55 protein-coding genes and 3 pseudogenes (1 of these 58 cut by a window edge) are annotated in these 55,594 nt (G+C 64.9%); 34 read left to right on the top strand and 24 right to left on the bottom strand.

Annotated features, from left to right (window positions below):
* The 11 genes from OOT46_RS25670 to OOT46_RS25620 all read left to right on the top strand — a co-directional run.
* Positions 1-282 carry the final stretch of a cysteine hydrolase family protein gene (locus tag OOT46_RS25670; protein WP_265406466.1) on the top strand. 405 nt of this gene lie to the left of the window's left edge, so 282 of the gene's 687 nt are visible here — the last part of the coding sequence; its start codon lies off the left edge, out of view; its stop codon occupies positions 280-282.
* Positions 282-1,805, top strand: coding sequence for an ABC transporter ATP-binding protein (locus OOT46_RS25665; RefSeq protein WP_265406465.1), 1,524 nt, complete (start codon positions 282-284; stop codon positions 1,803-1,805). Before OOT46_RS25670 ends, OOT46_RS25665 begins: the two co-directional genes overlap by 1 nt.
* Positions 1,805-2,467 (top strand): cysteine hydrolase family protein, encoded by a 663-nt coding sequence (locus tag OOT46_RS25660; RefSeq protein ID WP_265406476.1) that lies wholly within the window; start codon positions 1,805-1,807, stop codon positions 2,465-2,467. Before OOT46_RS25665 ends, OOT46_RS25660 begins: the two co-directional genes overlap by 1 nt.
* Positions 2,464-3,615 carry an amidase family protein gene (locus OOT46_RS25655; RefSeq protein WP_322114297.1) on the top strand — a complete coding sequence of 384 codons (1,152 nt, stop codon included), beginning with the start codon at positions 2,464-2,466 and terminating at the stop codon, positions 3,613-3,615. The genes OOT46_RS25660 and OOT46_RS25655 overlap by 4 nt, the downstream gene beginning before the upstream one ends.
* Positions 3,612-4,004 (top strand): oxalurate catabolism protein HpxZ, encoded by a 393-nt coding sequence (gene hpxZ, locus OOT46_RS25650; RefSeq protein WP_265406464.1) that lies wholly within the window; start codon positions 3,612-3,614, stop codon positions 4,002-4,004. Before OOT46_RS25655 ends, hpxZ begins: the two co-directional genes overlap by 4 nt.
* Positions 4,001-4,723 (top strand): GntR family transcriptional regulator, encoded by a 723-nt coding sequence (locus OOT46_RS25645; RefSeq protein WP_416136255.1) that lies wholly within the window; start codon positions 4,001-4,003, stop codon positions 4,721-4,723. Before hpxZ ends, OOT46_RS25645 begins: the two co-directional genes overlap by 4 nt.
* Positions 4,724-4,769: 46 nt before the next feature.
* Positions 4,770-5,039 (top strand): hypothetical protein, encoded by a 270-nt coding sequence (locus OOT46_RS25640; RefSeq protein ID WP_265406462.1) that lies wholly within the window; start codon positions 4,770-4,772, stop codon positions 5,037-5,039.
* Positions 5,036-5,287, top strand: a complete 252-nt coding sequence (locus OOT46_RS25635; protein WP_265406461.1) for a hypothetical protein — start codon at positions 5,036-5,038, stop codon at positions 5,285-5,287. The genes OOT46_RS25640 and OOT46_RS25635 overlap by 4 nt, the downstream gene beginning before the upstream one ends.
* 52 nt (positions 5,288-5,339) lie before the next feature.
* Positions 5,340-6,170 carry a universal stress protein gene (locus tag OOT46_RS25630; RefSeq protein WP_265406460.1) on the top strand — a complete coding sequence of 277 codons (831 nt, stop codon included), beginning with the start codon at positions 5,340-5,342 and terminating at the stop codon, positions 6,168-6,170.
* Positions 6,171-6,225: 55 nt separating this feature from the next.
* Positions 6,226-7,500 (top strand): MgtC/SapB family protein, encoded by a 1,275-nt coding sequence (locus OOT46_RS25625; RefSeq protein ID WP_265406459.1) that lies wholly within the window; start codon positions 6,226-6,228, stop codon positions 7,498-7,500.
* 225 nt (positions 7,501-7,725) lie between these two features.
* Entirely contained in the window at positions 7,726-8,604 is an 879-nt protein-coding gene (locus tag OOT46_RS25620; protein ID WP_265406458.1) for a universal stress protein, read from the top strand.
* A gap of 115 nt (positions 8,605-8,719) precedes the next feature.
* Here OOT46_RS25620 and OOT46_RS25615 read toward each other — a convergent pair whose 3' ends face one another.
* Positions 8,720-10,075: an MBL fold metallo-hydrolase RNA specificity domain-containing protein gene (locus tag OOT46_RS25615; RefSeq protein WP_265406457.1), complete on the bottom strand. Its 1,356-nt coding sequence runs from the start codon at positions 10,073-10,075 to the stop codon at positions 8,720-8,722.
* Positions 10,076-10,573: 498 nt separating this feature from the next.
* Between OOT46_RS25615 and ftsH the strand changes: the two genes are divergently transcribed.
* The 4 genes from ftsH (at position 10,574) to OOT46_RS25595 (ending at position 15,614) form a co-directional block, all read left to right on the top strand.
* Complete coding sequence (ftsH, locus tag OOT46_RS25610; RefSeq protein ID WP_265406456.1) at positions 10,574-12,457, top strand: ATP-dependent zinc metalloprotease FtsH; 1,884 nt, start codon at positions 10,574-10,576, stop codon at positions 12,455-12,457.
* A 67-nt stretch (positions 12,458-12,524) separates the two neighbouring features.
* Positions 12,525-12,947 (top strand): universal stress protein, encoded by a 423-nt coding sequence (locus OOT46_RS25605; RefSeq protein WP_265406455.1) that lies wholly within the window; start codon positions 12,525-12,527, stop codon positions 12,945-12,947.
* 220 nt (positions 12,948-13,167) lie between these two features.
* Positions 13,168-14,667, top strand: a complete 1,500-nt coding sequence (arcD, locus tag OOT46_RS25600; protein ID WP_265406454.1) for an arginine-ornithine antiporter — start codon at positions 13,168-13,170, stop codon at positions 14,665-14,667.
* A gap of 23 nt (positions 14,668-14,690) precedes the next feature.
* Positions 14,691-15,614 (top strand): carbamate kinase, encoded by a 924-nt coding sequence (locus tag OOT46_RS25595; protein ID WP_416136256.1) that lies wholly within the window; start codon positions 14,691-14,693, stop codon positions 15,612-15,614.
* Positions 15,615-15,639: 25 nt separating this feature from the next.
* Here OOT46_RS25595 and argF read toward each other — a convergent pair whose 3' ends face one another.
* Together argF and OOT46_RS25585 are read right to left on the bottom strand one after the other, a co-directional pair.
* On the bottom strand, positions 15,640-16,638 hold the full coding sequence (gene argF, locus OOT46_RS25590; RefSeq protein WP_265406452.1) for an ornithine carbamoyltransferase: 999 nt from the start codon (positions 16,636-16,638) through the stop codon (positions 15,640-15,642).
* A gap of 29 nt (positions 16,639-16,667) precedes the next feature.
* The gene (locus OOT46_RS25585; protein ID WP_265406451.1) at positions 16,668-17,891 is read right to left on the bottom strand and encodes an arginine deiminase; all 1,224 of its coding nucleotides are present in this window, start codon (positions 17,889-17,891) and stop codon (positions 16,668-16,670) included.
* 82 nt (positions 17,892-17,973) lie between these two features.
* Here OOT46_RS25585 and OOT46_RS25580 point away from each other — a divergent pair, with 82 nt between their 5' ends.
* From OOT46_RS25580 to OOT46_RS25560, 5 genes are all read left to right on the top strand, one after another.
* Positions 17,974-18,699 carry an ABC transporter ATP-binding protein gene (locus OOT46_RS25580; protein WP_265406450.1) on the top strand — a complete coding sequence of 242 codons (726 nt, stop codon included), beginning with the start codon at positions 17,974-17,976 and terminating at the stop codon, positions 18,697-18,699.
* 19 nt (positions 18,700-18,718) lie between these two features.
* Positions 18,719-19,069 carry a hypothetical protein gene (locus OOT46_RS25575; RefSeq protein ID WP_265406449.1) on the top strand — a complete coding sequence of 117 codons (351 nt, stop codon included), beginning with the start codon at positions 18,719-18,721 and terminating at the stop codon, positions 19,067-19,069.
* Positions 19,066-21,084, top strand: a complete 2,019-nt coding sequence (locus OOT46_RS25570) for an ABC transporter permease (RefSeq protein ID WP_265406448.1) — start codon at positions 19,066-19,068, stop codon at positions 21,082-21,084. The genes OOT46_RS25575 and OOT46_RS25570 overlap by 4 nt, the downstream gene beginning before the upstream one ends.
* Positions 21,085-21,088: 4 nt before the next feature.
* Positions 21,089-22,294: an efflux RND transporter periplasmic adaptor subunit gene (locus OOT46_RS25565; RefSeq protein ID WP_265406447.1), complete on the top strand. Its 1,206-nt coding sequence runs from the start codon at positions 21,089-21,091 to the stop codon at positions 22,292-22,294.
* 170 nt (positions 22,295-22,464) lie between these two features.
* Positions 22,465-24,270 carry an AMP-dependent synthetase/ligase gene (locus tag OOT46_RS25560; RefSeq protein WP_265406446.1) on the top strand — a complete coding sequence of 602 codons (1,806 nt, stop codon included), beginning with the start codon at positions 22,465-22,467 and terminating at the stop codon, positions 24,268-24,270.
* A gap of 38 nt (positions 24,271-24,308) precedes the next feature.
* On the opposite strand, the pseudogene OOT46_RS25555 reads toward OOT46_RS25560, so the two are convergent.
* Positions 24,309-24,431: pseudogene (locus OOT46_RS25555) on the bottom strand (TraR/DksA C4-type zinc finger protein); the annotation flags it as partial.
* Positions 24,432-24,861: 430 nt separating this feature from the next.
* Between OOT46_RS25555 and OOT46_RS25550 the strand changes: the two are divergent.
* From OOT46_RS25550 to OOT46_RS25540, 3 genes are all read left to right on the top strand, one after another.
* Positions 24,862-25,737, top strand: a complete 876-nt coding sequence (locus OOT46_RS25550) for a hypothetical protein (protein ID WP_265406445.1) — start codon at positions 24,862-24,864, stop codon at positions 25,735-25,737.
* A gap of 214 nt (positions 25,738-25,951) precedes the next feature.
* Entirely contained in the window at positions 25,952-26,566 is a 615-nt protein-coding gene (locus OOT46_RS25545) for a GreA/GreB family elongation factor (protein ID WP_265406444.1), read from the top strand.
* 1,772 nt (positions 26,567-28,338) lie between these two features.
* Complete coding sequence (locus OOT46_RS25540) at positions 28,339-29,016, top strand: nitroreductase (protein ID WP_265406475.1); 678 nt, start codon at positions 28,339-28,341, stop codon at positions 29,014-29,016.
* Positions 29,017-29,166: 150 nt separating this feature from the next.
* Here OOT46_RS25540 and OOT46_RS25535 read toward each other — a convergent pair whose 3' ends face one another.
* Entirely contained in the window at positions 29,167-30,051 is an 885-nt protein-coding gene (locus tag OOT46_RS25535) for a helix-turn-helix domain-containing protein (RefSeq protein ID WP_265406443.1), read from the bottom strand.
* Between the two features lie 168 nt (positions 30,052-30,219).
* Between OOT46_RS25535 and OOT46_RS25530 the strand changes: the two genes are divergently transcribed.
* The gene (locus OOT46_RS25530; protein ID WP_265406442.1) at positions 30,220-30,618 is read left to right on the top strand and encodes a hypothetical protein; all 399 of its coding nucleotides are present in this window, start codon (positions 30,220-30,222) and stop codon (positions 30,616-30,618) included.
* Between the two features lie 588 nt (positions 30,619-31,206).
* Here the strand turns inward: OOT46_RS25530 and OOT46_RS25525 are convergent.
* The 3 genes from OOT46_RS25525 to OOT46_RS25515 all read right to left on the bottom strand — a co-directional run bounded on the left by OOT46_RS25525 (position 31,207) and on the right by OOT46_RS25515 (position 33,344).
* Entirely contained in the window at positions 31,207-31,581 is a 375-nt protein-coding gene (locus tag OOT46_RS25525) for a hypothetical protein (protein WP_265406441.1), read from the bottom strand.
* A gap of 110 nt (positions 31,582-31,691) precedes the next feature.
* Positions 31,692-32,711 carry a hypothetical protein gene (locus tag OOT46_RS25520; protein WP_265406440.1) on the bottom strand — a complete coding sequence of 340 codons (1,020 nt, stop codon included), beginning with the start codon at positions 32,709-32,711 and terminating at the stop codon, positions 31,692-31,694.
* A gap of 18 nt (positions 32,712-32,729) precedes the next feature.
* The gene (locus OOT46_RS25515) at positions 32,730-33,344 is read right to left on the bottom strand and encodes a PEP-CTERM sorting domain-containing protein (protein ID WP_265406439.1); all 615 of its coding nucleotides are present in this window, start codon (positions 33,342-33,344) and stop codon (positions 32,730-32,732) included.
* 736 nt (positions 33,345-34,080) lie between these two features.
* Here OOT46_RS25515 and OOT46_RS25510 point away from each other — a divergent pair.
* A complete protein-coding gene (locus OOT46_RS25510) occupies positions 34,081-34,686 on the top strand; it encodes an RICIN domain-containing protein (RefSeq protein ID WP_265406438.1) in 606 nt (201 codons plus the stop codon).
* Positions 34,687-34,801: 115 nt separating this feature from the next.
* On the opposite strand, the gene OOT46_RS25505 is transcribed toward OOT46_RS25510, so the two are convergent.
* The 8 genes and pseudogenes from OOT46_RS25505 to OOT46_RS25470 all read right to left on the bottom strand — a co-directional run bounded on the left by OOT46_RS25505 (position 34,802) and on the right by OOT46_RS25470 (position 38,983).
* Positions 34,802-35,764 (bottom strand): IS481 family transposase, encoded by a 963-nt coding sequence (locus OOT46_RS25505; RefSeq protein WP_265406437.1) that lies wholly within the window; start codon positions 35,762-35,764, stop codon positions 34,802-34,804.
* 57 nt (positions 35,765-35,821) lie between these two features.
* On the bottom strand, positions 35,822-36,118 hold the full coding sequence (locus tag OOT46_RS25500; protein ID WP_265406474.1) for an IS66 family transposase: 297 nt from the start codon (positions 36,116-36,118) through the stop codon (positions 35,822-35,824).
* 28 nt (positions 36,119-36,146) lie between these two features.
* Positions 36,147-36,569 carry an IS66 family transposase zinc-finger binding domain-containing protein gene (locus tag OOT46_RS25495; RefSeq protein WP_265406436.1) on the bottom strand — a complete coding sequence of 141 codons (423 nt, stop codon included), beginning with the start codon at positions 36,567-36,569 and terminating at the stop codon, positions 36,147-36,149.
* Complete coding sequence (locus tag OOT46_RS25490) at positions 36,469-36,801, bottom strand: hypothetical protein (protein ID WP_265406435.1); 333 nt, start codon at positions 36,799-36,801, stop codon at positions 36,469-36,471. The genes OOT46_RS25495 and OOT46_RS25490 overlap by 101 nt, the downstream gene beginning before the upstream one ends.
* Before the next feature lie 70 nt (positions 36,802-36,871).
* The gene (tnpB, locus tag OOT46_RS25485) at positions 36,872-37,153 is read right to left on the bottom strand and encodes an IS66 family insertion sequence element accessory protein TnpB (protein ID WP_265406473.1); all 282 of its coding nucleotides are present in this window, start codon (positions 37,151-37,153) and stop codon (positions 36,872-36,874) included.
* Between the two features lie 52 nt (positions 37,154-37,205).
* Complete coding sequence (locus tag OOT46_RS25480; RefSeq protein ID WP_265406434.1) at positions 37,206-37,901, bottom strand: Bax inhibitor-1 family protein; 696 nt, start codon at positions 37,899-37,901, stop codon at positions 37,206-37,208.
* A 284-nt stretch (positions 37,902-38,185) separates the two neighbouring features.
* Positions 38,186-38,557, bottom strand: a pseudogene (locus tag OOT46_RS25475) (Crp/Fnr family transcriptional regulator); the annotation flags it as partial.
* Positions 38,558-38,626: 69 nt separating this feature from the next.
* Complete coding sequence (locus tag OOT46_RS25470) at positions 38,627-38,983, bottom strand: hypothetical protein (protein WP_265406433.1); 357 nt, start codon at positions 38,981-38,983, stop codon at positions 38,627-38,629.
* 730 nt (positions 38,984-39,713) lie between these two features.
* Here OOT46_RS25470 and OOT46_RS25465 point away from each other — a divergent pair.
* From OOT46_RS25465 to OOT46_RS25445, 5 genes are all read left to right on the top strand, one after another.
* Positions 39,714-40,430 (top strand): Crp/Fnr family transcriptional regulator, encoded by a 717-nt coding sequence (locus tag OOT46_RS25465; protein WP_265406432.1) that lies wholly within the window; start codon positions 39,714-39,716, stop codon positions 40,428-40,430.
* A gap of 136 nt (positions 40,431-40,566) precedes the next feature.
* Entirely contained in the window at positions 40,567-40,737 is a 171-nt protein-coding gene (locus OOT46_RS25460) for a hypothetical protein (RefSeq protein WP_265406431.1), read from the top strand.
* 57 nt (positions 40,738-40,794) lie between these two features.
* Positions 40,795-41,148 (top strand): hypothetical protein, encoded by a 354-nt coding sequence (locus OOT46_RS25455; protein WP_265406430.1) that lies wholly within the window; start codon positions 40,795-40,797, stop codon positions 41,146-41,148.
* Between the two features lie 668 nt (positions 41,149-41,816).
* Positions 41,817-42,119: a DUF4398 domain-containing protein gene (locus OOT46_RS25450; RefSeq protein ID WP_265406429.1), complete on the top strand. Its 303-nt coding sequence runs from the start codon at positions 41,817-41,819 to the stop codon at positions 42,117-42,119.
* Positions 42,116-43,027, top strand: coding sequence for an OmpA family protein (locus OOT46_RS25445; RefSeq protein WP_265406428.1), 912 nt, complete (start codon positions 42,116-42,118; stop codon positions 43,025-43,027). Before OOT46_RS25450 ends, OOT46_RS25445 begins: the two co-directional genes overlap by 4 nt.
* Before the next feature lie 685 nt (positions 43,028-43,712).
* Here the strand turns inward: OOT46_RS25445 and OOT46_RS25440 are convergent.
* Together OOT46_RS25440 and OOT46_RS25435 are read right to left on the bottom strand one after the other, a co-directional pair.
* Positions 43,713-44,312 carry a hemerythrin domain-containing protein gene (locus OOT46_RS25440; RefSeq protein WP_265406427.1) on the bottom strand — a complete coding sequence of 200 codons (600 nt, stop codon included), beginning with the start codon at positions 44,310-44,312 and terminating at the stop codon, positions 43,713-43,715.
* A 303-nt stretch (positions 44,313-44,615) separates the two neighbouring features.
* Positions 44,616-44,984, bottom strand: a complete 369-nt coding sequence (locus OOT46_RS25435) for a hypothetical protein (RefSeq protein ID WP_265406426.1) — start codon at positions 44,982-44,984, stop codon at positions 44,616-44,618.
* 956 nt (positions 44,985-45,940) lie between these two features.
* On the opposite strand from OOT46_RS25435, the gene OOT46_RS25430 reads away from it, so the two are divergent.
* Positions 45,941-47,032 (top strand): glycosyltransferase family 4 protein, encoded by a 1,092-nt coding sequence (locus OOT46_RS25430; protein WP_265406425.1) that lies wholly within the window; start codon positions 45,941-45,943, stop codon positions 47,030-47,032.
* Between the two features lie 934 nt (positions 47,033-47,966).
* Here OOT46_RS25430 and OOT46_RS25425 read toward each other — a convergent pair.
* From OOT46_RS25425 to tnpB (OOT46_RS25410), 4 genes are all read right to left on the bottom strand, one after another.
* On the bottom strand, positions 47,967-48,245 hold the full coding sequence (locus OOT46_RS25425; protein ID WP_265406472.1) for a DUF1488 family protein: 279 nt from the start codon (positions 48,243-48,245) through the stop codon (positions 47,967-47,969).
* 5 nt (positions 48,246-48,250) lie between these two features.
* A complete protein-coding gene (locus tag OOT46_RS25420) occupies positions 48,251-48,529 on the bottom strand; it encodes a hypothetical protein (RefSeq protein WP_265406424.1) in 279 nt (92 codons plus the stop codon).
* A gap of 456 nt (positions 48,530-48,985) precedes the next feature.
* Positions 48,986-49,339, bottom strand: coding sequence for a hypothetical protein (locus tag OOT46_RS25415; RefSeq protein WP_265406423.1), 354 nt, complete (start codon positions 49,337-49,339; stop codon positions 48,986-48,988).
* Positions 49,340-50,471: 1,132 nt separating this feature from the next.
* Positions 50,472-50,816 carry an IS66 family insertion sequence element accessory protein TnpB gene (gene tnpB / locus OOT46_RS25410; RefSeq protein WP_265406422.1) on the bottom strand — a complete coding sequence of 115 codons (345 nt, stop codon included), beginning with the start codon at positions 50,814-50,816 and terminating at the stop codon, positions 50,472-50,474.
* A gap of 191 nt (positions 50,817-51,007) precedes the next feature.
* Between tnpB (OOT46_RS25410) and ydiK the strand changes: the two genes are divergently transcribed.
* Together ydiK and OOT46_RS25400 are read left to right on the top strand one after the other, a co-directional pair.
* A complete protein-coding gene (gene ydiK, locus OOT46_RS25405) occupies positions 51,008-52,066 on the top strand; it encodes an AI-2E family transporter YdiK (protein WP_265406421.1) in 1,059 nt (352 codons plus the stop codon).
* A 182-nt stretch (positions 52,067-52,248) separates the two neighbouring features.
* On the top strand, positions 52,249-52,968 hold the full coding sequence (locus tag OOT46_RS25400; RefSeq protein WP_265406420.1) for a Crp/Fnr family transcriptional regulator: 720 nt from the start codon (positions 52,249-52,251) through the stop codon (positions 52,966-52,968).
* Between the two features lie 76 nt (positions 52,969-53,044).
* Here the strand turns inward: OOT46_RS25400 and OOT46_RS25395 are convergent, their stop codons facing one another.
* Positions 53,045-53,206, bottom strand: a complete 162-nt coding sequence (locus OOT46_RS25395) for a CsbD family protein (RefSeq protein ID WP_265406419.1) — start codon at positions 53,204-53,206, stop codon at positions 53,045-53,047.
* A 485-nt stretch (positions 53,207-53,691) separates the two neighbouring features.
* On the opposite strand from OOT46_RS25395, the gene OOT46_RS25390 reads away from it, so the two are divergent.
* Positions 53,692-54,660 (top strand): IS5 family transposase, encoded by a 969-nt coding sequence (locus OOT46_RS25390; RefSeq protein WP_265406418.1) that lies wholly within the window; start codon positions 53,692-53,694, stop codon positions 54,658-54,660.
* 164 nt (positions 54,661-54,824) lie between these two features.
* Here the strand turns inward: OOT46_RS25390 and OOT46_RS25385 are convergent.
* Positions 54,825-55,594: pseudogene (locus OOT46_RS25385) on the bottom strand (IS701 family transposase); the annotation flags it as partial.

Here is a 55,594-nt window from a genome sequence, read left to right as displayed (position 1 = left end):
CCCGGCAAGGGCTCGTTCTGCGCCACCGACCTCGAGCTCATCCTGCACACGCGCGGCATCCGCAACCTCATCCTCACCGGCATCACGACCGACGTGTGCGTCCACACGACGATGCGCGAGGCCAACGACCGCGGCTTCGAGTGCCTGATGCTTGAAGACTGCACCGGCGCCACCGACCGCGGCAACCATGAGGCGGCGTTGAAGATGATCAAGATGCAAGGCGGCGTGTTCGGCGCCGTGTCATCGTCCGAACAGGTGCTCGAAGCCATCGAGGTTCTGTGATGCAGCTCGAGACCTTCAATCTCACCAAGCGCTTCGGCGCCTTCACGGCGCTCGATGGCGTTTCGCTCACCGTGCGGCCGGGCTCGGTGCAGGCGCTGCTCGGCGAGAACGGCGCCGGCAAGAGCACGCTGGTGAAGTGCATCGTCGGCTACTACCGCGCCGACGACGGCGCGGTGATGGTCGACGGCCGCGAGCGCGAGATCCATTCGCCGGCCGCCGCGCGCGACCTCGGCATTGGCATGGTCTACCAGCACTTCACCGTGGTGCCCGGCATGACGGTGGCCGAGAACCTGCTGCTCGCGCGCGGGCACCTGAAGGCCCTCATCGACTGGAAGGCGGCGCGCGCCGAGCTCGACGCCTTCATGGCGAGCGCGCCGTTCAGGCTGGACCCGGATGCGACGCCGCTGGACCTCTCGGCCGGCGAGAAGCAGAAGCTCGAAATCCTCAAGCAGCTGTTCCTGCGGCCGAAGCTCCTGATCCTCGACGAGCCGACCTCGGTGCTCACGCCGCGGGAGGCCGACGAAGTGCTCTGCGCCTTGCGCGAGCGCGCGCACGCGGGCGACTGCAGCATCGTGCTGATCACTCACAAGTTTCGCGAGGTGACGGCCTATGCCGACGATGTGAGCGTGCTGCGGCGGGGCCAGCTGGTGGCGAGCATGCCGGTGGCACAAAGCACGCCGCAGCAGCTCGCGGCCGCGATGGTCGGCGAGGCGCGCGGCGCGGTGAAGACACTGCAGCGCGAGCCGCGCGCGGAGGGGGAGGCCAGGTTAGGCATTCACGCGCTGCAGGTGCGTGGCGACCGCGGCGAGCCGGCGGTGCGCCGGCTCGATCTCGTGGTGCGCGCGGGCGAGATTGTGGGTGTGGCCGGCGTGTCAGGCAACGGCCAACGCGAGCTGATGGAAGCGCTCAGCGGCCAGCGTGCCCGCGAAGGCGGGGAGGTGAGGGTGGATGGCCAGCCGTTTCATGCGACGCGCCGCGAGAACCGGGTATTGAAGGTACGCGGACTGCCCGAGGAGCCGCTGCGCAATGCCTGCGTCGGCGAGCTGAGCGTCGCGCACAACATCGCGCTGCGCAGCTTCGACGAGGCGCCCGCTTCGCGCTGGGGATGGATGCGCTGGCGCGCGGTGCGCCGCCGCGCGCAAGCCTTGATCGGCGACTACGGCGTGAAGACGCAAGGGCCCGGCGCGGCCATCCGCTCGCTGTCCGGGGGCAATGTGCAGCGCGCCGTGCTGGCGCGCGAGCTCAGCGACGATGCGCGCTTGCTGCTCGTGAGCAACCCGGTGTTCGGGCTCGACTTCGCCGCCGTGGCCGAGATCCACGCCCGCCTGACGGCGGCGCGCAACGCAGGCGCTGCGGTGCTGCTGGTGAGCGAAGACCTCGACGAGTTGCTCATGCTGGCCGACCGCATCGTCGTGATGAGCGAAGGCCGCATCGTGCACGAGACCGATGCCGCGCAGGCCGAGCGGCAAGTGCTCGGCAGCTTCATGGGCGGCCGCGCTCATGCGGCGCAGGAGGCGGCTTGATCACTCTCGACGCCGATCCCTTCGAATACCGGTTCTCGATCGAGACCGCGGCGCTCGTCATCATCGACATGCAGCGCGACTTCATCGAGCGCGGCGGCTTCGGCGAGACGCTGGGCAACGACGTCACGCGGCTGCAGGCCATCGTGTCCGCGGTGCAGGGCGTGCTGCATGCATGGCGCGCCGCAGGCGGCTTCGTCGTGCACACGCGCGAGGCGCACCGGCCGGACCTGTCGGACTGCCCGGCGGCCAAGCGCCGGCGCGGCAACCCGTCGCTGCGCATCGGCGACCGCGGGCCGATGGGCCGCATCCTCGTCGCCGGCGAGCCGGGCAGCGAGATCGTGCCGGCGCTGGCGGCCATCGACGGCGAGCTCGTGATCGACAAGCCCGGCAAGGGCGCGTTCTACGCCACACCGCTACACGACGAGCTGCAGCGCCGCGGCATCGCGCAGCTCGTGGTGATGGGCGTCACCACCGAGGTCTGCGTGCAGACCACGCTGCGCGAAGCGAACGACCGCGGCTACGAATGCCTGCTCGTCGAGGACGGCACCGAGAGCTACTTCCCCGAGTTCAAGGCGGCGACGCTGGCGATGATCCGGGCACAGGGCGCGATCGTCGGCTGGACGGCACAGAGCGCGCGGCTGCTGGCCGCGTTGCCAAGATGAAGCCGCTGACCATCCACGCGCTGCTGCGCGCCTATCGTGATGGCGCGCTGACGCCGCCGCAGCACATCGATGCGCTGCGCGCGCAGCACCGCGGAGACGATCCGGCGTGGATCACGCTGTGCGGCGAAGCCTTCATCGCCGCACAGATGCAGGCCCTCCATGGCCGCAGGCCGGACGAGCTGCCGCTGTACGGCGTGCCATTCGCGGTGAAGGACAACATCGACGTCGCCGGCTTGCCGACCACCGCAGCCTGCCCCGCCTTCGCCTACACGCCGGGCGAGCACGCGAGCTGCGTGCAGCGCCTGCTCGATGCCGGCGCCGTGTTGGTGGGCAAGACCAACCTAGACCAGTTTGCGACTGGCCTCGTCGGTACGCGTTCGCCCTATGGCGAGGTGCCGAACAGCTTCGATGCCGAGCGCGTGAGCGGCGGCTCGAGTTCGGGTTCGGCCTCGGTGGTGGCGCGCGGCCTGGTGCCCTTCGCGCTCGGAACCGACACCGCGGGCTCGGGCCGCGTGGCGGCCGGCTTCAACAACATCGTGGGCTTGAAGCCGACGGCGGGGCGCGTGGGCACGCAGGGCGTGGTGCCGGCCTGCCGCACGCTCGACGTGGTGTCGGTTTTCGCGCTGACGGTCGAGGACGCGGCACCGGTGATGGCGGTGATCGATGGCGGCGACGCCGCACCCGCGTTCCAGCATCTCGCACTGCGGCCGTCGAGCTTCGGCCGCGGGCCGCGCGTGGGCGTGCCCTTCTCGGCGCAGTGGCCGGGCGATGAAGGCTATGGCGAAGCCTGGCAGCAGGCGCTGCGTGACGCGCAGTCGCTGGCCGCGCCGCTCGAGCGCATCGACATCTCGGTGCTGCACGAGGTGGCGCGGCTGCTCTACGACGGGCCGTGGGTGGCCGAGCGTCATGCGGTGATGCAGGTCTTGCTGCAGGCGCAGCCCGAGGCCATCGATCCGGTGGTGCGGCGCGTCGTGGAGTCGGCCCGGGATCACGACGTCGCGCTGATCCCGCCGCCGCTTGGCCTGGGGTCGATCGAGCTGGCCGACGGACAATGGGTCAAGGGCTTCATCTGCGAGCCGTGGGCGCTGCATGATGCGCGGAACATCAGCGCGCACGGCGGCTGGCGCGCCTATCTTCGCTCGCGATGACCCACGACACCGAAGTCAACCTGCCCGAGGTGCAGCGCGAGCTGCGAGCGCTGTTTGAGGTCTATGAGGCCGCGCTGATGCGCAACGACGTGGCCGCGCTGGGCGAATTCTTCTGGGACCACGAGGCGGCCACGCGTTATGGCTTTGCGGACGTGCAGCACGGCGCGCAAGCGATCGCCGCCTACCGCGCCACGGTGCCGGTGCCCGACTTCACGCGCACGCTGCACGCGCTGCGCATCAGCAGCTTCGGCCGCGACTTCGCGGTGGTGCAGACGCAGTTCCGCCGCAGCGACACACCGAGGCTCGGCTTGCAGAGCCAGACCTGGGTGCGCTTTGCGGGCGTCGGCTGGAAGATCGTCGCAGCGCATGTAAGCTTGGTCGACTTATGAGAACGGTGAAGTCTTCTGACCGCGCGCTGTCGCTCGCCTCGAATGCCTCGCTCGCCGAGCAGGCCTACGCGGCCACGCGCCAGCTGATCTTCGATTTCGAGCTGATGCCGGGGGACCGTTTCTCCGAGGCCGAGCTCGCCGAGCGCATCGCGGTGAGCCGCACGCCGCTGCGCCAGGCGCTGCAGCGGCTGCAACAGGAGGGCTTCGTGCAGGTCTTCCCCAAGCTCGGCTGGCAGGTGGCGCCGCTGGACTTCGATACCTTCGACGAGCTGTACGACCTGCGCGTGCTGATCGAATGCCATGCGGTGCGCGTGCTGTGCGAGGCGCAGGAGCGGCCGCTGCTGGCAGAGCTCAACAGCGTGTGGCTGGTGCCGGTGAGCGATCGCGAGAGCCATGCCGACCGCGTGCGCCAGCTCGACGAAGCCTTCCACGGCCAGCTCGTGCGCGCCAGCGGCAACCGCGAGATGATGCGCGTGCACCAAGAGATCACCGATCGCATTCGCATCGTGCGGCGGCTGGACTTCACCAAGCCCGCACGTGTGGAAGCCACCTACCAGGAACACGCGAAGGTCCTGCGCACGATCACGCAGCGGCGCGCCGACGAGGCGCAGCGCCTGCTGAAGGCGCACATCGCTCAGAGCAAGCGCGAGGTGCGCGATATCACGGTCGATGCGCTGTACCGGGCGCGGGCAGGTGAGCGTCCAGCCATCCCATCTTGAACGGCGCTGATGGGCTGGTGACGAGGGTGTCCACCAATTCGAACAGGTGGGCACCTATGCAACCGCAAATCCCAGCGGCGCGTTCACGGCGCCGAGTTCAAGGGCAGGGGCGACGCTGCACTTCGTCCCGGTGGAGCTCGAGCCGGCAGCCGGCGAGGCCAGCGCCAGCGACGATGCAATGGCGCCCGTCTGCCCGGACATTCACATCGAGCTCAAGCGCGGGAGCGCGCAGTTGGTCGTGCGCTGGCCGTCGACACAGGCCGCGTCGTGCGCGGCCTGGCTGCGCGAACTCGCCGCCACGGCGCTGAAGGAATGATCCGCATCGACTCGCTGTGGCTGTGCACGCAGCCGCAGGACATGCGCGCCGGCGCCGATCGGCTTCTGACGGTGGTCGTCAACACGATCGGCGAGGCCCGAGCCCACCACGGCTACCTCTTCGCCAACGCCTTGGCTGCGTCGGCTTCTGTCAATGACGATTCCATGATTCCCCCGTCATGGAACAACGACCTCCACCTGTGTATCAACCAGCCCCTGTGCGATTGCTTGACATTGCGCAAGGCATAGGAACGGAGTCTTCCTAGACTGCCCAGGCAAATGCACCAACCCGGAAGACATCATGAATGCCATTAAAACCATTCTCGTTCATGCCGACGCGGGCTTGCACTGTGCCGCGCGACTTCGTGTGGCACGTCAATTGGCGCGGCGCTTGGAGGCCGACGTTCATGCACTCTATGCGGTGACGCCTGCGTGCGCGGAGATCGGACTGGAGCTGAGCAGTGACAGCGCGAGCATCACGCTGGCGCAAGAGATCGACGAACGCAGGCTCGCGCTGGTGCGCCAGGTGCGACAGCATGCCGAGTCCGAGGACGGCCCGCCCATCACTTGGCACGAAGCGTCCGGTCTGCCGGTCGACGCCTTTGTGCAACAGGCCCGCTACGCCGACCTGATGCTGCTGGGCCAGCACGACCCCGACAGGCCGGCCAGTGGCGTGCCGGGCGATTTCGTCGAGTCGGTGGTCATGGCAAGCGGCCGGCCGGCGCTGGTACTGCCGTATATCGACACCGGGACGACGCTGGGCGACACGGTCCTCATCGCCTGGAAAGAAACACCCGAGGCAGCGCGGGCCGTGAGCGCCGCGCTGCCCGTGCTGCAGCAGGCGACGCGGGTGCACGTCGCCGTGTGGGGAAGCAGCAATGCACCGCAAACCGCTCCGGCCCTCGATATTCTCGGTTTCCTGCAAGCACACGGCGTGCAGGCTGAACTTCACCGCCATGCACTCACCGGCGCCGACGTGGGCGATCTGATGCAGTCTCTGGCAGCCGACCTTTCGGCAGACCTGCTGGTCATGGGCTGCTACGGGCACAGCCGGGCGCGCGAGCTGGTGCTGGGCGGCGCGTCGCGCACCGTGCTGCGATCGATGACCTTACCGGTGCTGATGGCCCACTGATGTGCCGGATTGACAGCAGCCGGCGCTCGTCTTCCCCTTCCAACAAGAAAACCGCTTGCTCAGCATCGACAACCTGCAGCTCCAAGCCCACACGCCAGACCTGCTCGGTGCCCTGGCGGTCGGCCTCGTGATCGGCCTGGAGCGTGCTTGGCGCGAGCGCGACGTGGCCGACGGCGGCCGTGTCGCCGGTTTGCGAACCTTTGCCCTGACCGGGCTGTTGGGCGGTGTGTTTGCGCTTCTCGGATCGTGGGTGCTGGCTGCGGCCACCCTCGGCCTGATGCTGCTGGGCACCGTGACCTACCGCGAAGGTGTGCGTTCAACGAGCAACCTGAGCGCCACCTCGGCGATCGCGCAGTGGCTGACATTCGGACTCGGCGCGCTGTCCGCCGGCGGCTCGCCCGCTCTTGCGATCAGCGCGGCAGTGATCGTGGCAATGCTGCTCAATCTGCGCTCCACGCTGCACCGATGGCTGCGTCTGATCGAGCACCGCGAGCTCAGCGCCGCGCTGCAGATGCTGGTGCTGTCCGCCGTGGTGTTGCCGATGCTGCCGGATGCACCCTATGGCCCCTATGGCGCGCTGAATCCCTACCGTCTCTGGTGGGCTGTCGTGCTGATCGCCGGGCTCTCGCTATCCGGCCACGTCGCCGTCCGCATGGCGGGGCCACAACGCGGCGCGCTGTGGACCGGTCTGCTGGGTGGGCTGGCATCCTCCACCGCGGCCACGCTCGCATTGGCGCGCCAGCTGCGCGACCGCCCCGGTCTGGTGGACGCTGCCACCGCCGGGGCGCTCTCGGCCTGCGCGGTCATGTTCCTGCGCTTGGCGCTGATCGTCATGTCGATGGCGCCCTCGCTCGGGCGCCTGATGCTGGCGCCGATGGTGTCCGCGGCCGTGGCACTGATCGCGATCGCCCTTGTGTACTGGCGGCGCCGGGATCTTCAGGCCGAGCCGGTCGATCCGGCGCAGATGCAGCCTTTCGATCTGAGTGCGGCGCTCGGTTTCGGCGCGTTCCTGGGCCTGATGTCCGTGCTCAGCGAGGCCAGCAAGCAGTGGATCGGGGTGAGCGGGCTCTATGGCCTCGCGCTGCTGTCGGGCTTGGTCGATGTGGACGCGGTCACGATCTCGGCAGCGCGTTTGGATGCGGCGGGGTCGGTAGCCGGCGGGGTGGCTGCGGCCGTCGTGGCGCTGGCGATTCTTTCCAACATGGTGACCAAGGCGGCCATGTCCTGGATCATCGGTGGCAGGCTACTCGGGCGCCGCGTCGCCATGGGCTACCTGATGTCGATGGTGGCCGGCGCAGCCATGCTGGCAGTTTCAGTTTCGAGAGCGTGATGCATCAGCGAGCTAGTGAGGCGCCGCGGCCGCGCATGGCGTGCGGCTCGGCGGGCGTCTGCAGGAGGGCCAAGCCTGGGGCATCGGCCGTAGGAGCCGGTGCCGGCTTGAGCGCTCTCAAACAGCCGTACGGCAGTCGTCCATGCTTAAGCAAATGTGACGGCCGTTGACATGCACGCCGTGCCAAGCTGATGCTGGTATCACAACGCCAAGACGAGATAAACAATGGTAGTTCTGCTTCCAATCGACGCTTCCCAAGCGTCTCTTCGGGCCGCGCATTGGGTCGCCCACTATTGTGGCGACCGGTCGGCGTTGCGCCCGCTGCTTCTGAACGTGCAGCGTCCGCCTTTGCAAGCCTGGCCCGACTCTGTGGTCGGCCGCAAAGCACTGGAAGAGGCGCTGCAGCAGCAAGGGCTGGCGATTGTCGAGCCGGTGCGCACGCTGCTGACCGAGGCGGGGTTCGAACCAGAGACGCTGGTCCGCCTTGGACACCCCTCGGCGACGATCCTGGAAGTGGCAGAAGAACATGCAGCCCGCCTCGTGATCATGGGCACGCGCGGAGAAGGCGTGCTCGGTGGTTTTGCCCTCGGCTCCGTGGCGTTGCGGATCGCTCCCGCGGCTCAGTGCCCGGTGGTGCTGGTCAAGCCTGATGCCGTGTTGCCGACAGAGTGGGGCGTTCGGTTGCGTGTGACCGCGCCACTGGACGGCTCCGTCGAATCCACCTCGGCCGTGCGGCGTCTGATTGAGCTGGCCGGCCTGCTCGGCTCCTTGCATGTGAACCTGGTGCACTTCCAGCCGGCGCTGACCCTCCTTGAGGCCGTCCTGCCCCCGCACGACGATGTGCTGCGCAGCTGGAGCGATCGCGAGGCCGACGAGGCGATCGCGACGGCTCGGCAGCTGTTGGCCGATGCGGGGATCTCGCACGAGGTGCACCGGCTCGCCGGCGAGCCGGCTACCGGCATCGCGAGGTTTGCCGAGGAGCACCAGGCAGAGCTGATCGCCATGGCCACGCACGGTACTGGCCGGATCCTTCCGGCGGCACTGGGTTCGGTGGCGTTGAAGACGGCACACCTGAGCCGTGTGCCGGTCGCGCTGATGCGGTAGCAGCAGCGTCGACGCTCCCATCCTTGTGTTCCTGCGGGCGGCTTGGGCCGGCTGGCGCTAATCGTCGACGGCGGATGCCTGGCGCGCTGAAAAACCGGCGTGTGACCGCGTGTGCTCAGAGGGCCACCGCCTCCCGGTACTCGGGCACCCGGCTCGGCCAGCCAAGGCGTTCCTCGATCGTGTGCCGCAGCGCGTCAGCGGCCACTGGTTCCCCGTGCGTCACGAACACCTGGCGCGGCCGCTGCGGTAGCGCCGAGAGCCAAGCCAGCAGTTGCTCGCGGTCGGCGTGTGCCGAGAGCTGGTCCAGCTGCACCACCTCGGCCCGCACCGGCACGTACTGGCCGTGGATCTTGACGGCATCCAGGCCGCAGACCATGGCCGCGCCCCGCGTACCTGCCGCCTGAAAGCCCGCGAACAGGATGGTATTGCGGGGGTCCGGGGCGTACGCCTTGAGATGGTGCAGCACCCGACCGCCGGTGGCCATGCCGCTGGCGGAGACGATGATCGAAGGCATCCTCAGGTCGTTGAGGCGCTTTGATTCTTCCACCGTGTTGACCACTCGCACCTCGCGGTTCAGCGCCGTGCACTGTTCGGCGGTGAGCTGATGCTCGTCGAGATGGTGCTGGTACAAGCGCGTGGCGTCGGCCGCCATCGGGCTGTTCAGGTACACCGGCATCGCCGGGATGCGCCCAGCTTGCTTCAGTTGCTGGATGACATGCAGCAGTTCCTGGGCGCGGCCCACCGCGAAAGCCGGGATCAGCACGATGCCGCCGCGTGCGGCGGTGCGGTTGATCACGGTCGCCAACTCGGCCTGTGCATCGCCGGCACGGTGAGTGCGATCGCCGTAGGTGGATTCGATCACCACATAGTCCGCGGCGTCGGGCGGCGCTGGAGGACGCATCATGAGGTCGTCGCTGCGGCCCAGGTCTCCGGAGAACAGGAGACTGCCGCCGCCCCAGCCTACATGCAGGCTGCAGGCCCCGAGGATGTGGCCTGCCCTGCGCAGGCGCCATGTCCAACCCTGCCAAGGCGTGTGCTCTCGGTCGTGCGCCAGCACTTCGAAGCGCCGCAGTGCCGCACGCGCCTCTTGCTCCGTGTAGAGCGGCTGCGCCGGCTTGTGCTTGGAGTAGCCGTGCCGGTTGGCGAAGTCGGCCTCCTCCTCCTGCAGCCGGCCCGAGTCCGGCAACAGCAGCTCGCACAGCTCCCGCGTGGCCTTCGTGCAATACACCGGCCCCTTGAATCCTAGCTTTATAAGCCGGGGAACAAACCCGCTGTGGTCGATGTGCGCGTGCGTCAACAGCACGGCGTCGATCCGCGAGGGATCGATCGGCAGCCGGTCCCAGTTGCGCAGTCGCAGCTGCTTCAGGCCCTGGAACAAGCCGCAGTCCACCAACAGCTGGCGTCCGTCGTGATCCAGCAGGTACTTGGATCCGGTGACGGTGCCCGTGCCCCCGAGAAACTCCATTCGCATCATGTCTCCTTGTTGACGCGCAATGTGAAGGTGGTGTGCCGACCACGGGTTGATCTGCGTCAAGTCCCCCGCTGCACCCACCTCTGATCGGCATCGCACCGATACACGAAACGCTGATCGGCCTGGTAGAGGGCATGAGCCCTGGCGATCGGGAACGTTGGCTGCGCAAGGTCGCGGCACTTGGTGCACGCGGCGAGTGACTTTCCGGCATCTCCTCTCTCCGTTCCTTGCTCCCTTGCGCGGGCGACTCTCCATGGAGTGCTCCGCGCCAGCCGGTGGGGCCGTCCCTCCCATTCTTTGCGGAATACGGTGGACTAAAGCCGCAAAGCTCTGACTTTCCCGATCTGGCTGCTGTCCCGAGGGGTGAGAGCTGCGCTCCGCGTTACAGGTTGACGTGACGGCACTTGAGCGTTGTCAAGCAAGGCATGCTCATCGCTGCCAAGAATCGAGCACCGGAACAACGCGCTGCCTTGGACTTGCGGCGCCAGAGAGATGCGAATGAACAAGTCAACAAGGGTCAACCTGACAACGGCCGTGTTCGGGCTGGGCCTGGTCTGGCTCGCCTGGATCGGGTGGGGGCAGGACCGCGAGGTGGAGGTCGTGCCCTACAGCGTGTTCGAGCAGCAGCTGCGCGAAGGCCGGGTGGCCGAGGTGACGGTGGGTGACCAGCGAGTCACCGGGACACTCAAGGTGCCGGACGCGCGCGGCAAGAAGGTGCTGGTGTCCACGCCGGTGGAGCCGGCGATGGCTGAGCGCTTGTCGGGCTTCGGCGTGGCGTACAAGCGCGTGCGCGAGGCCACCTGGGTCTCCGACCTGATGGGATGGATCTTGCCGGTGCTCATCCTGGTCGGGTTCTGGGGCTTCATGGCCCGGCGCATGGCGGGCTCCATGGGCGGTGGGTTGATGGGCATCGGCCGCAGCAAGGCCAAGGTGTACATGGAGAAGAGCACCGGGGTGTGCTTCGACGACGTAGCGGGTGTGGACGAAGCCAAGACCGAGCTCCGGGAGATCGTGGAGTTCCTGCGCAATCCGCAGCACTATGGACGGCTCGGAGCGCGGGTGCCCAAGGGGGTGTTGCTGATGGGCCCCACCGGCACGGGCAAGACACTGCTCGCGCGCGCGGTGGCCGGGGAGGCGGGCGTGCCGTTCTTTTCCATCAGCGGTTCCGAGTTCATCGAGATGTTCGTCGGCGTCGGCGCGGCACGCGTGCGTGATCTGTTCGAGCAGGCACGCAGGACGGCGCCGGCCATCATCTTCATCGACGAGCTCGATGCGCTGGGCAAGGCGCGCGGTGTGTTCCCGGTGTCAGGCGGCCATGACGAGCGCGAGCAGACACTGAATCAACTCCTGGTCGAGCTGGACGGCTTCGACCCCAGCGTGGGGGTGGTGCTGCTGGCCGCCACCAACCGTCCAGAAATCCTCGACCCTGCGCTGCTGCGTGCCGGCCGCTTCGACCGTCAGGTGCTGGTGGACCGGCCGGACCGTGACGGCCGCACCGCCATCCTGAAGGTGCATGCCCGCAAGGTGCCGCTGGCACCCGAGGTGGACCTCGACCTGGTGGCGGCCATCACCGTCGGCTTCGCCGGTGCTGACCTCGCCAACGTGGTGAACGAAGCCGCCCTGGTGGCCACGCGGCGCGATGCCAAGGCTGTGACGCTGGAGGATTTCACTCAGGCCATTGAGCGTATCGTGGCCGGCATTGAAAAGAAGCGCCGGCTGATCAGTCCGCGTGAGCGTCAACTGGTGGCCACACACGAACTGGGTCATGCCCTGACCGCGCTGGCCTTGCCAGGCGCCGACCGGGTGCACAAGGTCTCGATCGTGCCGCACGGCGTGGGCGCGCTCGGCTACACGCTGCAGCGACCCACGGAAGACCGGCACCTGATGCAGCGTACGCAGTTGATGGACAAGCTCACGGTGCTGCTGGGCGGCCGGGCCGCCGAGGTGCTGGTTTTCGGCGAGCCATCCACGGGCGCGGCGGACGATCTTGCAAAAGCCACCGATATCGCACGTGACATGGTGTTGCGCTTCGGCATGGACCAGGCACTGGGGCCGGTGGTGTATGCCGGTGTGCCCGCCACCATGCTGCTGCCGCAGGACGGAGCGACCGGCGCGCTCCCACCGGCCGCTGCCAGCCCCGCCACCGCACAGCGCATTGACGATGCGGTGCGCGGCCTGCTGGAGGGCGCGCAGGCCCGCGCCACCGACATGTTGCGACGGCACCGGGAGGTGCTGGACCGCTGCGTGAAGGCGCTGCTGGACCATGAAACGCTGAATGAGGCCGAGCTGCTCGCGCTGGCCGCCCCACTGCGAGACTTGGAGGCAGCACAGGGCTACATCAAAGACCGAACGGCTCGCGATGCTGCGCCGTCGCCGGCTTGATGAATCTCAAGCCAGGACGCCGGGCGCTAGCGCACGATGCAAGCACCCTGACCCCCCGGAGTGCTTCATGAAAATCCTTCTCCCCGTCGACGGCAGTACCTACACCAAGCGGATGCTCGGCTTCGTGGCGGCTCACGATGAAATGTTCGGAACGAGCCACGATTACACCGCTTTGACGGTCGTGCCGGCCGTGCCGCCCCACGCCGCCGGCTTTCTGGATAAGGGCCTACTCGACAGCTACTACCAGGAAGAGGCAGAAAAGGTGTTGTCGCCAGTGCGTCAATTCGCCGTCCAGACGGGATGGAGGCTGGAGACCCGCTACGCCGTGGGCCATGCCGGCGATGTGGTGGCGGAACTCGCACAGGAGGGCCGGTACGACCTGATGGTGATGGGCACCCACGGCCACTCAGCCCTCGGCAGCGTGGTGCTGGGCTCGGTCACCACACGCGTCATCGCGAGCTGCAAGGTGCCGCTGCTGCTCGTGCGTTGAGGAGCACAGCGCCAGCCATCGGTTTCAGAACGCCGCCATCTCCAAGATCTGACTCGCTGAAATCAGAACGCCTCTGTCGCGGAGATGACCGCCGGGATCGGCGTAGGACGTGGAACCTCTTGTCCTGCAGCGGCACCTGGACCGTGCCTCGGCTTGACGGAGCGCAAGCGGCGTCGCTGTTGGCGCACCCATCATGCCCCCACATCATTCAGGAGAGGCCATGGCCACCTTGACCCATTCATCTTCCGCGGCTGGACAGCGCCGTGCTGCCGGCCAGGCGGTGCCCGCCGGCCGTTCCGTTTCATCGCCCCGGTCGCTGGGGCTGGGCGCACTCGTCGCGCTGGTGGTTGGGTCCACGGTTGGCGGTGGCATTTTCAGCCTGCCGCAGAACATGGCATCCGGCGCGGGAGCCGGTGCGGTCCTGATCGGCTGGCTGATCAGCGGTGCCGGCATGATGATGCTGGCCTTGGTCTATCAGACGTTGGCGGCGCGCCAGCCTGCGCTGGACAACGGTGTGTACGCCTACGCGCGGGCTAGCGCTGGCGATCTGGTGGGCTTCAACTCGGCTTGGGGCTACTGGCTCAGCGCCTGGATCGGCAATGTCGGCTACCTGGTGATCTTCTTCGCTGCACTGGGCCAGTTCTTCCCGATATTCGGCGAAGGCAATACCGCGGCGGCCATCATCGCAGCCTCGGCGTTGCTGTGGACCTTACACGGGCTGGTGCTGGGCGGCATCCGCAACGCCGCGCTCATGAACACGGTCACCACCGTGGCCAAGCTCCTGCCGCTGGCCCTGTTCGTCGGTCTCGTGGCGCTGGCCTTCAAGGTCGACACCTTCCAGGCCGGCTTTTGGGGCGCGCCGAAGCTCGGTTCCGTTCTTGACCAAGTGAAGAGCACCATGCTGATCACGGTGTGGGTCTTCATCGGCATCGAAGGCGCCAGCGTCTACTCGGCGCGGGCGGCCCGACGCTCCGATGTGGGCAAGGCGACGCTCGGCGGCTTCGGGCTGGTGCTTGTCCTGCTGATGGCGGTGTCACTGTTGTCGTTGGGCGTCATGGGACAGGCGGACCTGGCCGCTTTGAAGAACCCATCGATGGGCGCCGTCCTTGAAAAGGTCGTTGGCCCCTGGGGCAGCAAGTTGATCAGCATCGGCTTGATGGTGTCGGTGGGCGGCGCGCTGCTCGCGTGGATCCTGCTGGCTGCGCAAACGCTGCACACGCCGGCCACCGATGGCTTGTTGCCACTTGCGCTGGCCGACGAGAATCCGCGCGGATCACCGTCACGCGCCCTGTGGGTCACGAACGGCCTGACACAGCTCTTCCTGCTGCTCACGCTGTGGTCGAACGCGACCTACCAGGCGCTGATCATGCTGGCCACCTCGATGATCCTGGTGCCGTATCTGTTCAGCGGTGCATACGCCCTGCAGTCGGCCTGGCGCGGCACGGGCTATGCCGCCGGTGAGCGGGGTACTCAGGTGCGGGATATCGCGGTTGGCGCTCTCGCGACTGCCTATTGCTTGTGGCTGCTGTATGCCGCCGGTCCGAAGTACCTGCTTTTCAGTGCGCTCCTGTATGCGCCCGGCCTGCTGTTTTTCATGCGCGCTCGGCATGAACAGAGGCGGCCGCTGTTGACCCGCAGTGAGGCCGTCGCCGCCGGTCTGCTGGTGGCCGCGGCCTGCGTGGCCGGGTATCTGCTGTCGACCGGAGCCTTGTCCTTGTGAACACGGCTCAAACTTTGGACCCTTTGCTCGTGGTCGCCCTGGGCGGCAACGCGCTGTTGCGGCGTGGCGAGCCGCTGGAGCCCGAGGTGCAGCTGCGCAATGTGCGCCTTGCAGCTGCTCACCTGGCTCGGCTCGCTGGCCGATACCGCTTGGTGGTCACGCATGGCAACGGGCCCCAAGTGGGTTTGCTGGCCCTGCAGAACAGCGCCGGCCCGAATGCCGAGGGCTTTCCGCTGGACGTGCTCGACGCGCAGACCGAGGGGATGATCGGTTACCTGCTGGAGCAGGAGATCGCCAACTGCCTGCCAGTCGGCCGCAGCGTCGCCACCTTGCTGACCAGGGTGGAGGTCGACCCGGACGACCCGGCGTTTGCCAGCCCCTCCAAGCCGATCGGACCCGTCTATGCCAAGGGTGAAGGCGAACGGCTGGCGCGCGCACGGGGGTGGCATCTCATGCCTGATGGCGATGGGCTGCGCCGCGCGGTGCCTTCGCCCAAGCCGCTGCGCATTCCGGGCCTGCGCTCGGTGCAGACACTGTTGCGCCATGGCTCGGTCGTCATCTGTGCCGGCGGCGGCGGCATCCCTGTAGCGGCCGATGGCCCGGACGGCCGCATGCACGGCGTGGAAGCGGTGATCGACAAGGACCTCGTCTCCAGCCTGCTGGCGCGCCAGCTGGATGCCGACCTGCTGATGATCGCCACCGACGTGACGGAGGTCTGCCTGGATTGGGGGCTGGCGAGCCAGCGGGCCATCCATTCAGCGTCACCCGCGGCGCTGCGCGCGCTGCACTTTGCTGCGGGCTCGATGGGGCCGAAGGTGGAGGCCGCCTGTGCCTTCACCGAGGCCACCTCGCGGCCGTCGGTCATCGGCAACCTGGCGGACGTGGACCGTTTCGCCAGCCGGGAGGCGGGCACCTGGATCAGCGCTGATCACGTGGGCCTGAGTTGAGCCGGCAGGCCTTGCCGGCCGAGCTTCAGCCGAGCGTGGCCACCAGTAGCGCCTTGATCGAGTGCATGCGGTTTTCCGCCTGGTCGAACACGATGGACGCCTCGGACTCGAAAACCGCGTCGGTCACTTCCATGCAGTCGATGTCGAAGCGCTCGGCGATGTCGGCGCCGACGGCGGTGTCGCGGTTGTGGAAGGCGGGCAGGCAGTGCATGAACTTCACATGCGGGTTGCCGGAGCGGTCCATCAGCGACTGCGTCACTCGATAGGGCTTGAGCAGGTCGATGCGCTGCTTCCACAGTGACTCGTCCTCGCCCATCGACAGCCACACGTCGGTGTAGATGAAGTCCGCGCCGGCGACCGCTTCGGCCGGGTTCTCCGTGAGCATGAGTTGCGCCTGCGTGTCAGCGCTGATGCGGCCGCATTCCTCCACCAGGGACTGTGTCGGCCACAGCGAATGGGGCGCGCCGATCTTCAGCTTCATGCCGACCTTCGCCGCCCCCACCATCAGAGAATCGGCGGTGTTCGAATGCGCGTCGCCCAGGTAGCACAGCGTGACGTCGGACAGGTGCTTGTGGGTGAATTCGCGCATGGTCATGAAATCGCCCAAGACCTGCGTCGGATGAAACTCCGCGGTGAGGCCGTTGTAGACCGGCACGCCAGCGTAGCGGGCCAGGTCTTCCACGATCGTCTGGCCGAAGCCACGGTATTCGATCGCGTCGAACAGTCGACCCAGCACGCGGGCCGTGTCCTTTACCGATTCCTTGTGGCCCAACTGCGAGTCGTGGGGGCCGATGTAGGTGACATGGGCACCCTGGTCGTGCGCCGCCACTTCGAACGCGCTTCGGGTGCGCGTGGACGTTTTCTCGAAGATCAGCGCGATGTTGCGGCCGGACAGCCGGGGCACTTCGGTGCCGCTGCGCTTGGCGCTCTTCAGGTCGGCGGCGAGGCGCAGCAGCTCGCGAATTTCGGCTGCACTCAAGTCCAGCAGGCTCAGCAGGCTGCGGCCATGAAGGTTGAAAGCCATGGTAGGTGTACCTTGATGTGTTGTCAGGCTCAAAGAGGGTCGCGTGCGACCGGGCAGGACATGCAGTGCCCGCCGCCACGGCCACGCCCGAGCTCGGCGCTTGGGATCGTGATCACTTCCACGCCGGCCTTGCGCAGACGCGTGTTGGTGTAGGTGTTGCGGTCGTAGGCGATCACGACACCCGGCGCCAGGGCCAGCACGTTGTTGCCGTCGTCCCACTGCTCGCGCTCCACCTCGTAGGCGTCGCCGCCCGTGGGCACGGCGCGCAGGGTTTTGAAGCCGAGCGCCTCGGCCACCACGCGCAGAAAAGGGCGCGACTCGGCCCGGTAGTCCAGCTCGCCGTCCTGTTTGCCCGGGCGGATGGAAACGGTTCGAATGCGGTTGACGATATCGGGAAACACGGTGACCAAGTCCGCATCGCAGAAGGTCATCACCGTGTCCAGGTGCATGGCGCCGCGCGTGCGCGGCAGCCGGGCGGCGATCACCCGTTCCGCCGTGCCGGCGCGGAACAGGGACCGGGCCAGCAGGGCCACTGCCTGGGGCGTGGTGCGCTCGCCCATCCCTACCAGCACGGTGCCCCGGCCGATGGGCATCACGTCACCGCCCTCCAGCGTGGCGGCGCCGTGGGCCTGTTCCGGATCCCCCCACCAGATGGGCGTGCTGGCGGCGAACATCGGGTGGAACTGCATCACCGCCTTCATCAGCAAGGTTTCGGCGCGCCGCGCGGGCCAGTGCATGGGATTCAGCGTGAGCCCGCCATGGATCCAACAACTGGTGTCGCGGGTGAAGATCATGTTGGGCAGCGGCGGCAGCACGAAGTCCTCGGCCGCAAAACACTCCGCCAGGCCACCGGGAAGGGCGAACGGCAACTCGCCGCGCACAATGCCGCCGATCAGGCGTTCGGCCAGTTCGGGGGCCGGCACTTCGGAGAGCCAGGCGCGCACATCGGTCGACAGCCCCAGGCCGACCTCGGCGTCGCTGACCTTGCGCTCCAGCAGCCACTGGCGGGCGGGTGGCTGCGCCAACACGTCGGCCAGCAGGTCGTGCAGCTCCAGCACCTCGATGCCGCGCTCCTGCATGAGGCTGGTGAACGCGTAGTGGTCGGCGCGTGCACGCGACACCCACATCACGTCGTCGAACAGCAGTTGCTCACAGTTTTGCGGGGTGAGGCGCTGCTGCGCCAGGCCGGGGCGGCAGACGATCACGCGGCGCAGGCGGCCGGCTTCGGAGAAAACGCCATTGGAGAAAGTCATGGCCGCACCATAAGGTGGCTGGGCCACCCGCTGCTTGCGCTTCGTCAAGTCGTGGCTCCCGGGCCTTCCTATAGTGACAGCCGTGTCCGACACCCACCCCACCACTTTCCCCGTCTTCCGCGCTCGCGGCCTCAACAAGACCTACCGCACCGGCGAGGTGGAGGTGCGGGCCCTGCGCAGCGTCGATCTCGACATCGCGCGCGGCGAATTCGTCGTGCTGCTCGGCGCCTCGGGCAGCGGCAAGTCCACCCTGCTCAACATCCTGGGTGGGCTGGACATGCCCACCTCGGGCGAGGTGAGCTTCGGCAACCAGGTGCTCAGCGGTGCCAGCGAGGCGGAGCTCACCGCCTATCGCCGTGAGCACGTGGGCTTCGTGTTCCAGTTCTACAACCTGATCCCCAGCCTGACGGTGCGCGAGAACGTCGCGCTGGTGACCGACATCGTCGAAAACCCGATGCCGGTCGACGAGGCCATCGACCGGGTCGGGCTGACGCCGCGGCGCGACCACTTTCCGGCGCAGCTGTCCGGCGGCGAGCAGCAGCGCGTGGCTATCGCACGCGCGATCGTCAAGCGGCCTGACGTGCTGCTGTGCGACGAACCGACCGGCGCGCTCGACTACCAGACCGGCAAGCTGGTGTTGGAGGTCATCGCGCGCATCAACCGAGAGATCGGCACCACGGCCGTGGTGATCACGCACAACGCCGCGATTGCCGCCATGGCCGACCGCGTGGTCTACCTCGGCGATGGCTGCATCCAGCGCATCGAGGCCAATACGCACAAGCTGTCGCCATCGGAGCTGACGTGGTAGACCTGCACGGGAGCGTGGCGTGAAGGCACTGGACCGCAAACTGCTGCGAGACCTGCGCCTGATGTGGAGCCAGGCCCTGACCATCGCGTTGGTGGTGGCCAGTGGTATCGGCGGCTTCATCACCAGCCTGTCGGCCGTGGATTCATTGTCGCTCGCGCGCGACCAGTTTTATGCCGAGGGGCGCTTTGCCGATGTGTTCGCGTCGTTGAAGCGGGCACCGGACTCGCTGGTGGAATCGTTGCGGGAAGTGCCTGGCGTGGCCGACGTGCAGACCGGCATCGATGCGATGGTGCGGGTGGAGCTGGCCGGGGTGGCCGACCCCATCATCGGCCAGCTGATCGGCGTGGACCCCCGGCCCCGCCCCGCATGAACCGCGTGACCGTCAGCGCCGGGCAGGGCCTGCTCGGGGCGGCCAGCAGCGACGGCAGCATTCCGGCCCTCGTGTCCGAAGGTTTTGCCCAGGCGCGCGGCCTGCGGTTTGGCGACACGCTGGGCGTGCTGATGAACGGCCGCAAGCGCCAGCTGCGGGTGGTTGGCACGGCCTTGTCGCCGGAGTTCATCTTCGCTGGCCTGTGGGGCATGCCGGACATGCGGGGCTACGGGGTGTTCTGGGTCGACCGCGAGGCCCTGGCCGCCGCCTACGACATGAACGGTGCCTTCAACCGGGTCGCGGTGAAGCTGGCGCCGGGCGCTTCGGAGCAGACGGTCATCGACGGCCTGTCGCGGCGTCTGGCGGCCTACGGCGGGCGCGACGTGCACGGGCGCTCGGGACAGTCCTCGCACCAGATGCTCGACAACGAGATCAAGGCGCAGCGGGTGCTGGGGACGGTGCTGCCGGCCATCTTCCTGAGCGTGGCCGCCTTCCTGCTGAACGTGGTGGTGTCGCGCCTGGTGAGCACCCAGCGCGAGCAGATCGCGACGCTGAAGGCGCTCGGCTATCCCAACCTGGCCATCGGCGTGCACTACCTGAAGCTGGTGCTGGTGATCGTGCTGCTGGGCCTGGGGCTGGGCGTGCTGGTGGGGGACCGGCTGGGCACCCTGTTCACCGGGCTGTACGCTGAACTCTTCCACTTCCCGAGCTTCGAGCACCGCATCGCACCGTCGCTGCTGCTCATCAGCGGCGCGATCACGGTCGCTACCGCGGTACTCGGCACGCTGAGTGCGATCCTCGCGACCGTGCGACTGGCGCCGGCCGAGGCGATGCGGCCGCCTGCGCCCGGGCGCTACCGGCGCACGCTGCTGGAGCGGCTGGGCATCGAGCGCATGGGGCCCGCCCTGCGCATGATGGTGCGCAACATGGAGAGGCGGCCGCTGCGCAGCACGCTGGGCATCGGCGGCATCGCCGCAGCGGTCGCCATCACCATCCTGGGCAGCTTCTTCCGCGATGCCATCGATGTGGTGGTGGACACGCAGTTCAACCTCGGCCTGCGCGGCGACGTGTCGGTGTGGACGACGGAGGCCGTGAACGACAGCGCGCGGTTCGAGCTGGCCCGGCTGCCCGGGGTCACGATGGTGGAGTCCACCCGCTTTGTGCCGGTGACCCTCATCCATGGCCACCGGCGCGAGCGCAGCCTGCTGCGCGGCTATGCCCCGCGGCCGGAGCTCTACCGGGTGATCGACGTGGACGGCCATGCCGTGCTGCTGGAGGGCCGCGGCCTGGTGCTCACGGATCGTCTGGCCGACAAGCTCGGCGTGCGTCCCGGCGACACCGTGCTGGCCGAAGTGCTGGTGGGGCAGCCGCGCAACCTGGCGCTCACCGTGGGAGGCACGGTGCGCGAAATGATGGGTCTGAACGCCTACATCGACCGCGAGTCGCTGAACCGGGCGCTGGGGGAGGGGGATGTCGCCACCGGCTACGTGCTGATGGTGGAGCGCGGCCGCGAGGCGCCGCTGCTTGAGGCCACCAAGGTCCTGCCGCGCTCCGCCGGTGCCTTCAGCAAGGCCACCATGCTGCGCAATATGGAGGAGATCAGCGCCCGCAACGTGCGCATCATGAGCACCATTCTGACGGCCTTCGCCGCGGTCATCACGGTGGGCGTGGTCTACAACAACGCGCGCATCTCGCTGGCCGAACGCGGCTGGGAACTGGCCAGCCTGCGCGTGTTGGGCTTCACGCGCGCGGAGGTGTCTGGCCTGCTGCTGGGCGAGATGGCGATCTCCATCGCCATTGCCCTGCCGCTCGGCATGGGGTTCGGCTGGGGCCTGGTGCACCTCATTGTCGAGCTGTTGAAGTCGGACCAGTTTTTCTTTCCGGCGGTGATCCGGGCGCGCACCTATGCCTGGGCCGCGCTGTGTGTACTGGCAGCCGGCGTGGCGAGTGGGCTGGTGGTGCGCAGGCGCATCGACCGGCTGGACATGGTCGCCGTTCTGAAGACGAGGGATTGAAAACATGAAAACGAAAACCTGGGTGCTGGGCGGCGTCGCGGCAGCCGCTGCCATCGCTGCCCTGGCCTGGTCGTTTGCGCCAAGGGCGGTGCCGGTTGAAGTGGCGACGGCCACGCAGGGGCACTTCGAGGCCAGCATCGACGAGGACGGCAAGACGCGCCTGCGCGAGCGCTACGTGGTCTCGGCCCCCCTGGCGGGACTGCTCAGCCGCATCACGCTGCGCGAGGGCGACGCGGTTCAGGCTGACGAGGTGCTGGCCACCTTGACGCCGGTGCTGTCGCCGCTGCTGGACGAGCGCACCTTGCGCGAGCAGCAGGTGAGGGTGGAGATCGCGCAAGCCAATGTGCAGCGGGCAAAAGCCCGTATCGAAGGCGCCAAGGTGGCGCTGCAGCGGGCGCGCAACGAGGCGCAGCGCAGTGAGCAGCTCGCCAAGCAGGGTTTCGTCGCCGATACCAAGCTGGAGACCGACCGCCTGGCGGTGCTGGCGGCGCAGAAGGAACTGGACGCCGCCACGGAGGAGCGGCACGTGGCCGGCCATGAAGTGGAGCAGGCGCGTGCCGCACTCGTGGCGGTGCAGCGGCCGGCGTCCGGCAGCAGCGCCGGTTTCGTGCTGCGCGCACCGGTGAGCGGCCGCGTGCTGCGGGTGGCGCAGACCAGCGAGGCCACGGTGGCGCTGGGCACCCCTTTGCTCGAGCTGGGCGACACCAGCCGGATGGAGGTGGTGGCCGAACTGTTGACCACCGACGCATTGCGCGCCCGGCCGGGCAGCCGGGTGATCATCGAGCGCTGGGGCGGGCCGGGCCGACTGGAAGGCCGGGTGCGGCTGACGGAGCCCGCTGCGTTCACCAAAGTGTCGGCCCTGGGCGTGGAGGAACAGCGGGTGAGGGTGCTGATCGACCTCACCAGCCCGCCGGAACAATGGCGCGTGCTGGGCGACGGGTACCGGGTGGGCGTGCGCATCGTGATTCAGTCGGTCAATGCTGCGGTGAAGGTGCCGGTCAGTGCCGTGTTTCCTACCTCCGACGACAGTGGCGGCATGGCGGTGTTCGTTCTGCAGGACGGCCGCGCCCGCGCACAGCGGGTGGAGCTGGGCGGGCGCAACGACTCGGAGGCCTGGGTGACGAAGGGCCTACAAGCAGGTGCCACAGTGATCGTCTACCCGCCCGCCGCGGTGAAGGATGGCGTGCGGGCGACGATAAGAAAGTCCTGAGTAGCTTTTGCCCGCATCAAGCGGCGCAAGTCCCAATGCTGAATCGGGATGCGTTTGCTCATGCCGCCGCCTCGACTTGATCTTGCGCAAGCCCGGTGATGTGGGTGGCCGGAATTCGACCGACGCCCTGGCATCATTCGCGCATACATGGCTTGTTCCGTCCGAATCTGATGTCAGTTGCCTTGCCCGAGACTGTCCGCACCCTGCCTGAACTCTTCCAGTGGCGGGTGGCCGCCAGCCCACGGGCCGAGGCCTACCGTGAGTTCGATCCTGAGGCCGGTGAGTGGGTCAGCGCGTCGTGGCAGCAAATCGGCGATCAAGTGGCGCGGTGGACGGCGGCACTGGCTCGCTTCGCTCTGCCGCGCGGCGCCCGCATCGCCATCCTGCTGCCCAACGGGATGCGCGCCGTCTGCATCGACCAGGCGGCGCTGGCCCTCGGCTGCGTGCCGGTGCCGCTGCATGCCCTCGACAACCCGGCCAGCATCGCCTACATCCTGAGCGACAGCGGTGCCTCCGTGCTGGTGGCGGCGACCGAGGCGCAGTGGCGGGCGATCGACGCGGTCGGCGTGGCGCTCCCGGAGCTTCGGCAGGTGGTGGTGGCGCAAGCCGCCGACTCGCAGCAGGGCAGCGGTGTGCCTGTGGTCGGGTTGCAAGACTGGCTCTCCCCGCCGAACCTGACACTCGCCGTGCCGATGCAGGCACCCGAGGCACACGACCTCGCGGCCCTGGTCTACACCTCCGGTACGACGGGCAAGCCCAAAGGCGTGATACTGACGCATTCCAACGTGGTGTCCAACGTGAGGGCGGTACTGGCGACGGTGGCGCCGGTGGCAGGCGACGTCTTTCTGTCCTTCCTGCCACTGTCGCATACCTTCGAGCGCACGGCGGGCTACTACCTGCCGATGGCCGCCGGGGCCTGCGTGGTGTATGCCCGCTCGGTCAGCCTGCTTGCCGATGACCTTAAGATCGTGCGCCCCACCATCCTGATCTCGGTGCCGCGCATCTATGAGCGTGTGCATGCCAAGGTGCAGGAGACGCTCGCCGGCTCGGTGCTGAAGGCCCGCCTCTTCGGATGGGCCGAGGCCGTGGGCTGGCGGCGCTTCTGCCGGCAGCAAGGCCTGCCTCGCGAAGGCCGTGTGCCCGGGGTCCTGGACGACCTGGCTTGGCTGCTGCTGGCGCCGCTGGTGGCACGCCCCTTACTCAAGCAGTTCGGTGGCCGGCTGCGGGCGGCAGTGAGCGGCGGTGCGCCCTTGTCGAAGCCCCTTGCTCACTGTTTCCTCGGGTTGGGCCTTCCCTTGCTGCAGGGCTATGGCATGACCGAGACGTCGCCGGTAGTCGCGGCCAATGCCCCGCGGGACAACGACCCGGCCACCGTTGGTCGCCCTGTGCCAGGCGTGGAGGTCCGCATCGGCGACAACCTGGAGTTGCAAGTGCGCGGGCCCAACGTGATGCGTGGCTACTGGAAGCGCGAGCAGGACACCGCGCGTGCGTTCGTCGAGGGCTGGCTGCGCACCGGAGACCAAGCTGCCATCGAGGGTGGCCGCGTGCACATCCTCGGGCGGGTGAAGGAAATCATCGTCACCTCGACCGGCGAGAAGGTCGCGCCGGTGGACCTGGAGTTGGCGATCATGGCCGATCCGCTGTTCGAGCAGGCGTACGTGTTCGGCGACAACCGGCCGTTCATCGCCTGCATCGTGGTGCTGGGGATGAAGGCTTGGAAGCGTCTGGCCGCGACACTGGGCCTCGATGCCGCGGCGCCGGCCAGCCTGGAGGACGGCGCCGCGCGCGCCATGGCGCTGGAGCGTATCCACGCACTCACGGGCGGCTTCCCGCACTACGCGCAGCCGCGTGCCGTCGCGCTGACCCTACAACCCTGGACCATCGACAACGGGCTGATGACGCCCACGCTCAAGCTCAAACGCAACAACCTGACCGCCCGGTTTGGCACGGTGATGGAGTCGCTGTACCGGCGCTGAGACGCGGTATGGGCGTCCGCTCCACGGTGACCTCACTGTCAGGCGCCCTGGCGTGACGGATCAAACACCGGAACACGTCGAAGCTCAAGCTCCAGCGCCGATTGGCAGGCCGCGCAGCGCTGCGCAGACGGTTGCACCAGCAAGCGCTGTAGTGCGATCGGCCGGCCGCAGCGAGCTTTTCAACAGAATCGCTGCGAAGCAGTCGTTGAGGCCGGCCCAACGAAGGCCGCTGCGGGCCGGGATGTGAACGCCGCTCCTACTCTCAAGGATGCGCTGACCGGCAAATGCCGTTGGCCGAGCGTCGGGTCCCTTGTCCGCGTGGGGCCGGACTCGGAGTGCTGCACATTGGGGCAGGCACAAGGGACGGCGCTGTTGTCCTTATCCTTGTGCTCGCGGTCGGCCTTTTGTGGCAGTTCTAAGTGCGTGCTACGGGGCGTCTTCCAGGCGCGGATAGAACGGCCCGTGTATGCCATCGGGTCGTCCTAAGCGTTGTTGCAGAACGAATTCACAATTCCTCAGTCATCGGGTCTTTTACGGTGGCTAAGATCGCGATCGTCCGTTGATGTGTCGCAGCTAATGCGGGAGGGAAAAATGGAGGAGCGGCAGAGTGTTCTTGGTCAAATTAATGCGCTCTCCGAGGTGAACAACGCCCTCCGGCGAGCGTTCAAGAGAGCTGTGAGGCACTATACCGTCCCGGTATTCTCATTTCACAAATCAATTCCGTTGGGATTGCGGCTTTGGTATAAGGGGCTGCTTCCTTGGTATGCCCTGGCTCCACTTTATGCTTTGCTAGGCGTGGTGTTTGCTGTCATCACGCTCGTAGGGGTCGTTTTCTTTGGGCCCTACTCGCTATGGTCGTTGCTGCCATATACCGCGGCGCTGGTTGGCTATGCGGCCACGCATAGGGTCTTCGCGCAAGGGTTTGCGGTTTACAAGGGTGGTAACGCGGAGATGGCTCAGAAGGCGTTCGGCGTCGAGAATCTACTTCTGATCGTTCTCGGCGTGATTGATGGGTATCGCTCAGAAGGGGCCTTGTTGCGTAGGGCTGATCTAGCTGCGCTCTTGAAGATCACTAAAGCGCAGGAAGAACACGCCGGCATTTCGATCGGGTTTCTAGATCATATGAAAAAATGGCTCTACGGGGCCATTCTTGCGGCGCCGTACTATGCACTGAAAAACGTTCCTGAAGTGCGGCAAGGAATTGCATTCTTATCCTTGCTGCCAGAAAAGTATCCTGGGTTGACGGCTCTCGGCAGCGGATATGCGCTGCTCGTAGTGGCGTTCATTTACAATCTTGTTTTCTCTGAGGCAAAAACGAAGCGCGAGGGTAAGCTCTACTTGTTGGTGCTGAGTACGATTTACGAAAATTGGCCCGAGGGCAAGATTCAGCCAACGGAAGCAGAAACATTGGAGAGCGACTCGACAAAGTTTGGAAAAAACAGGGCAGCCGGTTCGCCGGCGGTATAGAACATATTGAGGCCTGCGGTGTGTGGCACCCGAAACTGCCCTGCGCTACTGCTATCAAGCGACAACAGTCGAGTAGCGGCCCTAGTACTACAGTGGTACTTGAATTTATCTCTGTAGCGCCGATAGTCGGCAAATGACCTGACTCGACAGAGGGCGCCATGGAAGCGACCGAAGTTCAGGCAGTACCGTCACAAGTACAGCAGGAGGTGGCGCGGTGGGAGGCGATGGTGTCACTTACCACAGCAGCCCGTCAGCCCGCGACCGCGACCGCATCCGTCAAGAAATCCTCGAATCGCTGGGATGGCGCGGTCGCATCATTCGCGTCTGGTCCACCGACTGGTTCGCCGACCCGGCAGGGCAGACTGCGAGGCTCGTGAAGTTCTTGAAGGAGCGCCTACGGCAAGATGACGCTTCTCCGCCCCCCTTCAGTGACGAGGACCTCCAAGAGCACGAAGCTGAGGCGGCGGAGGCGAGTGGCATGCCGGAGCCGCATCTCGAGCAAGCCAAGTCTAAGTCTGCTGTGGCAAAGGAGTCTGAGCCTGTCCAGCCAACCACGCTCCTGTCCGCAGAGCCGGCGCTGTTTGTCGAGCTTGGGGACAGGGTTACCTACCAGATTGCCACCGAGCCGCCACAACGCCACACGGTGCAGATCGTGGACAGTCCGAGCAACCTGAAGCTAGGGCTACTAAACGACGGAACGCCACTGGCACAGACTCTTCTGGGACTATGTGAGGGAGATGAGGCCGAACTGCGCATAAAGGACCAGCCGGCTCGAGCTCTGCGAATCATCAGGGTCGAGCGTCAGTCAGCCGCCGTCAACGACCAATAGGCGCTCTGACTCGTCGGGAGTGGCTGGAAGCGCTACCGGATGCTGTAGCTCGACGCGACGGCTTGAGGGCCGCAGTGTTAGGCGGCTGAAGGCGAGGCGACGGTGACAGCTCGACATCGCACAGCTGACACTCGCAGCGCCGACAGCCGCACGTCCCAACGACTGCTTGGTGGCGCTCAGCGTGAGTATGCTCGTCGGCGACCAAGGTCGGCAACCGCTGCTCAGCGGCCATCGGCCGAAGTTCATCGAAGGGCCGCAACGGGCCAGGATGCGACCGTTGTCCTTTTCCGCAGGAGGGGGCACAGCTGGGCGAGTTCGGGTTTTTCTTCGCTTTGCTCCTCCAAGACGATGCGCAACCGCTCTCTTCGACACACGCCCAGGTGCTCGGTCTCGAATTGGTCTTCGTCACCGGTTCGTGGCAGCACGGGGCAGCGGCAGGAGGCGGCCACGAGCTGTCTTCGAGTTCGCGGCCGGACCGACTGCTTCAGGCTGAAAGCGGTCACCGGGCCGTCAGCTGTAGTGCATGCTCGCGCAATGGGTCCACCCTGTTCGACCGCTTTGGCTTGTGCGCAGCTCTTCATTCCTTGAGAGCTGTTTTAATCGGATCCCAGAACCAGACCCGGCCCCGGAGGGCCCGTGCATCAAGCGGTTGATCAACTAGCCTGATTGCCGTTGCTACCCCCCGCTGCCGGAACAGCTCCTCCACCCGTTGCAAGTCGCGACGCTTTCCAGTGAGCCAAGGGCGGCCCCCCTCAGCGAGTTCCCTCGCTCGCTGCACGGAGCACTCGAGCACCTGGCGAAGATGTACGATCGCGCGCTTGTCAGAGCGGGGAAAGTCCGCGGTCAGGACATAGTGTCGCCCATCCGCCTCGCGTAGGTCGTACTTGTCCTGAAGGTACCCACTCACGTCCTCTCCACTACCGACAATCTCTATGAGTCCGCTGTCAACATCGACCAGGTATGCGTTGACGCCGACAGAGCACCGGGAGGTGTCTCCGTGCACCACATAGGCAGCACTGTTTGCCCGAATGATCCAAAAATCTTTTCGCTCTGATAACGAGCACGATTGCACCGCGAAGGGCTCGCAGTGGTCCAGTTTCGTCAGTACCAACTGGCAAGCTTCACTATCGGTGAGCACGGTACGAGTGACTTTCTATGCGGGACGAGACACTTCAATAAACGAACGTGTTGCGGCCCTATTGTGGCCCGAACTCATTGCTCAATTCTGCTTGCCCAGTGTCCGCTTTCGCTGCTCAGCGGTCATCGGCCGAAGTTGATCGAAGGGCTGCAACGGGTCGGGATGCGACCACAGTCCTTTTCCGCAGGAGGGGTCACAGCTGGACGGGTTCGGTTTTTCTTTGCTTTGCTCCTCCAAGACGATGCGCAACCGCTCTCTCCGACACACGCGCGAGTGCTTGTCCCGAGTTGGTCTTCGTCCGCGGTTCTAGGCAGCGCGGGCCAGCGGCAGGGGACGGCCACTTGCGGACCTTGACCGGAGCGCCCGCGTTCGACCGCTTCAGGCTGTAAGCGGTCGTCCAGCCCACTCTCATTCAAAGACTGCTGCCGGCCAGTCGAGGACCTTGGCGTTGGCATCGCTGCATCGTCGGGCAACGTCGGGCACGAAGCCGCGTCGGTCGCTGCCGGAAGTACGTGCTGCCCTCGAACGTCCTCTACCGATGCAACAAGGCACACGCGCGACACCGAAGCGACAGCAACGAAGTGGACCGGCTCCTAAGATCCAGATCCCACACAACGGTGATCACGTGAACAACATGGAGTTTGATAAGGTCATATTCGGCCGCCGCAGCATCCGCGGCTACAAGCCGGATCCGGTTCCGCGTGCGCTGATTGAGGAGATCATCGGACTCGCCATGCGCGCACCGTCATCGATGAACACGCAGCCCTGGAACTTCTACGTCGTCACGGGCGAGCCGCTCGAACGCATCCGCAGGGGGAATACGGAGCGAATGGCCGCCGGCGTGCCTCAGTCACGCGAATTCCGGACTGGTCAGCCCTTCGCGGGGGTGCATCGAGAGCGTCAGGTCGGCGTTGCCAAGCAACTGTTCGCGGCCATGGGCATCGCTCGGGACGACCAGGCGATGCGCCAGGATTGGGTGATGCGCGGCTTCCGCCAGTTTGATGCACCCGTCTGCATCATCGTCACTTACGACCGTGTGCTCGATGGCAGCGACGACACGCCCTTCGACTGCGGCGCAGTCACCACGGCGCTCGTCCACGCTGCCTGGTCGCGGGGCCTGGGCTGCGTCATCAACAGCCAGGGAATCATGCAGTCTCCGGTGGTGCGCGAACACGCCGGTATCGCCGATGACCAGGTGATCATGAAGAGCATCGCGCTCGGGTGGCCCGATGAGACCTTCCCCGCCAATGCGGTAGTGTCCGAACGCAAGAGCGTTGCGGAAGCAGCGGTCTTCGTCGGGTTCAACGCTTGAGCACGCCCTGGGCGGGCGGTTCTCAAGGTGCTGACCATGGGCAGTCCGGTCAGTCACGATGGGTCTGTATCCCAGCGCAAAGCAGCCCTGGTGTCTAGAAGGCCGCTCCTGGCCGGTAGCGCTCGACGCTCCTTCATGGAACCAGCGGCATCAGCGCCACAGCCGGTAGATCCAGAAGCTCTCGTCGCTTTCGATGCGCTCCAGCAACTGCTGGGGGCTCAGGCCAGTCACCCGGCGCGCCTCGCGGCACAGGTGCGGCTGGTCCGCGTAACCGGCATCCGCCGCGAGATCGGCCCATTTCACCCGACCCTGCGCAAATGCAATTTGGGCGTCGATCAGCACTCGTTCCACGCGTGACAGTCCAACCAAGTTACCAAGCGGCAACCCAGCCCAGGCGCGGATGCGTCGGCTCGTCTGCCGGACGCTACGTCCCACCCCCGACGTCAGTGCACGTGTCGCAAGGCCATCTGCCCAGTCGCGGTAAGTTCTTGCGCTGCTCCACTGGTCAGCAGGAAGGGCTCGCCAACGTGGCTCGAGGAAGTCTTCGATCCGACGCACGCGGTCCGCAAGGCACGCTTCATGGAACGGCGCATTCAGTGCGACCAGCCAGTCTGGGGGAAAAACGACTGCAGCGTCACAGGAACGATCCAAGAGCCGTACTGGATCGAAGCCCGTCAGGGCTTGTAACGCGTCGGGCATGACGAGCATCGTCAGCGTCTCGACGGGTCCAGGATTGACTGAAGTCACGGGCTTGGTCCTCGGGCCGCAGAATGCTATGCGTGCCGCAGGCGTACCGTCTTCTGCCCAGATGGCGCGCCCCTCGAAGAACCAGGTGACGGCACAGGCCGGCGACGCGGGAAGATGATTGAATCGTTCACCCGGCTCCAGTTCGCAGTTCAGCGTGCTCCGGGCCACGAACGCGCGGACACAGGAGCCGAGCGAAAGCCGCGGCGAGATCAGCTGCGAATGACCGTGGCGCGGCGAGGCGGCGGTAGGGGCTCTGATGTCTGTCCCTTTAAACACCTGGAGCTTCATCTCGACTTTCCGTCTTCGACAGGGGGCGCTTTACGGGAGCGCCAAGGCCGCATTGTCCGACAGTGCCGGCCCGCGTCCGTTTCGTTCAATACGACAGTCCCCCGCGGTCCTACGCTCGAGCCTCCTCTTCAACTCGGCACCACGCAGATTCTCTGCGCCGCACCCACGATGTCTCGAGCTGCTCTCAGCACCAAATTCTTCGCCGCCTATCTCTTCCTGCTTGGCGCGGTATTCGTCATCGCTCCCAACCTCCTGCTCTCGCTCTTCGGAATCCCCACTGCCGAAGGGTGGGCTCGCATCGTCGGCCTTCTTGCCTTCAATATCGGTGCGTACGCGTGGGTCGCTGCACGACACGAGTACAAGGCGTTCTTACTGGCTTCTGTCTGGATCCGCATCGAGGCCTGGCTGGTGCTCACGGCGCTCGCCCTTCTTGGACTCGTTCCCCCGGTGATCGCGCTGTTCGGCGTGGTGGACCTGATTGGCGGAGTTTGGACCTACTACTGCCTTCGGTCGGATGCGCGGGCTCACACGCTTGCTGGATCTCGCGTGGAACCCGTATCCACCTGAACGAAGGAGTGTTGCGGGGTGCACCATGATCGGAAGAGCGGGACATCCGCTCCTGGCCGGCTGCTGTCTGCAAGATCTGGTCTTGCGGACGACCGCTTTCGCTGTTCAGCGGTCAACGGGCGAAGTTCATCGAAGGGCCGCAACGGGTCGGGATACGACCGTCGTCCTTTTCCGCAGGAGGGGTCACCGTTGGGCGGGTTCGGTTTTCTCTTCGCTTTGCTCCTCCAAGACGATGCGCAACTGCTCTCTCCGACACACGCGCAAGTGCTTGTCTCGAAACGACTTCTGCGAAGGTCGAATCAAAAAGGTAGCTTAAGATTTTTAGAGAAACGGGGGCAAAAGAGAGTCGAACTGCGCCTCTAACGGACCGCGAAGGGGAGGTCGTCGACCTTCGCAAACCGGCCGGAAACCCGCACCGGCGCGGGAAACGCCCAAACAAAAACGCCCAACCGAGAGTGGTTGGGCGTGATGTTCTGGTGGTGGAAAAGGGGACTAAGGCAAACCTTTCTCTCAAGCTCCTGCGGGCTCCCGCGGGTCACTGGGGGCACCCGCCGACCGGGGCGAGTGGTCGGTGGATGCAAAACCACCTCAAACCAACCATCCTGTGCAGCTCCTGCGTCCCCTCACGCGGAAGACCCCATGGGGAACGATGAATCCTGTGATTTGGCCCCGATTGTTGATGTCGAATCCGCCGCTGTTGCGGCCTGGCCGTCCCAGGTCGCGCATGACGCCGTTTTCCCACAAGAAGGCGCGCGGCTCCTGTGAGCCCCCGCGGGGCGTCGAAGCGCCACCGGTGACCTGACCGAGGTCGTTGAGGGCGGTTGGATAGACCGAGCCGTGCTCCTCCAGGCGGCCCAGAGGCGTGAGGCTGTACCGTGGTGCGGCGGCGGCGTGGGTGTCGAGGGCGCAGACGACAGTGAGGGCCAGCGCCAGAACGGCGTGCGATAGTGCGAGACGACTCATGCGATGTCTCCGCGTGGGTGAAGCTGCGGGAACGCGGGGACGCTACTGCGGCGGCGTGCCGCGTCCCCCCGATATAGAGGCCGGGTAGACCCTGCACGGCAACTCGCGGCTCAGCCGAAGGCCCAGCGAAAGGTCACGCGAGAGCCGGGGCTGAGCCCGCCCAGGTCACCCACGTAGTACACATCGGCGATGAGGCCCGCGCCCTTGGGTTTCTTGAACGTCAGGCTCTGACCGTTGTCCACTTGGTGCGCCCATAGCGAGTTCCGACCCGCGACCGCGCCCGTAGCGACGATGTCCCAAGCGCTGCCGAGACCGTCCGGCATGGTCAGTATCTTGTTTGCCAAGACGCCAGGCCCGACGGCCAGGGCGAACTCGACAATGTTTGATGCCACGGCGTTTGGCTCGATGGTGTATTCGATGATGTCGCCTTCTGGCGCGCGGAATTGGCCGCGTGGCAATGCTGTCCAGGGAAGATTCGGTATATCTGCGACCCATAGCTGATTGTCGGGAAATCGCGTGACGTACAGCTTGCCGAGGTGGATGGGTGCCGGGCCGTTCCACGCGCCGATCGCCGTCATGGTCCGTACATTCCGGAAGGTATCCACCTTCAGCCAGTTCATCTCGGTCGGGGCAGCATCCCGGATCCAGATCGTGCCGTCGTTGGTCGCCGCAAACAGCCGCCCGTCCAGCCCCTTCATGCCGATCGCAGCCAGCGCGATGACATCGATCGCATGCCCGATCGGCGTCCAGGATTTGCCGTAGAAGGGGTCGCGCATCAAGAGCCGGTTGTCTCTGGTGGCTGCGAAGAGCTGCTGCCCAGGATACGAGTATGTCAGGGCAACAACGTCATTCGCTTCTCCAACGAGCCTCCACCCCTGATGAGCGATATCTCCGCGGTCGCACGCGATGAGCCGGTTGTCCGCCGTCGTCGCCCACAGATCAGATGATCCAACGGCAATCGTGACTGCCGGTGCGCCGCTGCCTACCAGTGTCCACGGTATGTCGGACTCGATCGTCTCGCGCTTCCACAGTCTGTGGTCGCCCGTCAGTGCGTAAAGCTGGTCATGGTCTTCCGCCATCGCTACGACGTCGTAGGCGTGCCCGATGTGCTTCCAATTTGCCAGTGCCATGGTGGCTCCTGTCTTTCGTCAGGGCGCAGATGACACTGCCCGGCGCCGCACAAGCAACATCAATGCGCCGCCGGTAAGCAGCAGACTGGTGCTGGGCTCGGGAATTGGAGCCGCTGGCCAGTCGATTGTGGCGCTACCTGACGGCGACGGGAACGCCACCCCATTGATGAAGAACGGGGGAACCTCCTCATGGTGGCCTTGCTGCCCGACTTCAAAAGCATCGAACTCCTCGTTGCTCACGATGCCGAAAAAGCCCGTCGCGCCGTTGAGCCTGAAGGCGTCCAAGAACTGGTCGAAGAATGAGATGCCGATGCTGGCGCTTGTCGTGTCGCCGTAGATGCCGAGCGCCATGGAGGTCGTCACCCGGTGGACGGTGTCAGACGGTAGGAGGGCACCAGTGACCACTCTCACCTGCGTCCCGCCCGCTGGGGAGACGATGGCGTTGTCGAACCAATCGACTGTCGGAGGTCCTTGCCAGCAACTGCTACCGGGCTTCACGCAGCTCACGAAAGTCATCTCGTTGCTGAAGCGGTCACCAAGCACCTCGATGCGCGGCACCGGTCCTCCCTCGAAGGTGATGAGCTCATGCAGTCCACCGACTGCCGCAAGATACGCGTTGACGTCGCGGTACATGGTGATTGCGGCACCCGCTGGCGCGTGAAGTAACCACAGCGCAATGACCAAGCATTGAACGAACGGCCTCCTTCTCATGTCTTGCTCCCTGCCGCGTACGGTGAAACTACCTGTACAGAGGCTACGCGCAGGTTGGCATGCCTCCCCCCCTTGCTTGCGGGGGCTGGAACAGCTTTAGGGAAACGCGGCAGCAGCGGAATAAACTGCCTCGGCAAGCGAGTGCGTTTCCCCCGGACGTTAGCGGCAGGGGTGGATTCCCGAGAGGCAGTCTCGTCGGACTCGCACTTGATCTGTCGGATTCGCAGACATCGCTGCAACTTGCCGGGTCTCTGTTGTCGCAAGCCATGGGGCTTCTTGGTTGTCGCGCGGCCTACGCAACTGACGGGTACGGGAGGGTTGCCGGTAGGCAATTCATGGGCACGACGAGCTTTTGTGCGGGCTGAACCATGAAGGCTTGCTGCCATAGCGCGTCCTCCTGTTGGGCCGTCGGGATTTCACCATGACTCTCCGGGACCGAACACCTGGTTCTGGTTCTGGGCGGGAAGAATTGGCACAACTGTTGGTCCAGCGAGTGATGCCGATTACAGTAAGCAGCCCGGCGAACGCGCGGTCAGCCGCTCCAGCGGTGTCCGCCATGGCGACTGACCCAGAGCGAAAACGATGAACTCCCTCATTGCTTTGGCGGCGGCCTCCGCACCCGAAGGGGACAGTGAAGTCCTTTCGATGTTCTGACAGGATGACCTGGCACGACCGAAAGGAAACGATCATGCGAGCAACAGGCAATAGGAAGATCGCTGGGGCGTTCCTAGCAGCGGCAGCGATGGCGGTGGTCAGCGCGGCGACCGCCCACGCCCAGGCATCGCCGACGGACGGCGCGTCGATCCTGCGCGCTGGCGACGGCAAGTATGGGTTCATGAACCTCAAGTCCGGGAAGGTGCTGCAGCCCAAGGGCGCCAGCACCGCCAACGGCGCCAGGATCGTCCAGCAGCCCATGGTCCTGTCGCGTGGCGATCTGGTGAACTATCAGAACTGGGCTGCCTACAACGCGGGCAGCAACTACTTCAGTTTCCGCAACGTCAAGTCCGGCAAGGCGCTCGGCGTTGACCGCGCCAGCACCGCCTCCGGTGCGGAGCTCATCCAAGCGACCGCCGACACCAACAACAATCAGGACTGGAAATTCCAGACCCACCCGAACTACCCCAGCGGGGTCTACAGCATCAAGAACCGCAAGAGCGGCCTCTGCATTGGCATCTCCGGCGCGAGCACTGCGTCGGGTGCACAGGCCGCCCAGTTCCGTTGCGACGGTAGGACCAACCAGGGGTGGAAGGTCATCGACAACTGACGGCCCCCTCATCAAGAGCCTGCGGTCGTACCTAGCCCGAATCAGCCGCAGTTAGGCGGAGACCACTTGGCGGTCGTCCAGCGGCCCGCACGCCACTGCTCAGCAAGCGTCAGAGTTAGCGAGTTTGCCACCGGTGGTGAGGATTGATCTTGAACGGTAAAGGGTCCTTGCGCCATGCATCACAGACGGTTCGGAAGGGAGTCCGCCAACGCAGTGCCTTGAGATGTTTGGCGAAGTTGTAGGCGGTGACGAAGGCCTGCACGTGGGCCTTGAGCGCGTCGAAGCTCGGGTAGTGGAAGGCCTTCACGGTCGCCTCCTTGATGGGTTGATTCATTCGTTCGGCGTGCCCATTGGTCCATGGGTAATATGGCTTGGTCAAACGATGCTCAATGCCGTGCTCCCGGCAAACGCGCTCGAACAGATGGCCGCCACCATAGGCATCAGTCATCCCGCCTCGGTAGCGAGGCTGCTCAGCGAATGGCGTACCGTTGTCTGTCACCACGATGTGGATGGCGTAAGGAAACGCGGCCACCACATTGCGCAGGAAGGCCGCACCGTTGAGTTTCGTGGCGGCCTCGTAGAAGGCGATGTAGGTGAACTTCGTGACCCGGTCGATGGCCGGGAACAGGTGCAGCTTTCCCTGGGCGAGGCGCAGCTCGCAGCTGTCAATGTCGACGTAGCCGATGGACGTGTCCTGGAAGCGGCCCCGCTTGGAATCCTTCTCCTGGCTACGAGGGAGTTGCTGAATGCCGTGCCGCACCAAGCAGCGGTGTAAGGCACTGCGGCTGAGTTGCGGAATGCCCTCGCGTAGGCAACCGAGGATTTCGTCCAGAGGCAGCAAGGTGCGTCGTCGCAGCTCGACCACGGCCGCCTCCTCGGCATCACTGAGCTTGGCGCTACGCCGTCGCTTGGGGCCCATAGGTGCGTCTGTCGTCGTGGTGCGACGGCGCCACTTTGCCCCCGTCTTCTCGTTCAAGCCATAGCGGTCGGCAAGGGCGCGAGTCGTCTCTTGCGACGCTTGCAACTCGGCTCGAACTCTCGGCGTTGTGCGGGCTGAACCATGAAGGCTTGCTGCCATAGACAGTCCTCCTGTTGAGTCGTCAGGATTTCACCATGACTCTCCGGGACTAAACACCTAGTCCTTGAGGGGCGCCACCGGATACTTGCCCCCGCGGCCAATCCAGAAGTCGTAGACGACGCCTAGCTGCGCGTCGAACTCACTCCGGGCGTAGCCCCAGACGTACGCCCGCTTGGTCTTGCGCGCGCCGGGATCGAGCATCGCTACGGGCGTCTCGTCGGCGTGCAGCGCCCGGCAGCCCCGCACAAAGGCCTTGTGCGCCTCGAACAGAGGCTCCATGCCAGCGCCAGCGCCGGCGCCGGACCACGCTGCAAGGGTCGCTCGAGGCGTGTGAACGCCAGAGCGGGCGTTGATCTCTTGCTGCCGGTAGTACGGCAGGTGGTCAACGAAGCGGCTGACAGTGTGTGCGCGAGCATGCCGGGGCCGGCATCCCCTTCTCGATGATTTGCGGCTCCAGTGGTTGCAGCACGAGGATCTGGCTGCACTTGCAAGCCCACTTGCCGCGCACGTGCCGGTGCGCGAAGAACTGGGCCGGCACGACGTCCAGCCGCTCGCTAACGTCGTCGCCGATGCGCACAATCGGCCGCCCGCAGCCCGGTGTCGGACAATTCGTGTCTTCGGGCTCGTGATCGTGCTCGACGCGGTGAAGGTGCTCGAGCAGGGGTAGCCGGCGGGGGCGGCGCTTGCGGTCAGCGCCCAGTGCTTCAGGAGCGGACGAAGTCTGCAACGCATCGAGTTGCGCCGGCGGGTCCGCCTCGTCCCCGACCACGGTCTCCTCGAACAGCCGGCGCTGCTCGGCGTTCATCACCTCGGTCTTGGCGCCGAACTTCCACGCCTTCAGCCCGCGCCAACTCGAAGGTCACCTTCTGCAGCTTGGCGTCCTTGTACTTGATCAGCGCATCGCGCTCGGCAAGCTGGCTGGCGTGCTCGGCGCTCATCACTCCCAGACGCTCCAGCGTATGCGCCGCTAGGGGGGACACCGCATCGGCGTCCAGGCCCCGCAGTTCCTCGAGCTTGAGCTGATGGACGTCGACCATGGAAGGCAATTGCGCGCGGGGCTGTAAGTGCCCCGCAATCCGTTGCAACGATCCCTTGCTGTTGGGATGTCTACAGCCGTGAGATCACGCGCAACTGCTCCAGGCGCTGCCACGGCAACCCGACCACCAGCGCGTCGAACTGCTGCTGCGTCAGCTGCAGTGGTGTGGCCGTGCCGTTGTGCTCCCGTGGCCAGACGAAGCTGCCGACGTTCAGCCGGCGGGTCGCGCACCACACGCCGAAGCCGTCATGGACCAGCAGCTTGACGCGGCTGGCCGGAGCATTGGCAAACAGGTATCCGTGATGGGCTCGGGCGGCGCCGAAGAGGACTTGAGTTTGGCGAACTCCGCTCAGGGCTGCGGAGTCTGCGGCAAAGGAGGCGGATGCAGCGCAGCTCGTTCGCAGATCACTCGTCCCGGCCGGACGTGAGGCCGAACAGGGCCAGGAGCGACTGAAAGACGTTGTAGATGCTCAGGTAGACGCCCAGCGTGGCGGAGATGTAGTTGGTCTCATAACCGTCCTGAACGCGCTTCAGGTCATGCAGGATGAAGGCCGAGAAGATGCCGATGGCCAGAAGCGAAAGCGTGATCATGAGCGCGCTGGACTGGATGAAGATGTTCGCGATACCAGCGACCAACAGCATGATGGCGCCGACGAACAGCCACTTTCCCATCGACGTCAGGTCGCGCTTGATGATGCTGGATAGCGTTGCCATGCCCAGGAAGATCGCTCCGGTGCCGGCAAAGGCGATCATGATCAAGCTCGCCCCGTTGGCCAAGCCGAGCACGGCACCGACCAGACGCGACAGCATCATACCCATGAACAACGTGAAGGCCAGCAGCACCGGGACACCCGCGGAGGAGTGTTTGGTCTTGTCAATCGTGAACATGAAGGCGAAGGCGCCCCCGAGGAACACGATCATGCTCACCATCGGCGACATCGCCGCTGCAATGCCGGTCGCCACGCCGAGCCAAGCGCCGAGGACGGTCGGCACCATGGACAGGGCCAGCAGCCAGTAGGTGTTGCGCAGCACCTGGTTGCGCTGCTCGATCGAAATGCCAGCGCCATACGTGGAGCGCAGGTTGTGAAGCGACGAGTTCATGAAGAACCTCCGTTGTCGACGAAAAAAAGGACTGGAACCCCTGGATTCGGTTCTCCGACAGGGCCCGAAACCGCTCGGCAGCCGGATGGCAGACTGGGAGGGACGAGGAAACCACTGCACCATGCGCTCACCGCGGCTGCAACACTCCAGACATCAGCAAGAGGAGGACCACCGCCCCAAGCGCCACCCGGTAGTAGACGAAAGGCAGCTTGCCGAGTGGCAGCGCAAGACGAGCGATTCGTGGTTCACGGTGGTAGTGCACACAGATCACATCGAAGCACGTTCTATTGCGCCACCTTGGCTGGAAGGAGGCGGTCGTACTCCTTCTTCACGACCGCATAGCATTCGCAAGTCCGCCGTTCGAGCCCGGCGCGGTCGACCACAGTGATGTGACCCCGTTTGTAGTCGATGAGTCCGGCTCGCTGCAAGCTGACGGCGGCCTCGGTTACCCCCTCGCGGCGCACGCCCAGCATGTTGGCGATGAGTTCCTGCGTCATGACCAGTTCGGGTTCCTGCAGGCGGTCGAGGCTCAGCAGCAGCCAACGACACAGCTGTGGGTCCAGCGAGTGATGCCGATTACACACGGAGATTTGCGTCATCCACGTGATGAGCGCCGGCGTGTACTGCAAGAGCAGCTGGAGCACAGGACTGGAGCTGCTGAACGCCTGCTTCAGGAACGACCTGCGGTGTGGGGGCGTCCTGTTTGACTTGCATGCCAAGTCAGGTCATGAACTCCCTTTGCGCCTGTAGCGCCGCAACAGTTCGGCATGGTTCAGTGCATCCTCCAGACGCAAAAAGCGCCGCTGGCCGTGCTGGTAGGCGCCCTCGAGAAAATCGACGCCCATTGTGCTCATCAGCTCCAACTGATATGGACGCGGTTGGTTTGTTGTCGCAGTGGCTCTCATCACGGGATGGCCATCGTCATTGCCGAGGGGGTGTCGGCTCGGTGCAACGAGCGGCGGGGGCCGCTCGCGTGGAGCTTCGGTGCGCCGATCAAGGGCGCCGCCTTCCGACGTGAATCGGTCCTCGGGATCTAGTATTGAGGGAGGGACCGCAGTCTTGCGTTCTCGAATTCTGTTCATGGCGTTCACCTTTCAGCGAGTGTTTTATACAGGGCGACTCGGCGCGACCTTCCGGGCCGTGACGTCGTACCCGGGCATCCTCCGGGCACACACGATGGAACGCCGTAGCGACAGTCATCGCGGGACAGTTATGCATCGCAGAGTCCATTGACACATCAGCCTCGCGACACCAGGAGGGCGATGTCGATGGCGGCGGAGGCCGCCAGTGCACCCCGCGGATAGACGTGAACATAACTGTCGATGGTCTGGGCCGCACTTCGTACACCTGTGGCCATTTGTTCCTCCCAGTGGCACAGCGGCGAATCGTCTAACCGGGACAATTCCGTACTGCGACGCTCAACTGAAGCGTCGGTGCTCAACGGATCTATGTCGGCCGCACCTGCGGGTCCTTCGAGCTCGCGTGGCAGGGGTGGTCGGATTGAGTTGCTCATCGCTTCTCCATCAGCGATCTGCGGTGTGAAAAGGTCTTGCAGGAAGCGACAGCGGTCAGCGTCTCTGCAGGCCCGGATCTTCGTGGTCCGTCGGTCGTGTGTCTGTTCGCTGTCGCACATTTACCGTGCGCAAGCCTGATCAAGTGCCGCGCGGGGTTGCTTTGCAGTAGCGTGCGGCGCGCAGACGTGGCGATTGGCGAGGTGCGCCGCGGCGGGGGAGGTCCACCGCACTGACACCATCGATGCGATCGGACACTATCAATCTGCCTCCGGCGTGTTCTGCATCCGGGCGGTCTCCGATGACGGGCAGCATCGACCCAGCGGAGAAAGGATTACGGATCGGCATCGTGAACGACACGAATTTCATGATCGAGCAGTTACCTGGGGACGAGCGCCGCCGGCTGCTCGCCGGCGCGGAGCGCATCACGCTGGAGTTTGGGGACGTCCTCGAGCGAGCGGGCGACCGCTACAAACGCATTCTTTTCCCGACGGGGGTTGTCATCTCCCTGGCCGCTGCTGCCGCCGGGCGACAGGACCTCGAGTTGGAGATGGTGGGTAACTCTGGCATGCACGGCGCGACTGTGATCCTCGGCCTGGATGCGGCTCCTCTCGGAGCGAAGGTGCGGCGCAGTGGGACGGCGTGGCAATTGTCGATCTCAGCATTGCGCGAGGAGCTGCGGCATAGCCCCGTGTTGCACGCGAAGCTGCGTCTCCAGATTCACGCTTGCCTCACCCGGCATGCGCAAGCCGTTGGCTGTGCGCACTTTCACCGTGTCGAAGCGCGCCTGGCAACCCTCCTGTCGCGCACGGTCGACTGCGCAGGCGACAACCACATCGAGCTCACGCATGAGTGGTTGGCCCGCATTCTCGGCGCTCGGAGAGTCAGCATCACGCAGGCAGCGACCGCACTCCAAGCGTGTGGTTCCATCACCTATCACCGCGGTTCGATCTCGGTGCTGAGCCGGCGTATCCTGCTCAGGCGGGCCTGTAGCTGCTACCGAGAAGCGTCGGCCTGACTTGATCGTTTGCCTCTCGGCTCTGCCGACGCCGCACGTGCCCTAATACGTAGTGAACCGCAGAGTGCGGTACCGTACGGACGGTCACTCCATGGAGTAGGAAGATCGAGGTAGTCAGATCCTTCTAGGAGGTTGTATGTCGCTTCAACACGAAGTTGCAGTGCTCAAGGACAAGATCGTAAAAGCCACCGTTGACAGCGAGACCTGGCGTTCGGCGGGCAACCAGGAAAAGTACATGGAGAATTGCCTTCTCGTCGAGATGCTCGAGCAGCAGCTCGATGTGCTTTACCGGGAGAGAACGCAGTGAACCACTGCGCCAACTGGGCGTCCGTTGCTGCCCTTCAATTTATTTTGAAAAACTGCCATGAACATCCCCGTAGAAACGAAGCCGGCCCTCTGGGGCGGCGTAGCCGGTGCCATGGCCATGGCGGTTCTCGGATTCACTTGGGGTGGTTGGACGACCGAGGGTAAGGCCGAAACCTTGGCATCGACAAGGGCCGACGACGCGGTAGTTGCCGCGCTCGCGCCCGTGTGCGTGGACAAGTTCCAGCAAACGGTGGACGTGGCCGTTAACACAGCGGCCCTGAAGAAGATCGATTCCTGGTCGCAAGGCGACTTCCTTGAGCGAGGGGGCTGGGCCGCAGTGCCCGGAAACAACTCGGCGGAGCGCGTCTCTGCGATTGCCAAGGCCTGTGCGGTGCTGCTTGCGAGCGCATGAAGTCCGTCGTCGGCCGCTCGAACACGGCGGGCCGAGAGGCGCTGCTGAGATGAGGGCAGCGGGGACGCTGATCCGGCAGGAAGTCCGAGAGGACGTCCGAGGAATGTTCCTAGGAGCATGGGAGCAAACACGAGCGCCAGGGCCGCCCTCCCCGTGTCAGTGCGTCCGAGACCCTCCACCGACAGGCGGTCTTCGTCAGGAGCAGCGATATCCTCCATTGCGGCCCGTGCTGCAGGTCCAGGGTCAGGACCGCTGAGCAGGGCACGTTGTTCCCGCCGCATAGAAGAGGTCGGCTTTCGTTGGTGCCTCGCGCTTCGCGGCAGTCCGCGTTCAGACCAAGCGGTGCACGCATCCTCCATTGGTGTTTCGGTACGGGAAGCTCGGCTCTGTGCGGTGGCAGACAGACACATGCCGGCGCAAGACTCATGCTCCACGTATCGGCCGCGCCAGACTCACAACGCGCGCTGAGCTGCAAATGCCTCGCGGGCGCAGATGCAGTCCACCACGCCCGGACCGACAAGCTCTTGTCGCGGCGCCCGTCCACCCATCCTGACGAGGATTCTTCAATGACCTCCCGCTTTTCAATCTTGCAGGGCGCTACTGCCGTGGCATGCACTGTTGCCCTTGCCGCCTCGGGCTGCGGGTCGATTCCGCCGCCTACGGTGCAGATGACTGTCGCCAAGGGCGCGGTCGACGCGGCCCATGCGGCCGGTGCCCAAGCGTATGCGCCGACGGAGCTACGGCTTGCGAACGACAAGCTGACCAACGCCCAGAGGGCCATGGTCGACAAGGATTACACCGAGGCTTTGCATCTCGCCGAACAGGCGCAGACCGATGCACAACTGGCGATTGGGAAGACGCAAGCGGCAAAGGCCAGCAAGGCCGCCGACGAAGCACGGGCCGATGCCCGCACAGTGCAGGAAGACCTGGAACGCAAAGCCCGCCGAGTGGGCGCGGGAGGTACCCAATGAGGACGCAATCGACAAAGACACGCGGCGCGCTGCGCTTTAGCAGCACGCTGATCACCGCGGCAGTCGCCACAGCCTTGGCGAGCTGCAGCACCACGGCAGAGCCCGACCCAGCCCTTGATCGCGCTCACACGACTTATAGGGCACTGCAAAGCGACCCGCAGGCCGCGCAGCTTGCGGTAGTCGAGATGGCGCAGGCCGAGGAGGCTTTGAGGACAGCCGACACGGCGTGGACGCAACGGGAGGAGCCGGAAACCGTCGACCACCTGGTCTACTTGGCACAGCAGCGCGTGGCGATTGCGCGTGAGGCGGTTGGCACGAAGACCTGGGAGAAGGCGGCGGCTGCAGCCAAGAGCGGTACCGAAGCCGAGAAGGCGCGCGCTGAGAGTGACAAGGCGCGCGGCGACGTCGCCGCTGCCCGTCAGAGCACACAGGACAAGAGTGTTCAGCTGGCGGTGGCCAGAGCGGGCGCCGAGCAGGACAAGACGCGGGTGAACGACTTGGAGATGCAGCTCAGGGACCTGAACGCCAAGCAGACGGATCGCGGCAACGTCATCACTCTCGCTGATGTGCTGTTCGACTCGAACAGCGCTGAACTGCGCTCTGGCGGTATTCGAGACATGGCCAAGCTGGTGGACTTCTTCAAGCTTCATCCAACGCGCACGGCTCTGATCGAAGCCTTCACCGACAGCCAGGGCAGTAAGGCAGTCAACCTTCACCTGTCTCAGCGGCGCGCCGCCACCGTGCGCGATGCGCTCGTCGTGCATGGCGTGTTGGCGGATCGGCTCCAGATCCAGGGGCACGGCGAAGCCTACCCCACGTCGACAAACTCGACGGCTGCCGGGCGTCAAATGAACCGACGGGTGGAGATTGTGCTGTCCAGGGATGACGGCACGGTGAAGTCACGCTGACGCGGGTCCTGGCATGGTCGGACTTGGCGGTGTCCCTGGTGAACTTCCCCCCGTCCTCGTCCTACGACACCGTGCCTCGCAGCCGGCGCGCGCTACGCCTTGCTGGCGACCTGTCGGCGATCCGTGGTTTCTGCACCGGTGACCATGGAGGCGCAGTCCGACTGCTGTAACCGCTGCAGTATGTGGCAACTCGCGCGATCCCCTTGGTGGCCGCGTCGACGTTCCGGCCCAGTTCAAGCCGGGCGCCAGCCGGGCGCCTCCGGCACTGCCTCGCCCACGCTGGATGGCCGGGGCAATGCCACCTTGCTGCCGGTGAAAGGGCCGGACGGTGTGGCCGTATCGATCCCATTGCGTCGGGTGATCCACCGAGCGCCCGTCATTGACCGGCTGCACTCGGGGGCGCGGCGATTTGCCGGAGGCATGCTGTCCCTCCCCCGTTCCAGGAACGATCGTCAATGGTCGGCGCTGTCGCGGTGTCGGCGCTGTCGCGGTATGAGCGGTCGAGCGCGGTGGCGGGGGGCCGCATCTATGGAGCGGCTGCCGACCCAGCATGCCAATCGCATCGATAAGCTGCTGCCACAGAGATGGTCCGCATCTGGCTGATCGGACGTTCAGCGCTGCAGGGTGGCGGCACTGCTTGTGCTTTCCTTGCCAGATAGCCGACTAATAAAACCCGGCATACCGGCTACGCGCCACGCCATGCGAGAGCCGAATGCGGACAGTAGCGGTCGAAGTGTGGGATCGTCTTATCGTTGAAGAGCAACGCCGCCTTCATTGAAACCATCCTCCTCCCGAGGTCCTCGGTGTTTAGAGTGCTCTCTCGTACCCAACAGAACACAACTGCCCGTTCCTGTTCGATGTGGCGGCGGACGCTCCTGCCCAGGACATCGATGTGTGCGACGTACTTTTCATCATCAGGGTCCATCGTACTAATTTGCACGATGGCCTGCATCGCCCACTGGTGTTCCACCTCAAGTACGTTCATGAGGGCATCATTCCCGATAACTCCTCGCACGGCAGGATAGAAAACTTCGTCCTCGATCTGAATTAGCAGCTTCAGTTCCCGCAGCATCTTTCCCGCAAGGCGTTGTTTCTGCTGACGTGGTAGCGGGCCGCGTTCTGAGGCTAATGCAAAATCATCGAAGCTGGCGAAAAGATCTAGCACCGACTCATGAGCCTCGTTCAGCACGACCAACGCGTCGTGATTCACATTGGGCGAAGGTGTAGTTTGGAAGGGAACGGTGCAACTCACGAACTCCTTCCGAGAGACGACATGGGGAGTCATTTAAATTCCTTGCGGCGCGGAGTTCGGCGCCGATACATGAATCGTTTCGCATCCTCCCCCTCGTGTCGGTGCGCCAGGACACATACAAGGAGTCGAGGTACCAATCTACTGCAGCCGCGTGTCCCAGCGCACTTAAACACGGTCAAGCTCGCCTCACAGGTGAGCCTGGGTGATTGGCAAGCCAACCCTGCCGGCCGGCCGCCAGCTCGCTCGTCCTGTCCTCCGCTGAGATTGTTCTGACGAACCCTCCACGCACCCCGGAGGTCGATTGCAAGTCGGTGCCCTAAGACTACTGCTGCAGCCCTATGACTTCTGAACTATGGTGATCCCACTCAGTAGATCCTCGCTGATGCCGCAAAGCATCGCAATACATCGAGCTCGGTTGAACTCGTCCGTATCATGGTGGAAGTGCACCGAATCGAGTAGGTTCGCAGCCTCTTGCAGCGCCCGGGCCAGTTTGGTTTCCGTGAGGATCGGAAGAACCACTTCAACCGCCGAGCGAATCTGTCCGGCAATAGCGGCCGGCCTCGGACTGTCGGGCGCCTGCTCAATAGGGCTCGGGCGGCCGTTCATCAGGCGCGTCCTGTGTCCCATCGTGCCGATTGCCGTCGACCGCTCGTCCTTGTCATCATGACAGGGAGCATTCTTTGGCGATGTGTCAGAGTCGAACATAGCGGTAGGCATAGGCCTGCGGGATCGGGCAGGGCGCTTGTCCCCAGCCGGTTACACCCCACGGTGTGCGAGTCGGACCGCGTTGATCCATTGGATCTATTGCAGGACCGGGCGAAGTGTTACTGCAATTTGGCATAGGACATTCCCTAAATAGTGGTTTTTTGGACTGGGCGCCTCTTTCAATCACCCCGCCGGAGGTGCGGAGCACGCAGCCCAGCTATATGAACCGGGAGGCCGTCGCTATACCTTCACGCGCTGCGCCTTGTCGGCATCCTCGAACCAGGGACGTTATAGGCGTACCGCGCTCAGCGGGAGCGACCTGCGTTCGACCGAGCACGCTCAAGAGGTGTGGAACGGTGGCTTCCGGCAATCCCGCCACAGAACTTGTGGCAATAGCCTCGAAGGACACCCTCCTTGCTGCTTCGCCAGAGGAACTTCATCCTCCCGATAATGGGCCGGCACGTATGTGCGATACCGCACATACTGGCAAACCGGCTTGCGACGCGGTCTTGACCCACTGGCCAGTTTGCGCCGCTCTGGTCACAGGGGGAGCAGCTCGCGGCATTTTCGCCTCGAACGGCCCGCAGTGGGAACGCTCTGTGTGCGGAACCGAACAGACCATCGTGCTGCTTCCAACCATCCTGGCCCCTACGGGTCGATCGATCCCCTCCCACTTGCACCCTTCGCTTTGGCCTCAGGCACACCACCGACGGCCACGCAGCGAAACCTGCTCACGCTCCAAAAAAAAGGAAGTCCATGACCACCTCCTCCGCGGGCCGCAGCCGGCCGACCGAGCTTCACGAAAGTGGACAGGAGCCGCACTTGGAAGCGCCGTCCTCAACGTCGCGTCACGCTGGCCGTTCCGCCGGGCCCGCAGTCGAGGACGCTTTCCTGGAACCCAGTGGCGTTCGTCGGTACCCCCAAGTGGTTGCTGCCGGGCGAGAACGAGGCCGTCCATGAGAATTGCACAGGTAGCCCCCCTTGCGGAAAGCGTTCCTCCCCAACGCTATGGCGGCACAGAACGAGTCGTCTCCTACCTCACGGAGGCCCTTGTCGCAGGCGGCCACGAGGTGACGCTGTTCGCAAGTGGCGACTCGGTCACTTCGGCCGAGCTTGTCGCAGTGACAGATCGTAGCCTGCGGAATCTCCAGCAGCCTTGCCTTCCAGCGGTGTGGCATACCATTCTCTTGGATGAAGTCGACCGCCGTGCGAATCAGTTCGACGTGATTCACTTTCACGTCGACTGCACGCACTACCCGATGGCTCGACGCTGCCCCACGCCGTGTGTGACAACCCATCACGGGCGGCTTGACCTGCCTGACTTGGCGGCGCTGCACCGCCACTTCGCCGGGCATCCGGTTGTGGCAATCTCAGCGGCCCAGCGGGTCTTCCTGCCTGACGCGAACTGGTGTGCAACCGTGCACCACGGTTTACCCCAACATCTTTACGAATTCAACGAGACGCCACAGAACTACTTTGCCTTTGTCGGCAGAATGTCGCCGGAAAAGCGCGTGGACCGGGCGATCGAGATCGCCCTGGCCTGCAACACCCGCCTACGGATAGCGGCGAAGATTGATGTGGTAGACCGCCAGTATTTCGAGACGGTCATTCGGCCGCTCCTGTGCCACCCTCTCATCGAGTTCTGCGGGGAGGTCACGGAAAGCGACAAGAACAAGTTCATCGGTGACGCACGGGCACTGCTCTTCCCCATCGATTGGCCGGAGCCCTTCGGCTTGGTGATGATCGAGGCAATGGCTTGCGGCACACCGGTGATCGCCTATGCATGTGGCGCGGTCCCGGAGGTCGTGGACCACGGCGTCACCGGGTTTACCGTGGGCAGCCAAGCACAGGCTTTTGATGCGGCGCGGCGCATTGCAGAGATCGACCGGCGGGCTTGCCGTCGTGTCTTCGAACGACGCTTTGTCTCGTCCATCATGGCAAGCGAGTACGTCACGGTATACGAGTCCTTGGTCCGCGCCCGCCGAAGGACTTGCCCGACGCTAGAGCCGACAGTCGAAGTGAGGTACGCTCCCGGCCTTCCCTCCTAGGTCGTTCCGCGGCGGCCCATGTGGCGCACGGCGGCATTCCCGGTGGTCCCATACGCAGAGCACGGGCGGCAGGGCGAACCGCGCGCTGGGCGCGCTGTTGCCCCCACCCGTGTACGAAACCGTTGCATGGCGAGGGCAACCGCGGTCTCTGCTGTAGCAGGTTCCGTGCTTCCGCGGGCGGCGTGCTCCTTCCTGTCCTTCGTGTAGACGGTGACAACTTCCTTCAGGACTGCGGTGACCGCACATTGCAGCGTCCCGATGTGCTCGGCCGATTCGTATGTACGGCACCGCACATACATTCCGAATAGTCACGGCGACCATGCGTGTATGCAGCAGGATCAAGTGATGTTCAAAGTGATGTTGAAGCTGAACAGCTGGCTCGTCCTGGGTCGCACGATGTCGCTTCGATTTCAGCGGGGAACCAAAACGTTCCCCGTATTGGAGGGCCACCCGTTCGGGCCTGCGAAGGCCTTCACCTTTCCAGGCGGGCCGCCCGAGTTTCTGGATACTCAGCCAGAATGGAAGGGGCAGAGATAGAGGCGTGAGCGGCATGCACAGTCCCCCACCCCCAGTCAGACATGACCCAGAGGACAAAACGGAGGTTAACGACGCGGCGCGTGCCATGTGCCAACATAGATGGGATAGATGTTATGCAGAGCCATGACGCTGCACATCTCGTTCATCACCGCGCTCGTATCGTGAATCGATGTGCAAGGCCTGCATTAGCGGTGCATCCCAGGAGTAGGGGGATCGAGAGAGCATCTCGGCAGTAGGGCTATGCCCCGCTCGATGGGCTTCACAGGGAATGAACGCGGTGACTCACTGCTGCCGTCGCCCTGCGCTGAAAGCACCGTCCGAGACATGCCGCTTCTCACGACACCGACCGCTTGCTGATGGTATCTCTGGGCATCGCGTTCGGCGAAGGTACTGGAGTTCACTCACCCAGTCGCGGAGACGGAGGCCCGGACACGTCCGCATCGCGCAGCATCACTGGCTCCCGTGAGCCTGCGCCAGCTCGGCGCCGCACTGCATCGTCGATGCATTGGCGGTTCGCCTCGTAGATCGCTACTGCGTTCTCTCCATAGCTATCCCCGTGGAAGCAATAGTGCAGCGTTTCCTTTGAGATTGTGGCGCCGATATAGTGGCCATCGTCCTGCAGCACCCAGAAGCGCAGCGCACTGGAAGCCGGATGAAAGAATGGAGCGGTGGGCACAACAGTCACAAGCCGGCTCGTGCTGGAGCCGCACCGAAACCGTCCACCGTAGCGCTTCGGTGCAGAACCACGCCTGAGGAGCCGATCTCATAGCGCTCATCACCCACTGCCCGGACGTGACGTCCGTCTTCGAGGCGCAGCGACTCGAAGCCGCTGGGCACCCAGTTGCAGCCCTCCGACGCACCCTCGTCCGTGTTGATGTACTCCACCCACGCAACGACGCTGTAGGCGCAGCCGTCTTCTGCCTGCGCGTCGAAGGAAATTCCTCTACGAAACTGACCCATGCCGTTCTCCTGACGTGGTGATCGGGCCCGATGGCGGTTGTCGCCTGACAGCCCCTTTACAAAGCGTGTGGTCTTGGGCGCACAGCGGTGTCTGTGCTTCGCCGTATACGACCCGGCGGGTGAGCAAACGAGGTGGCGCCGTGCTGGCGATGCCTGCCGATTCGGCGCGGCACGCCGGGCGCGGCCCACTCCCCAAAAGCTGCACTGCTGGTCCACCGGCTTGAGTCGCAGGATCACCATGCTGTGCAACAACGCTCGCTACTTCTTGAGCTGAGGCGGCGCCACGCCAGTCGCGATTGGGTTCACACCGGCAGGCGCTAAGGGCTGAATCGGCGACCCCGCCTTCTTCGGCTTCTTCGCTTCCTTGTTGCCACGTCGACCTTTGGACACCATCGTCTCCTTTCGCAGAGCGGTTGATCCACTTGAATGAATGACCATGCAAAGGTGGAGCTTCGTTCAATCCCCGATCAGCACAACCGCACACGCTTTGGCCACGGCCGCAACCTGCTCGGACGAATGGGTCCCCGGTACTGCCGCCCATCCGCCCTTCTCGACGAAGCTTCCTTGTGACCATGGGTCGACCTTCCTGAGCGCAGACAGATTGGCCGGCGCATCACTCGTGCGCTGGAACTTGTCGGCACACACGGGGGCGAGAGCCAAGACAACGGCTTGGCTGCTCTCTCTCAGCGCCTTGGCTTCGGCCCTGGCGTTGGTGGTCCAGCCGCCCCAGGCGAATCCACCAACGGCGAGTGCGACTGCACCGCCCAAGAAGCCCCACAGGGCCGGTTTCGTTTCAATGGGAATCTTCATGACAGTACTTTCAAGGAGCGCTGACGCGATCTGTCAGTAGCCCGCGCCCTACCGCGGTGAACGGCGACAAATACCGTGGGAACCGCAACGTGGTCGCGCGGCGCCACGTTCCGGCGACACCATCTCGGGAATGTCAAGTAGCGACAAGCGATGCCGGTGCGGAACAATGGCGATGAGCTACTCAGTCAGACTGCCTAGTGTGCAGAGGTCGGCGCAGCTCGACTGTCTGTTACCGCACACAGCGTCCGCCTCGGCAGATGGACCGTCTCGGGCTCTGCGAGACAACCTCGTTGATCGACGGCCACGACAGCAGCCGGCGCCGTTGATACCGAGTGGCTCCCTGCGGGGAGACTCACCGCCCGACTCGGAAGGTAGGTGGGGGAGGGCGATGGATCGATTTCTTGCACGCCTCAGGTGCCGGGGTATGCCGCCAGCGAGCCCTTGGCTCATGGCGCAAACCGGAGTGGTCGAACTGGGTGCTCGGTACCGGAGAGTCATGGTGGAATCCTGACAGCCCAACAGGAGGACGCGCTATGGCAGCGAAACGGGCGCCCTGCACTTTGTCGACGCCGCGGCGCCGCGCGCCGCCTATCGTCCGAACGTCGACCGGCAAGTGCTCGACCCGTTGGCTCGCCGATGGCACCGGCGACGCCAGGAGAAAGCAGCGTCTGTTTCATCGCGCCGCAGCGCGTGAGCGGTACCGCACCCCAATTAGCTCAGTGATGCCTGCGCCTCGAGCTTCATTTTTCGGAGGACGTTTGACCTCGGGGGCTGATGATGGAGGTGTTGCGGTACTCCCTTTACCTTCTTCTTGAGGTGCTCGAAGAGGACGAGCTCGTGCGGGCGGTTGTCGGGCTTGGCGGCTTCCTTCTTTGGGGCGGCCTTCTTCTCCGGCGTCGGACGCTCTTCCTTCGGCTCAGGCTCGGGCTCTTCATAGAAGTGCCAGCCGCGCCACCAGTCTCACCAGTAGGTGGAGGCAGGATAGGAGAGGGCGTCTGCCGCTGGTACAGGGTTGCGGCGAAGGCGAAGGTGGCCGCGGCGAGCAGGGCTGTGACAGGGCGCCACCACCTGGCAAGGCCAGGCCAGCGGAAGGCCGAGGCGCAGAACGTTGCGTTCCTTGTCATTGAGTCGGCTACAGCCGCAAGATCACGCGCAGCTGTTCCAGGCGCTGCCACGGCAACCCGACCACCAGTACGTCGAACGGCTGCTGGATCAGCTGCAACGGTGGCGTCGCCGCGGCGTCCAGGTTGCGCGGCCAGACGAAGCTGCCGGTGTTCAGCGGGCGCGCGGCACACCACACGCCGAAGCCGTCGTGAACCAGCAGCTTGACGCGGCTGGCCCGACCATTGGCAAACAGGTGTCCGTGATGGGCCTGCGCGGCGCCGAGAACCTTGACCATCTGGGCCAGCAGCCGGTCGGCATCGGTTCGCCTGTCCATGGGCTGCACCGACAGCCACAGGGCGTCGATGCGGATCACTTCATCAACTCCCGGGCCCAGGCCGCGCACAGCGCAGCAGCGCTCAGTGGCCACCTGTGGAACAGTTGGAGGACTGGTGCATGCGCGCCGAGCGCATGCGGCGTCATCCCCGTGCGCGAGTTCGCTCGGAAGCTGCGCTGCTACGCCTGGCGGCTGTCAGCGCATCATGATCGCAACTTCGGAGGGCCACCATGGCACAAGCTCAACGCGAGCTCGCCCGCACGCTTCTGAGCGTGATCTTCCTGGGTGCGCTGATCGTCACCTCGTTCTGGATCCTGCGACCGTTCCTGGCCGCCGCGATCTGGGCGACGATGATCGTCGTCGCCACGTGGCCGGTCATGCTCTGGTTCCAGAGCCGGCTTTGGAGACGCCGGTCCCTTGCGGTAGGGGCGATGACCTTGACCCTGCTGCTTGTGTTTATGGTGCCGCTGGCGCTGGCCATCGGCACGCTGGTGCTGAACGCGGAGGAGATCGTCGCCCGGATGAAATCGATCGCCAGCTTTCGCATGCCGGCGCCGCCGGGCTGGCTTGCCGATCTGCCGTATGTCGGCGCGAAGCTGGCTTTGGCGTGGGAGCAGGTGGCTGCTTCGGGTGTCGAGGGGCTGCTGGCGAGATTGACGCCGTATGCCGGCAGCGTGACCAGGTGGTTCGTCACCCAGGCCGGCGATGTCGGGATCCTGTTCGTGCAGTTCCTGCTCACGCTCGTTCTCGCGGCGCTGATGTTTGCAAGCGGCGAAGCTGCGGCTCTGACGGCGGCGCGCTTCGGCCGCCGCCTGGCCGGAGAGCGCGGCGAGAACGCGGTGCAACTCGCGGGACAGGCGATCCGCGGCGTCGCGCTCGGTGTGGTGGTCACGGCGGTGGTGCAGTCCGGGGTGGGAGGCCTCGGCCTCGCGATCGCTAGCGTGCCCCTGGCCGGACTGCTCACGGCCGCGATGCTCTTTCTCTGCATCGCGCAGGTCGGACCGTCCGCAGTGCTGTTTCCGGCGGTCATCTGGCTCTACTGGACCGGTGAGACGGCCTGGGGCACCTTCCTTCTCGTGTGGTCCGTGATTGTGGTGACGATGGACAACTTCCTCCGACCGGTGCTCATCAAACGCGGCGCCGACTTGCCGCTACTGCTCATCTTTGCCGGCGTCATCGGCGGGCTGCTGGCCTTCGGCCTGGTGGGTATCTTCGTCGGACCCGTCGTGCTCGCTGTGGCCTACACGCTGCTCGAAGCCTGGATCGACGACGGAGAGCTCGATCAATAGCTCTGGCCGCCTGCGTGTTCCCTGGTGTTGCGCCACCCCGGCCGGTGTTCCGGTTCCATGGCCCCTCTCTGTCCGACGCCGGACACAGGGTGCGCGCCGTCTGCCTATACTCGAAGTGTCGACTCCCGCGCACGGCCACCACTTTGAACGCCTGTAAGTGTCGAACCCCTGCTGGAGTTGCCATGCCAATGTGTCCGGATCCTCGGCAGAACCATCTTCTCGCGGCGCTGCCCAACGCCGAGTGGGCGCGCTGGCTGCCAGCGCTTGAATCGGTCAATATGCCGCTCGGCGAAGTCCTGTACGAGTCCGGCGTCGCGATGACGCACGTGTACTTTCCGACCACCTCCATCGTGTCGCTGCTGTACGTGCTGGAAGACGGCGCGTCGGCCGAGATCGCCGTCGTCGGCAACGAGGGCATCGTCGGGGTTTCGCTCTTCATGGGCGGGGAAACCACGCCCAGTCGTTCGGTCGTGCAAAGCGCTGGGCAAGGGTTTCGCATGCGCGCGCAGCTGCTCAAGGATGAGTTCAACCGCTCCGGTCCGGTGCTGCATCTGCTACTGCGCTACACGCAAGCCTTGATCACGCAGATGGCGCAGACGGCGGTGTGCAACCGGCACCACTCGCTGGACCAACAGCTGTGTCGTTGGCTGCTGCTCAGCCTCGACCGCCTGCAGGAACCCGAACTGGTCATGACGCAGGAACTCATCGCCAACATGCTGGGCGTGCGCCGCGAGGGGGTGACCGAGGCGGCCGTCAGCTTGCAGCGAGCCGGACTCATCAACTACAAACGGGGTCACATCACTGTGGTCGACCGCGCCGGGCTCGAACGGCGGACTTGCGAATGCTATGCGGTCGTGAAGAAGGAGTACGCCCGCCTCCTTCCGGCCAAGGTGGCGCAATAGAACGTGCTTCGATGTGATCTGTGTGCACAGCCACCGTGAACCACGAATCGCTCGCCTTGCGCTGCCACTCGGCAAGCTACCTTTCGGCTTCGTCCCTGGCCACGCCATAGCGTTCCTGGATCTTGTGGTCCCGGCGGCCAGCGACGGCGTAAAGGTCGTCATCGGTCAGCTTGCCCCACTGCTCCTTGGCCCTGCCCGTGGCTTGTTTCCAGTTCCCTTCGATGCGGTCCCAGTTCATTTGAATCTACATAATTTTATCCACCTGCGTCGCGCGGCTGAAAGCAAGATCGCCATTGGTCTTGCCGGTTGTCGGGTGCATCATTCATTAATCCGCGGGCGAATCCAGCAAGAGCTCGCGCGTCTCCGCCGGGCTCTTCCCCTCACTGTAGCAGCGGCGCAGCAAGCGGTCCCGGCACATCATGATGCCTTGCGCATCCGACCGGTCGACCTCACCCTGTTCTTCGATGTGTCGCGTGACCTGCTCCTCCCATTCGAGAAACTCTTCTGACTCCGGCTTTATCGGCAGCGGCTTGATGCCGTTGATTTTCCTTCCCGGTAGCTGCGCCGTCGTTCGTCTATATGGATGCCTCCCTGCTGAGCAAGGGCGATGAAGTTCTGCTCGCAGGCACGAGGTTGCAGGTCTATATCCGGCCTCTAAGGAGGGTCTGCAAAACTTTGCCAAGCGGACTTGAATGATGGGAGTGTGCCGCCGAGTATGAACGCATGAAGCAACTCGGACTCGGCCTGAACTTGTTGACCAAGAAGACGCGCAAGCGCGAGTTCTTGGAGCAGATGGAGCGCGTGGTGTCATCGGCGGCGCTGATTCAGATTGTCGAACCGCACTGCCCCGAGGCGAAGACCGGGCGTCCGAGGTTCGCCATCGAGGTGATGCTGCGCATCCACTACCTTCAGCAGTGGTTCGGCCTGAGCGACCCGGCGATGGAAGAATCGTTGCACGACGTGCCGCTGTACAGGGAGTTCGCCAAGTTGGACGGCGTGACGACCCGGCTGCCTGACGAGAGCACCATTCTGAGGTTCAGGCACCTGCTGGAGCAGCACGATTTGGCGGCGGACATGCTGCGCGTGGTCAATGACCTGCTGCAGTCCAACGGGTTGATGATGCGTACCGGAACGGCGGTGGACGCCACCCTGATCTCAGCGCCGAGCTCGACCCAGAATGCCGACGGCGAGCGCGACTCCGAGATGAAGCAGACGAAGAAGGGAAAGAACTGGTATTTCGGCATGAAGGCGCATACCGGAGTAGATGCACCCTCAGGGCTGGTGCATACGGTGGCCGGCACGGCGGCCACCGTCAGCGACCTGAACATGGCGGGGGCGCTGCCGCATGGAGACGAAGACGTCGCCTTCGGGGATGCGGGCTACCAGGGCGTGCGCCAACGGCAGGAGGCCGCCGGCCCCACTTGGCATGTCGCGATGCGCCGAGGCGAGCGCAGGCGGCTCAATCCCTTCATTGCACCGCATATCGTGGCCGAGCGGGTGGAGAAGATGAAGGCCAGCATACGCGCCAAAGTCGAGCACCCGTTCCGCGTGATCAAGCAGCAGTTCAGCTACCAGAAGGTGCGCTATCGAGGGCTGAGGAAAAACACCGCGCAGATCCTCAACTTTTTCATGCTGTCCAACATCGGCAACTCCCCAACAGGTACTCGCCTGGGTTTTGCAGACCTTCCTTAGTACTGCAGTCGTAGTTTCTTGCGACGCCTTCGGCGCCAGTGGCAGGCTTTAGCACGAGCCTGATGGTGTCGGCGCCAGTACGACCAAGCGAGAGCGTGTGCAGGTGGTGGCGCAGGAAGGCGCAGCAGCGCCAGGAGAAGGCGCCGCACTTCGGGGACGGTCAGCGGCAGCAACCCCCTGTGTGCCTTGAAGGCCTGCAGCGAAGAGCGTTCCTTTTCGGCCGCGCCCCCCTTTTTGAAGTCCAGCTGGATGGCGTTGGCGCGCAAGACGCTCAGGCAGGCATGGGCCAACAGGGCCAATGTGATGTGCCGATACCAGCCGGTCCAACTGCGCACCTCGTACTGGTCGAGGCCAACGAGTTGCTTGCTGTTCTCGAACGACTCTTCGATGGCCCAGCGTCTGCCGGCCACGTGCGCCAAGACCTGCAGCGGGGTATGGAAGGGGGCGTAGACGGCGTAGTAGGCGAGTTCAGCCGCCTCACCCAGGCTGCGGCGTACCAGCAGCCCACGCTGCATGGTGGTCCCCCAGCTGAGCAGGGGCAGCCACGCCCAGTCGTACAGACGGGGGCCCTTGGCGCCGTCGCCGGCCGACAGGCGCCGCCACTGCGATGCCCGGATGTCCTGCGAGGCAGTCGCCGCATGTTGGTTGCGCGTGCTCTCGCGCATCACATAACTATTGGAGGCAATCGCCATGACATAAGGGCGCTGGTTCTGCTCCAGCCACACGCGCAGGCTGCGGTCATTGCCGTAGACCTCGTCGCCGGCTACCCACCCAAAAGGTAGCCCTGCTTGCAAGGCGCGCTGCAGCATGCGCTGTGCGATCTGCGGCTTCGCGGCGAACGCCCGCTCGGGTGGCACCCCTGCCTTGCGGCAGCGATCAGGATCGTCGGTCCAGCTCTTGGGAAGGTAAAGCTCGCGGTCGATAAAGGCATGAC

This window comes from Aquabacterium sp. A7-Y, assembly GCF_026153205.1.
In the GTDB taxonomy this organism is placed as follows: domain Bacteria; phylum Pseudomonadota; class Gammaproteobacteria; order Burkholderiales; family Burkholderiaceae_C; genus Caldimonas.
Note: the sequence above shows the minus strand (reverse complement) of the source record. Positions and strands in the feature narration are given on the sequence as shown.

Excerpts from the sequence above, each read along its gene's own strand:
- OOT46_RS25665 (WP_265406465.1), top strand. The coding sequence starts at position 282 with ATGCAGCTCGAGACCTTCAATCTCACCAAGCGCTTCGGCGCCTTCACG.
- OOT46_RS25655 (WP_322114297.1), top strand. The coding sequence starts at position 2,464 with ATGAAGCCGCTGACCATCCACGCGCTGCTGCGCGCCTATCGTGATGGC.
- hpxZ (WP_265406464.1), top strand. The coding sequence starts at position 3,612 with ATGACCCACGACACCGAAGTCAACCTGCCCGAGGTGCAGCGCGAGCTG.
- OOT46_RS25645 (WP_416136255.1), top strand. The coding sequence starts at position 4,001 with ATGAGAACGGTGAAGTCTTCTGACCGCGCGCTGTCGCTCGCCTCGAAT.
- OOT46_RS25635 (WP_265406461.1), top strand. The coding sequence starts at position 5,036 with ATGATCCGCATCGACTCGCTGTGGCTGTGCACGCAGCCGCAGGACATG.
- OOT46_RS25630 (WP_265406460.1), top strand. The coding sequence starts at position 5,340 with ATGAATGCCATTAAAACCATTCTCGTTCATGCCGACGCGGGCTTGCAC.
- OOT46_RS25620 (WP_265406458.1), top strand. The coding sequence starts at position 7,726 with ATGGTAGTTCTGCTTCCAATCGACGCTTCCCAAGCGTCTCTTCGGGCC.
- OOT46_RS25615 (WP_265406457.1), bottom strand. The coding sequence starts at position 10,075 with ATGCGAATGGAGTTTCTCGGGGGCACGGGCACCGTCACCGGATCCAAG.
- ftsH (WP_265406456.1), top strand. The coding sequence starts at position 10,574 with ATGAACAAGTCAACAAGGGTCAACCTGACAACGGCCGTGTTCGGGCTG.
- OOT46_RS25605 (WP_265406455.1), top strand. The coding sequence starts at position 12,525 with ATGAAAATCCTTCTCCCCGTCGACGGCAGTACCTACACCAAGCGGATG.
- arcD (WP_265406454.1), top strand. The coding sequence starts at position 13,168 with ATGGCCACCTTGACCCATTCATCTTCCGCGGCTGGACAGCGCCGTGCT.
- argF (WP_265406452.1), bottom strand. The coding sequence starts at position 16,638 with ATGGCTTTCAACCTTCATGGCCGCAGCCTGCTGAGCCTGCTGGACTTG.
- OOT46_RS25585 (WP_265406451.1), bottom strand. The coding sequence starts at position 17,891 with ATGACTTTCTCCAATGGCGTTTTCTCCGAAGCCGGCCGCCTGCGCCGC.
- OOT46_RS25570 (WP_265406448.1), top strand. The coding sequence starts at position 19,066 with ATGAACCGCGTGACCGTCAGCGCCGGGCAGGGCCTGCTCGGGGCGGCC.
- OOT46_RS25565 (WP_265406447.1), top strand. The coding sequence starts at position 21,089 with ATGAAAACGAAAACCTGGGTGCTGGGCGGCGTCGCGGCAGCCGCTGCC.
- OOT46_RS25560 (WP_265406446.1), top strand. The coding sequence starts at position 22,465 with ATGTCAGTTGCCTTGCCCGAGACTGTCCGCACCCTGCCTGAACTCTTC.
- OOT46_RS25550 (WP_265406445.1), top strand. The coding sequence starts at position 24,862 with ATGGAGGAGCGGCAGAGTGTTCTTGGTCAAATTAATGCGCTCTCCGAG.
- OOT46_RS25540 (WP_265406475.1), top strand. The coding sequence starts at position 28,339 with ATGGAGTTTGATAAGGTCATATTCGGCCGCCGCAGCATCCGCGGCTAC.
- OOT46_RS25535 (WP_265406443.1), bottom strand. The coding sequence starts at position 30,051 with ATGAAGCTCCAGGTGTTTAAAGGGACAGACATCAGAGCCCCTACCGCC.
- OOT46_RS25530 (WP_265406442.1), top strand. The coding sequence starts at position 30,220 with ATGTCTCGAGCTGCTCTCAGCACCAAATTCTTCGCCGCCTATCTCTTC.
- OOT46_RS25525 (WP_265406441.1), bottom strand. The coding sequence starts at position 31,581 with ATGAGTCGTCTCGCACTATCGCACGCCGTTCTGGCGCTGGCCCTCACT.
- OOT46_RS25520 (WP_265406440.1), bottom strand. The coding sequence starts at position 32,711 with ATGGCACTGGCAAATTGGAAGCACATCGGGCACGCCTACGACGTCGTA.
- OOT46_RS25515 (WP_265406439.1), bottom strand. The coding sequence starts at position 33,344 with ATGTACCGCGACGTCAACGCGTATCTTGCGGCAGTCGGTGGACTGCAT.
- OOT46_RS25510 (WP_265406438.1), top strand. The coding sequence starts at position 34,081 with ATGACCTGGCACGACCGAAAGGAAACGATCATGCGAGCAACAGGCAAT.
- OOT46_RS25505 (WP_265406437.1), bottom strand. The coding sequence starts at position 35,764 with ATGGCAGCAAGCCTTCATGGTTCAGCCCGCACAACGCCGAGAGTTCGA.
- OOT46_RS25495 (WP_265406436.1), bottom strand. The coding sequence starts at position 36,569 with ATGAACGCCGAGCAGCGCCGGCTGTTCGAGGAGACCGTGGTCGGGGAC.
- OOT46_RS25490 (WP_265406435.1), bottom strand. The coding sequence starts at position 36,801 with ATGGTCGACGTCCATCAGCTCAAGCTCGAGGAACTGCGGGGCCTGGAC.
- OOT46_RS25480 (WP_265406434.1), bottom strand. The coding sequence starts at position 37,901 with ATGAACTCGTCGCTTCACAACCTGCGCTCCACGTATGGCGCTGGCATT.
- OOT46_RS25470 (WP_265406433.1), bottom strand. The coding sequence starts at position 38,983 with ATGAACAGAATTCGAGAACGCAAGACTGCGGTCCCTCCCTCAATACTA.
- OOT46_RS25465 (WP_265406432.1), top strand. The coding sequence starts at position 39,714 with ATGACGGGCAGCATCGACCCAGCGGAGAAAGGATTACGGATCGGCATC.
- OOT46_RS25460 (WP_265406431.1), top strand. The coding sequence starts at position 40,567 with ATGTCGCTTCAACACGAAGTTGCAGTGCTCAAGGACAAGATCGTAAAA.
- OOT46_RS25455 (WP_265406430.1), top strand. The coding sequence starts at position 40,795 with ATGAACATCCCCGTAGAAACGAAGCCGGCCCTCTGGGGCGGCGTAGCC.
- OOT46_RS25450 (WP_265406429.1), top strand. The coding sequence starts at position 41,817 with ATGACTGTCGCCAAGGGCGCGGTCGACGCGGCCCATGCGGCCGGTGCC.
- OOT46_RS25445 (WP_265406428.1), top strand. The coding sequence starts at position 42,116 with ATGAGGACGCAATCGACAAAGACACGCGGCGCGCTGCGCTTTAGCAGC.
- OOT46_RS25440 (WP_265406427.1), bottom strand. The coding sequence starts at position 44,312 with ATGACTCCCCATGTCGTCTCTCGGAAGGAGTTCGTGAGTTGCACCGTT.
- OOT46_RS25435 (WP_265406426.1), bottom strand. The coding sequence starts at position 44,984 with ATGTTCGACTCTGACACATCGCCAAAGAATGCTCCCTGTCATGATGAC.
- OOT46_RS25430 (WP_265406425.1), top strand. The coding sequence starts at position 45,941 with ATGAGAATTGCACAGGTAGCCCCCCTTGCGGAAAGCGTTCCTCCCCAA.
- OOT46_RS25420 (WP_265406424.1), bottom strand. The coding sequence starts at position 48,529 with ATGGGTCAGTTTCGTAGAGGAATTTCCTTCGACGCGCAGGCAGAAGAC.
- OOT46_RS25415 (WP_265406423.1), bottom strand. The coding sequence starts at position 49,339 with ATGAAGATTCCCATTGAAACGAAACCGGCCCTGTGGGGCTTCTTGGGC.
- ydiK (WP_265406421.1), top strand. The coding sequence starts at position 51,008 with ATGGCACAAGCTCAACGCGAGCTCGCCCGCACGCTTCTGAGCGTGATC.
- OOT46_RS25400 (WP_265406420.1), top strand. The coding sequence starts at position 52,249 with ATGCCAATGTGTCCGGATCCTCGGCAGAACCATCTTCTCGCGGCGCTG.
- OOT46_RS25395 (WP_265406419.1), bottom strand. The coding sequence starts at position 53,206 with ATGAACTGGGACCGCATCGAAGGGAACTGGAAACAAGCCACGGGCAGG.
- OOT46_RS25390 (WP_265406418.1), top strand. The coding sequence starts at position 53,692 with ATGAAGCAACTCGGACTCGGCCTGAACTTGTTGACCAAGAAGACGCGC.